The sequence below is a fragment of the Acinetobacter sp. P37 genome (assembly GCF_057480965.1).
This window is the reverse complement of sequence record NZ_JBLIYY010000018.1, coordinates 1-57,671: the sequence shown is the minus strand read 5'-3', so window position 1 is coordinate 57,671 and position 57,671 is coordinate 1. Positions and strand designations below refer to the sequence as shown.

Annotated in this window: 50 protein-coding genes and 15 pseudogenes (1 of these 65 running past the window's edge); 27 read left to right on the top strand and 38 right to left on the bottom strand. The window is 37.7% G+C overall.

Going from position 1 to position 57,671, the window contains the following annotated elements; genetic code table 11:
* Together AC25JC_RS14580 and AC25JC_RS14575 are read left to right on the top strand one after the other, a co-directional pair.
* Positions 1 to 670: the 3' portion of a tetratricopeptide repeat protein gene (locus AC25JC_RS14580; protein ID WP_486924311.1), read on the top strand. 125 nt of this gene lie to the left of the window's left edge; only the last 670 of its 795 coding nucleotides appear in the window; its start codon lies off the left edge, out of view; it ends in the stop codon at positions 668 to 670.
* A gap of 93 nt (positions 671 to 763) precedes the next feature.
* A pseudogene (locus AC25JC_RS14575) lies at positions 764 to 1,287 on the top strand (helix-turn-helix domain-containing protein); the annotation flags it as partial.
* 6 nt (positions 1,288 to 1,293) lie between these two features.
* Here the strand turns inward: AC25JC_RS14575 and AC25JC_RS14570 are convergent.
* The 4 genes and pseudogenes from AC25JC_RS14570 to AC25JC_RS14555 all read right to left on the bottom strand — a co-directional run bounded on the left by AC25JC_RS14570 (position 1,294) and on the right by AC25JC_RS14555 (position 3,300).
* Positions 1,294 to 2,263, bottom strand: a pseudogene (locus tag AC25JC_RS14570) (IS481 family transposase).
* A 46-nt stretch (positions 2,264 to 2,309) separates the two neighbouring features.
* Positions 2,310 to 2,627 carry a hypothetical protein gene (locus AC25JC_RS14565; protein ID WP_180036203.1) on the bottom strand — a complete coding sequence of 106 codons (318 nt, stop codon included), beginning with the start codon at positions 2,625 to 2,627 and terminating at the stop codon, positions 2,310 to 2,312.
* A 54-nt stretch (positions 2,628 to 2,681) separates the two neighbouring features.
* Positions 2,682 to 2,996, bottom strand: coding sequence for a helix-turn-helix domain-containing protein (locus AC25JC_RS14560; protein ID WP_152873599.1), 315 nt, complete (start codon positions 2,994 to 2,996; stop codon positions 2,682 to 2,684).
* Positions 2,977 to 3,300: a transcriptional regulator gene (locus tag AC25JC_RS14555; protein WP_306669820.1), complete on the bottom strand. Its 324-nt coding sequence runs from the start codon at positions 3,298 to 3,300 to the stop codon at positions 2,977 to 2,979. The genes AC25JC_RS14560 and AC25JC_RS14555 overlap by 20 nt, the downstream gene beginning before the upstream one ends.
* Positions 3,301 to 3,531: 231 nt before the next feature.
* Between AC25JC_RS14555 and AC25JC_RS14550 the strand changes: the two are divergent.
* The 3 genes and pseudogenes from AC25JC_RS14550 to AC25JC_RS14540 form a co-directional block, all read left to right on the top strand.
* Positions 3,532 to 3,908 (top strand): annotated as a pseudogene (locus tag AC25JC_RS14550) (transposase); the annotation flags it as partial.
* Entirely contained in the window at positions 3,844 to 4,440 is a 597-nt protein-coding gene (locus AC25JC_RS14545) for an acetamidase/formamidase family protein (protein ID WP_486924310.1), read from the top strand. The pseudogene AC25JC_RS14550 and the gene AC25JC_RS14545, both read left to right, overlap by 65 nt.
* A pseudogene (locus AC25JC_RS14540) lies at positions 4,436 to 4,528 on the top strand (IS3 family transposase); the annotation flags it as partial. The gene AC25JC_RS14545 and the pseudogene AC25JC_RS14540, both read left to right, overlap by 5 nt.
* 44 nt (positions 4,529 to 4,572) lie before the next feature.
* On the opposite strand, the gene AC25JC_RS14535 reads toward AC25JC_RS14540, so the two are convergent.
* Positions 4,573 to 5,835, bottom strand: a complete 1,263-nt coding sequence (locus AC25JC_RS14535; RefSeq protein WP_486924309.1) for a type II toxin-antitoxin system HipA family toxin — start codon at positions 5,833 to 5,835, stop codon at positions 4,573 to 4,575.
* On the bottom strand, positions 5,825 to 6,163 hold the full coding sequence (locus tag AC25JC_RS14530) for a helix-turn-helix domain-containing protein (protein WP_111886070.1): 339 nt from the start codon (positions 6,161 to 6,163) through the stop codon (positions 5,825 to 5,827). The genes AC25JC_RS14535 and AC25JC_RS14530 overlap by 11 nt, the downstream gene beginning before the upstream one ends.
* A 189-nt stretch (positions 6,164 to 6,352) precedes the next feature.
* Between AC25JC_RS14530 and AC25JC_RS14525 the strand changes: the two genes are divergently transcribed.
* Both AC25JC_RS14525 and AC25JC_RS14520 read left to right on the top strand, forming a co-directional pair.
* Entirely contained in the window at positions 6,353 to 6,553 is a 201-nt protein-coding gene (locus AC25JC_RS14525) for a hypothetical protein (protein ID WP_486924308.1), read from the top strand.
* A 69-nt stretch (positions 6,554 to 6,622) separates the two neighbouring features.
* A pseudogene (locus tag AC25JC_RS14520) lies at positions 6,623 to 7,796 on the top strand (IS3 family transposase).
* Here AC25JC_RS14520 and AC25JC_RS14515 read toward each other — a convergent pair.
* Together AC25JC_RS14515 and AC25JC_RS14510 are read right to left on the bottom strand one after the other, a co-directional pair.
* Positions 7,764 to 8,585 carry a hypothetical protein gene (locus tag AC25JC_RS14515; RefSeq protein WP_486924307.1) on the bottom strand — a complete coding sequence of 274 codons (822 nt, stop codon included), beginning with the start codon at positions 8,583 to 8,585 and terminating at the stop codon, positions 7,764 to 7,766. The pseudogene AC25JC_RS14520 and the gene AC25JC_RS14515 overlap by 33 nt on opposite strands.
* Positions 8,582 to 8,764, bottom strand: a complete 183-nt coding sequence (locus AC25JC_RS14510; RefSeq protein WP_486924306.1) for a hypothetical protein — start codon at positions 8,762 to 8,764, stop codon at positions 8,582 to 8,584. The genes AC25JC_RS14515 and AC25JC_RS14510 overlap by 4 nt, the downstream gene beginning before the upstream one ends.
* A gap of 329 nt (positions 8,765 to 9,093) precedes the next feature.
* On the opposite strand from AC25JC_RS14510, the gene AC25JC_RS14505 reads away from it, so the two are divergent.
* Together AC25JC_RS14505 and AC25JC_RS14500 are read left to right on the top strand one after the other, a co-directional pair.
* Positions 9,094 to 9,453 (top strand): hypothetical protein, encoded by a 360-nt coding sequence (locus AC25JC_RS14505; protein WP_486924305.1) that lies wholly within the window; start codon positions 9,094 to 9,096, stop codon positions 9,451 to 9,453.
* Positions 9,454 to 9,736: 283 nt separating this feature from the next.
* Positions 9,737 to 9,844: pseudogene (locus AC25JC_RS14500) on the top strand (IS5/IS1182 family transposase); the annotation flags it as partial.
* 615 nt (positions 9,845 to 10,459) lie between these two features.
* Here the strand turns inward: AC25JC_RS14500 and AC25JC_RS14495 are convergent.
* Together AC25JC_RS14495 and AC25JC_RS14490 are read right to left on the bottom strand one after the other, a co-directional pair.
* Positions 10,460 to 10,573, bottom strand: a pseudogene (locus AC25JC_RS14495) (IS6 family transposase); the annotation flags it as partial.
* Position 10,574: 1 nt separating this feature from the next.
* Positions 10,575 to 11,462, bottom strand: coding sequence for a LysR substrate-binding domain-containing protein (locus AC25JC_RS14490; RefSeq protein ID WP_486924317.1), 888 nt, complete (start codon positions 11,460 to 11,462; stop codon positions 10,575 to 10,577).
* 180 nt (positions 11,463 to 11,642) lie between these two features.
* Between AC25JC_RS14490 and AC25JC_RS14485 the strand changes: the two genes are divergently transcribed.
* The 6 genes from AC25JC_RS14485 to AC25JC_RS14460 all read left to right on the top strand — a co-directional run bounded on the left by AC25JC_RS14485 (position 11,643) and on the right by AC25JC_RS14460 (position 20,745).
* Complete coding sequence (locus tag AC25JC_RS14485) at positions 11,643 to 12,392, top strand: SDR family NAD(P)-dependent oxidoreductase (protein ID WP_104484449.1); 750 nt, start codon at positions 11,643 to 11,645, stop codon at positions 12,390 to 12,392.
* A gap of 83 nt (positions 12,393 to 12,475) precedes the next feature.
* Positions 12,476 to 13,774 (top strand): MFS transporter, encoded by a 1,299-nt coding sequence (locus tag AC25JC_RS14480; protein ID WP_486924316.1) that lies wholly within the window; start codon positions 12,476 to 12,478, stop codon positions 13,772 to 13,774.
* Positions 13,775 to 13,789: 15 nt separating this feature from the next.
* Complete coding sequence (locus AC25JC_RS14475; RefSeq protein ID WP_279044979.1) at positions 13,790 to 14,635, top strand: transketolase; 846 nt, start codon at positions 13,790 to 13,792, stop codon at positions 14,633 to 14,635.
* Positions 14,636 to 14,648: 13 nt separating this feature from the next.
* The gene (locus AC25JC_RS14470; RefSeq protein ID WP_472754061.1) at positions 14,649 to 15,656 is read left to right on the top strand and encodes a transketolase family protein; all 1,008 of its coding nucleotides are present in this window, start codon (positions 14,649 to 14,651) and stop codon (positions 15,654 to 15,656) included.
* Positions 15,657 to 15,805: 149 nt separating this feature from the next.
* Complete coding sequence (locus AC25JC_RS14465; RefSeq protein ID WP_486924304.1) at positions 15,806 to 17,068, top strand: carbohydrate porin; 1,263 nt, start codon at positions 15,806 to 15,808, stop codon at positions 17,066 to 17,068.
* A gap of 236 nt (positions 17,069 to 17,304) precedes the next feature.
* Positions 17,305 to 20,745 (top strand): pyruvate carboxylase, encoded by a 3,441-nt coding sequence (locus AC25JC_RS14460; protein WP_486924303.1) that lies wholly within the window; start codon positions 17,305 to 17,307, stop codon positions 20,743 to 20,745.
* A gap of 145 nt (positions 20,746 to 20,890) precedes the next feature.
* On the opposite strand, the pseudogene AC25JC_RS14455 reads toward AC25JC_RS14460, so the two are convergent.
* The 5 genes and pseudogenes from AC25JC_RS14455 to AC25JC_RS14435 all read right to left on the bottom strand — a co-directional run.
* Positions 20,891 to 21,088: pseudogene (locus AC25JC_RS14455) on the bottom strand (IS3 family transposase); the annotation flags it as partial.
* A gap of 52 nt (positions 21,089 to 21,140) precedes the next feature.
* Positions 21,141 to 22,095: pseudogene (locus AC25JC_RS14450) on the bottom strand (IS5 family transposase).
* 101 nt (positions 22,096 to 22,196) lie between these two features.
* Positions 22,197 to 25,154, bottom strand: a complete 2,958-nt coding sequence (locus AC25JC_RS14445; protein ID WP_486924302.1) for a tyrosine-type recombinase/integrase — start codon at positions 25,152 to 25,154, stop codon at positions 22,197 to 22,199.
* The gene (locus AC25JC_RS14440; RefSeq protein WP_486924301.1) at positions 25,151 to 27,331 is read right to left on the bottom strand and encodes a hypothetical protein; all 2,181 of its coding nucleotides are present in this window, start codon (positions 27,329 to 27,331) and stop codon (positions 25,151 to 25,153) included. The genes AC25JC_RS14445 and AC25JC_RS14440 overlap by 4 nt, the downstream gene beginning before the upstream one ends.
* A pseudogene (locus tag AC25JC_RS14435) lies at positions 27,328 to 27,826 on the bottom strand (hypothetical protein). The gene AC25JC_RS14440 and the pseudogene AC25JC_RS14435 overlap by 4 nt, the downstream one beginning before the upstream one ends.
* Positions 27,827 to 28,130: 304 nt before the next feature.
* On the opposite strand from AC25JC_RS14435, the gene AC25JC_RS14430 reads away from it, so the two are divergent.
* On the top strand, positions 28,131 to 28,394 hold the full coding sequence (locus tag AC25JC_RS14430) for a hypothetical protein (protein WP_078210212.1): 264 nt from the start codon (positions 28,131 to 28,133) through the stop codon (positions 28,392 to 28,394).
* 70 nt (positions 28,395 to 28,464) lie between these two features.
* Here the strand turns inward: AC25JC_RS14430 and AC25JC_RS14425 are convergent.
* Both AC25JC_RS14425 and AC25JC_RS14420 read right to left on the bottom strand, forming a co-directional pair.
* Positions 28,465 to 28,778 (bottom strand): annotated as a pseudogene (locus tag AC25JC_RS14425) (hypothetical protein).
* A 100-nt stretch (positions 28,779 to 28,878) separates the two neighbouring features.
* The gene (locus tag AC25JC_RS14420; RefSeq protein ID WP_486924300.1) at positions 28,879 to 29,208 is read right to left on the bottom strand and encodes a DUF4236 domain-containing protein; all 330 of its coding nucleotides are present in this window, start codon (positions 29,206 to 29,208) and stop codon (positions 28,879 to 28,881) included.
* A gap of 151 nt (positions 29,209 to 29,359) precedes the next feature.
* Here AC25JC_RS14420 and AC25JC_RS14415 point away from each other — a divergent pair.
* From AC25JC_RS14415 to AC25JC_RS14405, 3 genes and pseudogenes are all read left to right on the top strand, one after another.
* Positions 29,360 to 29,938, top strand: a pseudogene (locus tag AC25JC_RS14415) (class I SAM-dependent methyltransferase); the annotation flags it as partial.
* A 54-nt stretch (positions 29,939 to 29,992) separates the two neighbouring features.
* Positions 29,993 to 30,559 (top strand): GIY-YIG nuclease family protein, encoded by a 567-nt coding sequence (locus AC25JC_RS14410; RefSeq protein ID WP_486924315.1) that lies wholly within the window; start codon positions 29,993 to 29,995, stop codon positions 30,557 to 30,559.
* Positions 30,546 to 31,610 (top strand): annotated as a pseudogene (locus tag AC25JC_RS14405) (HNH endonuclease). Before AC25JC_RS14410 ends, AC25JC_RS14405 begins: the two are co-directional and overlap by 14 nt.
* 8 nt (positions 31,611 to 31,618) lie before the next feature.
* Here the strand turns inward: AC25JC_RS14405 and AC25JC_RS14400 are convergent.
* From AC25JC_RS14400 to AC25JC_RS14385, 4 genes are all read right to left on the bottom strand, one after another.
* Positions 31,619 to 33,091 (bottom strand): oxidoreductase, encoded by a 1,473-nt coding sequence (locus AC25JC_RS14400; protein ID WP_486924299.1) that lies wholly within the window; start codon positions 33,089 to 33,091, stop codon positions 31,619 to 31,621.
* A gap of 249 nt (positions 33,092 to 33,340) precedes the next feature.
* Complete coding sequence (locus tag AC25JC_RS14395) at positions 33,341 to 34,522, bottom strand: carbohydrate porin (protein WP_486924298.1); 1,182 nt, start codon at positions 34,520 to 34,522, stop codon at positions 33,341 to 33,343.
* A gap of 85 nt (positions 34,523 to 34,607) precedes the next feature.
* Complete coding sequence (locus AC25JC_RS14390) at positions 34,608 to 35,675, bottom strand: maleylacetate reductase (protein ID WP_486924297.1); 1,068 nt, start codon at positions 35,673 to 35,675, stop codon at positions 34,608 to 34,610.
* 12 nt (positions 35,676 to 35,687) lie between these two features.
* Positions 35,688 to 36,053 carry a nuclear transport factor 2 family protein gene (locus AC25JC_RS14385; RefSeq protein ID WP_416711932.1) on the bottom strand — a complete coding sequence of 122 codons (366 nt, stop codon included), beginning with the start codon at positions 36,051 to 36,053 and terminating at the stop codon, positions 35,688 to 35,690.
* A 244-nt stretch (positions 36,054 to 36,297) separates the two neighbouring features.
* On the opposite strand from AC25JC_RS14385, the gene AC25JC_RS14380 reads away from it, so the two are divergent.
* Positions 36,298 to 37,200 carry a sugar phosphate isomerase/epimerase family protein gene (locus AC25JC_RS14380; protein ID WP_486924296.1) on the top strand — a complete coding sequence of 301 codons (903 nt, stop codon included), beginning with the start codon at positions 36,298 to 36,300 and terminating at the stop codon, positions 37,198 to 37,200.
* Between the two features lie 44 nt (positions 37,201 to 37,244).
* Here the strand turns inward: AC25JC_RS14380 and pcaF are convergent, their stop codons facing one another.
* Genes pcaF through AC25JC_RS14360 form a run of 4 tightly spaced genes read right to left on the bottom strand, consistent with a single transcriptional unit; the run spans position 37,245 to position 40,680 of the window.
* A complete protein-coding gene (pcaF, locus tag AC25JC_RS14375) occupies positions 37,245 to 38,456 on the bottom strand; it encodes a 3-oxoadipyl-CoA thiolase (RefSeq protein WP_486924295.1) in 1,212 nt (403 codons plus the stop codon).
* Positions 38,457 to 38,465: 9 nt separating this feature from the next.
* Complete coding sequence (locus AC25JC_RS14370) at positions 38,466 to 39,119, bottom strand: 3-oxoacid CoA-transferase subunit B (protein ID WP_416711929.1); 654 nt, start codon at positions 39,117 to 39,119, stop codon at positions 38,466 to 38,468.
* 2 nt (positions 39,120 to 39,121) lie between these two features.
* A complete protein-coding gene (locus AC25JC_RS14365; protein ID WP_416711928.1) occupies positions 39,122 to 39,805 on the bottom strand; it encodes a 3-oxoacid CoA-transferase subunit A in 684 nt (227 codons plus the stop codon).
* Positions 39,802 to 40,680 carry a dioxygenase family protein gene (locus tag AC25JC_RS14360; RefSeq protein WP_416711927.1) on the bottom strand — a complete coding sequence of 293 codons (879 nt, stop codon included), beginning with the start codon at positions 40,678 to 40,680 and terminating at the stop codon, positions 39,802 to 39,804. The genes AC25JC_RS14365 and AC25JC_RS14360 overlap by 4 nt, the downstream gene beginning before the upstream one ends.
* 139 nt (positions 40,681 to 40,819) lie before the next feature.
* Here AC25JC_RS14360 and AC25JC_RS14355 point away from each other — a divergent pair, with 139 nt between their 5' ends.
* The 5 genes and pseudogenes from AC25JC_RS14355 (at position 40,820) to AC25JC_RS14335 (ending at position 44,808) form a co-directional block, all read left to right on the top strand.
* Positions 40,820 to 41,743 (top strand): LysR family transcriptional regulator, encoded by a 924-nt coding sequence (locus AC25JC_RS14355; protein WP_486924294.1) that lies wholly within the window; start codon positions 40,820 to 40,822, stop codon positions 41,741 to 41,743.
* 160 nt (positions 41,744 to 41,903) lie between these two features.
* Positions 41,904 to 42,459 (top strand): annotated as a pseudogene (locus AC25JC_RS14350) (cytochrome b).
* A 142-nt stretch (positions 42,460 to 42,601) separates the two neighbouring features.
* Entirely contained in the window at positions 42,602 to 43,675 is a 1,074-nt protein-coding gene (locus AC25JC_RS14345) for a Gfo/Idh/MocA family protein (protein WP_486924293.1), read from the top strand.
* Between the two features lie 353 nt (positions 43,676 to 44,028).
* A pseudogene (locus AC25JC_RS14340) lies at positions 44,029 to 44,164 on the top strand (transposase); the annotation flags it as partial.
* Between the two features lie 179 nt (positions 44,165 to 44,343).
* Positions 44,344 to 44,808 carry a DMT family transporter gene (locus AC25JC_RS14335; protein ID WP_486924292.1) on the top strand — a complete coding sequence of 155 codons (465 nt, stop codon included), beginning with the start codon at positions 44,344 to 44,346 and terminating at the stop codon, positions 44,806 to 44,808.
* Positions 44,809 to 44,856: 48 nt separating this feature from the next.
* On the opposite strand, the gene AC25JC_RS14330 is transcribed toward AC25JC_RS14335, so the two are convergent.
* From AC25JC_RS14330 to AC25JC_RS14285, 10 genes are all read right to left on the bottom strand, one after another.
* A complete protein-coding gene (locus AC25JC_RS14330) occupies positions 44,857 to 45,633 on the bottom strand; it encodes an SDR family NAD(P)-dependent oxidoreductase (RefSeq protein ID WP_273338513.1) in 777 nt (258 codons plus the stop codon).
* 212 nt (positions 45,634 to 45,845) lie between these two features.
* Positions 45,846 to 46,709 (bottom strand): sugar phosphate isomerase/epimerase family protein, encoded by an 864-nt coding sequence (locus AC25JC_RS14325; protein ID WP_416706403.1) that lies wholly within the window; start codon positions 46,707 to 46,709, stop codon positions 45,846 to 45,848.
* Between the two features lie 21 nt (positions 46,710 to 46,730).
* A complete protein-coding gene (locus AC25JC_RS14320) occupies positions 46,731 to 48,008 on the bottom strand; it encodes an MFS transporter (RefSeq protein WP_486924291.1) in 1,278 nt (425 codons plus the stop codon).
* A 91-nt stretch (positions 48,009 to 48,099) separates the two neighbouring features.
* Positions 48,100 to 49,146, bottom strand: coding sequence for an inositol 2-dehydrogenase (iolG, locus tag AC25JC_RS14315; RefSeq protein ID WP_416706405.1), 1,047 nt, complete (start codon positions 49,144 to 49,146; stop codon positions 48,100 to 48,102).
* A 240-nt stretch (positions 49,147 to 49,386) separates the two neighbouring features.
* Positions 49,387 to 50,346 carry an aldo/keto reductase gene (locus tag AC25JC_RS14310; protein WP_416712313.1) on the bottom strand — a complete coding sequence of 320 codons (960 nt, stop codon included), beginning with the start codon at positions 50,344 to 50,346 and terminating at the stop codon, positions 49,387 to 49,389.
* A 209-nt stretch (positions 50,347 to 50,555) separates the two neighbouring features.
* A complete protein-coding gene (locus AC25JC_RS14305; RefSeq protein ID WP_486924290.1) occupies positions 50,556 to 51,299 on the bottom strand; it encodes an ATP-binding protein in 744 nt (247 codons plus the stop codon).
* Between the two features lie 9 nt (positions 51,300 to 51,308).
* Positions 51,309 to 51,851, bottom strand: coding sequence for a DUF1376 domain-containing protein (locus tag AC25JC_RS14300; protein ID WP_486924289.1), 543 nt, complete (start codon positions 51,849 to 51,851; stop codon positions 51,309 to 51,311).
* 74 nt (positions 51,852 to 51,925) lie between these two features.
* Complete coding sequence (locus tag AC25JC_RS14295) at positions 51,926 to 52,174, bottom strand: hypothetical protein (protein ID WP_486924288.1); 249 nt, start codon at positions 52,172 to 52,174, stop codon at positions 51,926 to 51,928.
* Entirely contained in the window at positions 52,171 to 53,349 is a 1,179-nt protein-coding gene (locus AC25JC_RS14290; protein ID WP_486924287.1) for an Arm DNA-binding domain-containing protein, read from the bottom strand. The genes AC25JC_RS14295 and AC25JC_RS14290 overlap by 4 nt, the downstream gene beginning before the upstream one ends.
* 19 nt (positions 53,350 to 53,368) lie before the next feature.
* Positions 53,369 to 53,578, bottom strand: a complete 210-nt coding sequence (locus AC25JC_RS14285) for a hypothetical protein (protein WP_000122748.1) — start codon at positions 53,576 to 53,578, stop codon at positions 53,369 to 53,371.
* Between the two features lie 112 nt (positions 53,579 to 53,690).
* On the opposite strand from AC25JC_RS14285, the gene AC25JC_RS14280 reads away from it, so the two are divergent.
* Positions 53,691 to 53,918, top strand: coding sequence for a helix-turn-helix domain-containing protein (locus AC25JC_RS14280; RefSeq protein WP_486924286.1), 228 nt, complete (start codon positions 53,691 to 53,693; stop codon positions 53,916 to 53,918).
* A gap of 615 nt (positions 53,919 to 54,533) precedes the next feature.
* Here the strand turns inward: AC25JC_RS14280 and AC25JC_RS14275 are convergent.
* The 3 genes from AC25JC_RS14275 to AC25JC_RS14265 all read right to left on the bottom strand — a co-directional run bounded on the left by AC25JC_RS14275 (position 54,534) and on the right by AC25JC_RS14265 (position 56,679).
* On the bottom strand, positions 54,534 to 55,793 hold the full coding sequence (locus tag AC25JC_RS14275; protein WP_486924285.1) for a type II toxin-antitoxin system HipA family toxin: 1,260 nt from the start codon (positions 55,791 to 55,793) through the stop codon (positions 54,534 to 54,536).
* Positions 55,794 to 55,797: 4 nt separating this feature from the next.
* Positions 55,798 to 56,100 (bottom strand): helix-turn-helix transcriptional regulator, encoded by a 303-nt coding sequence (locus AC25JC_RS14270; protein ID WP_106986693.1) that lies wholly within the window; start codon positions 56,098 to 56,100, stop codon positions 55,798 to 55,800.
* Positions 56,101 to 56,418: 318 nt separating this feature from the next.
* Positions 56,419 to 56,679: a helix-turn-helix domain-containing protein gene (locus tag AC25JC_RS14265; protein WP_486924284.1), complete on the bottom strand. Its 261-nt coding sequence runs from the start codon at positions 56,677 to 56,679 to the stop codon at positions 56,419 to 56,421.
* A gap of 427 nt (positions 56,680 to 57,106) precedes the next feature.
* On the opposite strand from AC25JC_RS14265, the gene AC25JC_RS14260 reads away from it, so the two are divergent.
* A complete protein-coding gene (locus tag AC25JC_RS14260; RefSeq protein WP_179995828.1) occupies positions 57,107 to 57,532 on the top strand; it encodes a hypothetical protein in 426 nt (141 codons plus the stop codon).
* Positions 57,533 to 57,671 lie beyond the last annotated feature (139 nt).

Here is a 57,671-nt window from a genome sequence, read left to right as displayed (position 1 = left end):
TCAAAAATATTTTTTAGGTGATGGTGTAGAACAAAACTATCAAAAAGCTTTGGAATATTTTGAAAAAGCTGCAAATGAAGATTCTGTAGTTGCTCAAAATGATTTAGCAGGTATGTACTTCAAAGGAATAGGTACACAAAAAAATGAAGCTAAAGCTTATTATTGGTTTAATGAAGCATGTAAATTAAATTCTTCTGAAGCTCAGTATAATTTAGGTATAATGTATGACAATGGATATTATGTAGATAAAGATCGAACAAAAGCTTTAGATTATTATAACTTATCTGCAAAACAAGGATATGCTCGGGCTCAATTCAGCCTCGCTAATGCATATCTTGATGGAAATGGTATTGAAAAAGATATCAATAAGGCCATTAGCTTGTATACCGATGCGGCTAAACAAAATTTACCAGATGCTCAATACAATTTAGCCAACATATATGAAGAAGGAGCTATAGTTCCAAGAGATGAAAAAAAAGCGCTCGATCTTTATATACAAGCAGCAAACCAGAATTTTCCTATAGCTCAAAATAATTTGGGTTATATTTATGCGAATACCTATAATGATCTAGAAAAAGCAAAATATTGGTTTCAACGGGCATTTGAGAATGGTTATAAAGATGCTGGGGATGCACTAAAAAAAATAGAATCAATATCTAATTTGTATTAGTTCAGATTTGATCGTACATTCTTCTTGAAAAAGAGAAAGTTACCCGTTTTGATAAAGGTGTCGAAATCTTAATCAAACAAAGGTAACTTTCTTATGTTGCATACTAACAATCAAATCATTAAACACAAAGTAGAGGTCTGCTCAATTTAGCTGAAGAGCTTCAGAATGTATCCAGAGCATGCAAAGTGATGGGTGTTTCAAGAGATACATTTTATCGCTATCAAGAGTTAGTGAAGTCTGGTGATATTGACGCACTGATCAATAAATCCCGTCGAGTACCAAATTTAAAAAACCGTGTAGATGATGCTACTGAACAGGCTGTTATTGATTTCGCAATTCAATATCCCGCATATGGTCAGCACCATACTAGTAATGAATTACGCAAGAAGGGTGTATTCGTTACAGGGAGTGGGGTTCGCTCTATATGGCTTCGTCATGATTTAGAAAACTTTAAGAAGCGTTTAAAAGCACTTGAGGCTAAAGTGGCACAGGATGGTATTGAATTAAATGATTAGCAGATTGCGGCACTTGAACGTAAGCATGAGGATGACGTTGCTTGTGGTGAAATCGAAACAGCTCATCCAGGCTATTTAGGCACACAAGACACCTTTTATGTGTATGATTCATAGAGATCGTTTCAATTTAGCGATCTCTAAATCCATTTTGTAATTGGCATGTTTAATCCGTTCATTGGATGGGTTGTATTGCTTCAGAACCTCGTCTGAGAAAGGAGTTTCTTCACATAATTCAAAGTACCTTTCCATCGGTATTTTACCTTTCAAAGCTGAATGTAGTCTCATCCAGTTATAGTAATGCTGCCATTCGGCTAGCTTGTCTTGGATAGCTTCAGAATTAATATCTACAGTAGCGTAGAACTCAGATTTATCAGTCTTTTGTGAGCGCTCTACTTTGCGGTTCAGATGAGGTGAACCTGGTTTATTTGGCCTAAATTTGATCCCATGCTGCATCATTTTTTTCTGTACTTTTTCAGCAAAGAATTCCCGCCCTCGATCGGTCTGTATTCGCTGTATGGGAAAAGGCATTTCTTCAATTACGCAATCTAAAAAGTCGAGAGTATTCGCTGCTGTTCGGTGTTTATATATCCTTAAAACGCGATATCGTGTGTAGTCATCGATAGATGTGTACTGATATAGCCCAGGACCCAGTTTACAGGTATCCATTTGAATTCTATCGCCTGGTAATGGGCGTTCATAACGAATAAAATCTGCTCTACGACGAAATTTTTATTGGTTTGACTTGATGGGAGGATATTACTTTATGGATAGACGCTAAGGACAGCGAGACTCCGTGCAGCCTCATCAATTCTGTTTGCAAACGTCGGGCACCAAGATTTCTAGCTGAACGTATTTCTAATATTTAGACTTCTAGCTCAGCACTGATTTTAGTATTTGGCGATTTTAAGGGACGTCTACTCTGGCTACTTAACCCATATATACCTTGCTCACAATATCGTTTCCACCACTTGCGTAACGTTGGTCTGGAAATGCCACATCTCCGACAGACTAGGCCAGCATCATTGGTCTCTTCAAATAATTTAACCCATACGAGTCTTTGTTGAATTTCTCTGTTCATAGACACCCATTAGATTGAAATGATGTCTATGAATCACACCCCTAAACTAAGGCTGATCGGCAATCAATTCACATTGGTTAATGAGCTTAATCAAAGTGTTTTGCACATATTCTTCAAACTCAATACCTTGTTCTTCCGATATTTTTTCAATTTTTTTAAGAACATCACTATCTAATTCAAATTCTATTTTCTCTGATGTTTCCATTAGTAAATCATAGTTATTTTCGACCATTTTTTTGAACATTTCTTCTAAGTTGTTTCTCGATGATACCTTGAAAGATAGTCGTAAAGAGCTATTAATAATTTCAACATGAGTATATCCAATATATTCAGTCAATTTTCCTACAAATCCTAAATGCTTCATAATCATGCTCAAATATACTGAAAGGAAATAGCTCTCCACTAATAGCTATGTAAATTAAGCTAAACTTTCCTTTACAAACGTTGGATCAACAATAAATAACCTAATTAATGATGTTGCTGCACCAGAAGGTCTTCTCACACCTTGTTCCCAAGATTCTAATGTACGTTTGGAAACACCAAGGAGCTTAGCAAACTGTTCTTGTGTCAGCTGTGCCTTTCTACGTGCTAAAGCTACATCTGTTTCAGTAATTACTGTTCTTTTTGCAGCATTATTTGCCAACATATCATCGATGCCTTGTAAGATTTCAGCTTCAATATCTCTTGTTGCTTCAAAGGCTTCTAGTTCTTTTTCAGTCATTAAACGAGTCATTTAATTTCTCCACCAATACTTGAAGGGTTTTCTTACTAAGTTGTACCGTTTGCTTTTTACTGTACAAGGTTAATAACCAAATCTCTCCATTCGTTAAACGATTAAAGTAGATGACTCTGACACCACCACTTTTGCCTCGACCACCGCTAGTCCATCTGATCTTACGAATGCCACCCGAATTAGGTTCGACATCCCCGGCCTCAGGATTTAATGCCAAGAATGTTTTAAATTCCTCATATTCTTCCTGAGTCCAATAAACAAGACAGTATTTGGTAAATAAAGGGGTGTCACATATTGTATACATTGCTTGTGTTTATACCACCTTGTAGTAGTTTATTTTATACTACTTTGTGGTACTTTTAAATATTAATGTGTAATTCGTAGGATGAAAGATGATATATTATTTTGCAGAAGAGCCCTTCTAGGTAGTGTTACCTAGGAGGAAAAATGAAAAAGCTGAAACTGATCCTAGCCAAAATAATGGACAGTACTTCCCTCTAAAGATAACGTAACGTTAACTTTGGAGATACAAGAAATGGGCAAACGTTTTAGTCCTGAATTTAAACAGCAAGCAATTGATTATGCACTTTCAAACTCACACGAGTCAGTAGCTGCAATCTCCCAGAAATTAGGTGTGGGTTATTCAACATTAGATAAATGAATTCGTGAAACCAATCCGGCAGGTTCAAACAAACGTCAACTTTCACCAGAACAACAGCGGATCCTAGAATTAGAGAAAGAAGTCAAACAGCTCAGGGAAGCCAATGACATCTTAAAAAAAGCGCATGTGTACTTTCTGACAGATCATGCCAAGAAAAGTACACGGTAATTCAAGATCTAGCTGTGAATGGAGTCACTGTATCTTCTGTCTGTAAATGCCTGGGTGTCAGCACTTCAGGCTATTATGCCTGGGGTTGCTGCGCATATGCGTCCATTCCTCGGAAATATTGGTACGACACCTTCACGTGACTTACCAGACTCTCAAAACTGCCACGACTTTGGTCAGTATTTGATTGATGCACCGCATAAATTCGGAATGACTGATGAAGAACTTATCGCAGCCAAAACAGACGGTCACATGGATACCAATTCGATTCATCCAGGCTGTATTTTGATTTGTCCTGTGAAAGTACCAGGTGCAGGTGTCTACATGGGGGATATGCATGCGCAACAAGGCAATGGTGAAATTGCAGGACATGCCACGGACGTTTCAGGCGAAACAGAATTACAAGTGGAAGTGATTAAAGGCTTAACAATTGACGGCCCAATTTTACTTCAAGCACCAGATGACTTACCACCAATGGCACGTCCATTTACCAAGGAAGAGCATGAAAAAGTGAAAGCTTTAGGTGCGCGTTGGGGACAAACTGAGATTGAGGAAAGTGGTCCAATCACATTTATGGGAACAGGTAAGAACCTCAATGATGCAACGGACAATTCATGATTACATCCATTATTATAATCATGAAAGAATACAACTAAATTTAAAAGGATTGAGCCTTGTTCAATTCAGAACTCAATCCTGTTGTTAACTAAACTGTCCAAGATTTGGGGTTCAGTTCAAATGGGCGGTTTTTTAGTTGCCTAGATTGTAGTAATGGTCCAGTTGTCTCATTTGGTAGTCGCTCATTTCAGCATCCTTAAAGAATTCATCTCTTGACTCAAGTACATCTCGAACATTCTTTATGATCTCTTTTGCCTGAAACTCGGTTAACCCAAAGGCATTGCAGCGACTCAATAGATTTTGCGCCGTTCCGATTCGGCCTTCTTCTCCCACGGCGATCGCATGTTCTTTTGGGTAAGATGCGCGAGATCCGTGCGGTAGAACATCAAATAGAGGGCTGAGTGAATAATGATGATTTTTCATGTCATGCATTAAGAAGCCATGGTTTTTTAAATGATCATCTGTATTACTGATCATCACATTCAAGACCATGCGCTTATATAGCTCTAATTGATTGCTGATTGCGTCATGGCAAATTTGACTGCAGATCTTAGACAAATGCATATAAGACATCTTTAAGTCGTCTACGCGCACTTTACGGATGTTCATAAGGCTGTGTGCGCTGATGTAGTGTTTCTTTCGCTCAGGGCAGTTACGATCAAAGCGCTCAACAAGCAAAATAGGGCTGCCTTCAACTTCTTCAAGCTCGACATTGCTGACATTCAAACCTAAAGCTTGCGCCATCTTCATTGATGCATATTCAACTTTTGCATTATCAAAGAGGTCATCGGATTTATTGAATTTCGCAATCCACTCAATGCCTTTGTGCTGTACGACCACTTTAGGTCGCGCACCCCCCATTGATGACCCATGGTGAATGAGTTTTGATAAATAATTATCGGTCATCATGCTGATCATGTTCGGGTCTTGGTGCTGATCAACTGCTTTAGATAATTTTAAGTAAGCCTGTAAGTCAGAGAATTTAACAAAGGATTCTTTGCCAACGGTTTTGACCGCTTTAGAAGACAAACTCGCCACTAAGCACCCAACTGCATTACCACGTGCCGCAATAAGCCATTCAATTTGATTGAGTGGTACGCGAGTGTGCTGGGTTAACGTAAGCTTACGACCCCAATTGTCGGGCGTAGCATCTGCAAGTACGCCAAAGCCATCTTTAGCTGCAGTGGTGTACGCCGTGTTGGGTGTAATAAATGGTAGGTTAATTGGATCAAGCTCAAATGAGTTATTGAGATCCAAATAGCTCTTACCATAAATAAAATTATAGATTGAATCTTTGAGCGCATATTGAGCAACAACTTGCGGCGTATCGCCTGTATCCAAAAAAATGTAGCAGCTCTTAATTTCTTCTTGCATGGATAGGTTTTTAGAAGTCATCACTCATATCCTCTGATTTATTATTAGCGCGGACTCGAACTTTTTTGGTAGCGAGTGCTTTTCCAACTTCGTCATTTTGTGGGTTCGCAATACTAAGCAAACTGTCTTCCAAGCCAAATACAACGAGAATGGAAATAAGATTTTTTAGGTTAGAGCTGGGTTTGCCGCTTTCAAGTCGTGAGATTGTCTTTTCATCCACATGCACACGGTTAGCCAATTCGCTAATCGTCATATTCCGGTTCATGCGTGCTGTTTTAATGTTACTCCCGATCTGAACTAACAGATCTTCAACACCCTCAAGCATAAAATCACTTGCTGCTCTTTTCATGAAAAATCTCCTCAATACGGTCATTATATACCGATTAACCAACTTAAGCAGTATTTTATGGGTGTTTTTAAATTATATTTGTAAGAGATTTTAAGCTCTTGAGCCTATTTGCAGGGTTGGTGCATAATTTAAATTGACTTGAGAGGAAGTGCGCTGTGTAAGTGCGAGAAATAAAAGAAAGGTAAAGTAATGGATCAACCGAAAATTCTTTTGGAAATGGAGCAATTTTGTGAAACTAATAGCAATGTAAGGTTAATGCTCAGGGAAGTAAGTCGTTATCCTTTAGGTGAATGCGTCATGGAACGTATGTCATTAAAAACGCAGGCCATGCAGCGCATAGATGACATGGTAATGTTTCATACGTTTGCAATGTCTGTACATAAACAGTGATCTTAGCCAAAATAATGGACACATAGTCCCTCTAAAGATAACGTAACGTTAACTTTGGAGATACAAGAAATGGCCAAACGTTTTAGTCCTGAATTTAAACAGCAAGCAATTGATTATGCACTTTCAAACTCACACGAGTCAGTAGCTGCAATCTCCCAGAAATTAGGTGTGGGTTATTCAACATTAGATAAACGGATTCGTGAAACCAATCCGGCAGGTTCAAGCAAACGTCAGCTTTCACCAGAACAACAGCGGATCCTAGAATTAGAGAAAGAAGTCAAACAGCTCAGGGAAGCCAATGACATCTTAAAAAAAGCGCATGTGTACTTTCTGACAGATCATGCCAAGAAAAGTACACGGTAATTCAAGATCTGGATGTGAATAAAGTCACTGTATCTTCTGCCTGTAAATGCCTGGGTGTCAGCACTTCAGGCTATTACGCCTGGCGAAAACGCCAGGCCAATCCAGCGCAGAAATATAATGATTTAAAAGCCGTATATTGGCAGCATCATGCACGATTGGGTGCACCTTCATTGGTACATGACATGCATGATTTAGGTTACAGCATGAGCGTACGAACCGTTGGAAGAATGCTTAAAAAGCTTGGTTTACGTAGCAGGATTGCACGTAAATACAAGCATACGACAGATTCAAAACATCGTTTGCCTACAGCATCAAATCTGTTGGAGCGTCAATTTACAGTCATTCAGCCTAACAAGGTTTGGACAACGGATATCACCTATATCCGTACCAAGCAAGGTTGGCTGTATTTATGTGTGATGCTGGATCTATTTAGCCGTCGTATTGTGGGTTGGCAAACCAGCCATCGAATAGACCGTCAATTGGTGTGTGATGCATTTAATTATGCAATGGCTCTTCAGGGGTATCCAATGGATGTTATGGTCCATTCTGACCAAGGCTCACAATACTGTAGTCGAGATTTTAGAGCGCTATTGTTGACGAATAACTGCATTCAAAGCATGTCTAGAGGAGGCCTTGCGCAGTATACTGCTCATGGGATAATGCGGTGACGGAAAGCTTCTTTCATACATTGAAAGGTCATGTGGTACACGGGAGTGTGTTTACTACCCGAAAAGAAGCCAATGCTGTCTTGTTTGAATATATTGAGATTTACTACAATCGAATTAGACGGCATTCTGCAAATGGCTGGTTAAGCCCAGAAGCTTTTGAACAGAATTATTTCAAGAATTTAGAGGGACCGATTGTCCACGATACTGTCTAGAATCATCTCTGCATTAGTCACAATAATGTCCCAAATTTCACGCATTTTATTGGCTTTACTAGTTTTTTTCCCTTGTATGGTACTGCTTGGCTTTTGCGTATTTTGTGGTACAGCCCTTGCTTTACAACCACAATCACTTGTTTTGGGATCCGCAGATACTCGAATCATCGCAAGTTTTGTGCTACTACCTAAAAATCTTGTGTAGTTAGTCATTTGTTTTTGATCAGGAGGGTCTTTGCTGTCCAAAAACTTAATTTCGACCCAATGTAAAGTATTATCAATCGTTGGCACTTTCATAATATCTTTCACCACAATGACATCAGCCCCTATTCGATGATCTCCTCCTGGGGTTTCCATAAATTTATGTCGCGGAGGATTAGCCCCTGAAACCATCAATGGTTGTTTGCTTTTTATGTCATAAATCACTTCTGCTTTAATTGGACATTTATGTTCCATCACAATATCTACCAAGGCAAAAATCACTTGTACCGCTTTTTGTCTAAGATGGCGTACCCCCCATAAACTAATCACCTTATCAGCCATGGTTTCTTTTCTTGGGACTTTTCCTGTTACACCACCAATCTGATTGCTAAAACAGCAAACTTTACAAATCACTGATTTAAATAAAATTGGTTTCTTGGTGTAAACCTCATACCACGCCCCGACCCTTGAAGCTTGTGAAGGTGCTGTAGGTTTAGTTGAACCACTCGGTTGTGGTGTTGTTGAACCTCTTTGCTCTTTTTTAATATCCGTTGCAACTTCTGTTGCAAAAGAAAAAAATAAACTCAATCAACTCTTGGGCTATATCTGCGCCAATATCTTTCAAAAAGGGAATTAGATGTTTTTTTTACCAGTTCGGTGGTAACTTTAGCTGCCTGATTTAATAACTTTTTTAGGACATAGAGTAAAGCTGTTAATAAAAATGCAAGTACAACATAAACAGCAGCAGCAATAACTGGAGCAACCATAATTTTCTCTTATTCTTCTATTTCTAAATCAATATCATCAAATTCATCTTTTGATCCAGTCAGTGAAAAGCAAATGACTTTATCTGGATGGTCAACAATAAATGCTCAATGCGCACCAACTGCTCGTTTTGTGATGTTTGGTTGTAATACAGCATCTGATGACAAAGTTGTTAGAGTGTTTGGGCTTTGTTGCACAAAGATTTCATAACTATATGATTTTAAAGTTTTTGATTATTTTTTGATCCAAAATTAAATTTATTTAAATCAGATGCTTACATATTTATGCAACAAAGCCATGTGGATGTGGGATATACGGAGATGATTTCAAAATGAAAAAAAAATTGATTATAATTTTCTGTAATTTGTTTTGTTTAATATTAGTTGGTTGTCAGAAAAAAGAACCAACGAATTTGATTTTGAGTAATGAACCTGAAAACTTGAGATTAATGGCTGAGGGGAGAATCATTTTTGGTGGCAACTTAGAAAATGCGAGAAGTTTTTCTTCATATGCGTCTTATAAAGTTCTATATGAAATTAAAGGTCAAAACTTAACGTTAGATGAATGGTTATCGAAAGACATATTATTAAAACAAAGAGGTTGGAAGTATTTAGGAAAAAAAGATAATGGCTATATTTACTGTCAGAATATGACACAGTTTGAAGTTGTCCCCTCCACAATCGATCATTAAAAATGCAGTGTTACAAGGAGGAGATATGTATAAACAGGCTAAAGACTATTGGGTAATTGGTTTCAGTACTGCAAAAACAAGTTCGTATAATATGTGTGAAAAAGAAAGAAAACATAAAGTTAGTTAATCAACCTTGATATTAGATCTCTTTCATAAATCAAAAAACGAGCACCTTTTTTGATTGATATTTGTACTCTAACTTTCTTAGCATTCATGCATAATCTGCGGAGGCTTTGTTGCACAAACCTATCTGTAAAGGCTTTTTCAGCGATATAATTTTCAAATGATGAAGCCTACACACAAAATCTATCGCACAACTAATTGGCCCGCATATAACCGAGCACTCATGAGTCGCGGAAATATTGCCATTTGGTTTGATCCTGCTACGCAATGATATGCTCCATCAAAAGGGCTTTGTTGCACAAAGATTTCATAACTATATGATTTTAAAGGTTTTGATTATTTTTTGATCCAAAATTAAATTTATTTAAATCAGATGCTTACATATTTATGCAACAAAGCCCTTTGTATACAATAGAACCAGCTTGCATGAAAATGACCCCAACCTTGGCAAGGTCACCGAGATTTATATCATTAAATAATGTTAACTATAAGTGTATGATTTAATTGATTGTGTGTAGTTTTTAGTGGGGTGAAATTTTTAGCAATTTAGATCATTTAAGGGTATTTTGGTCACTTCATATTGGAAATTTTAATCAATAAAAGTCACCTATATTTTGGTGCTAATTTTCATGAGAAATAACAACATTATATAATTTAATATAAAGACTGGGTTTAAGATTCAATTTAATTGCTGGAATATACAATATGGAACTGAGTAAAAAATGAATTATGAAAGAGGTCTAATAAATATTATGCTCAATCCTATTTTGGATCATCTGGAGAGTCTCTGTTTGAATTTGTCCAGGTGAACCGTACCGGGTTTGTCGGAGAGACACTGTTGCAAATAGAGATTTGAGTCGATGATGTTCCCTTTAAAAAGTGCTTAGAGACCGGAAACCCTTTTGATTAGACACACTTCACCCTGAGGCTGACCATAGTAGAATGACGATGGTTATCCTTTACGTAGTGCACGCATGACTTCAATACCTTTAAAAGTTTTACCATTCACTACTTTTGTTAATTTCTTCATTAATCCAGTTTAAAAAATGGTTCACTTTCATAATGTTTTCATGCGTGCGAGGATAAACTAAGTGATGAGCAGATATAGCTATAGAGAAATCATCAGAAAATACTTTAACCAACTTTCCTGATTCCAAATAATTCTGGGTAAGTATGTTGCTTTCTAAAACAAATCCTAGGCCATGTGTGGCTGCTTCAAGTGACATGTAAGAGCGATCAAAACTAAAAGTATAAGGAAATTCAGGAATACTTAGGCCTTGGTGTGCAAACCATTGAGGCCATGTCACCAGAGTGGATTTTGATAAAATTAGCTCTTTTTTTAATAAATCTTTGGGCCTAAATACTGGACTACGTTCAAGTAATTTTGGCGATGCAAGAACTTCTAATTTTTCACTCCGAACCGTTCTAATTTCGACACCTGTCCAATTCGAAATGCCATGACGAATATCAATATCAATTTTATCACGCGTAAAATGAAGATTTTCATAAGAACAGGACAAGTTCACCTGAATGAGAGGGTATTTTTCTTTAAATGATTCAAGGCGTGGCATTAGCCACAATAGGCCAAAACTTGGAGAAGAATGGATATATAAGCTATCTTTTGGACTGTTATTTGATGCTTGTTCAGTAGCTAATACAAGGCTATGCAGGATATTAGTAACTTCTTGATAATAACGCTCCCCAGAAGGAGTTAATGTAACACCTCTTGCACCACGTATAAATAGACTTTGACCAATCATTTCTTCTAGTTTTGCTATTTGATGACTGACAGCAGATGGTGTAAGGCTCAAAACCTCTGCTGCTTTTGCCACATTTCCTAATCGAGCAGTTTGTTCAAACGCTTGTAAGGTTTTTATTGCAGGCACTTGGTTGTAATTTTTTTCACTATTATTCATTTAAAATTCCATTTTTCTTTCGAATATTAACTAAAAATATCATAGGCATGAATATTATTCATGCCTAGTTGAGTTTAACCTTATTGCTGCTCACTGTGAAAAAAGAGAATCTAGCGATGAATAAATATGTTGAAGAAAAGAGGAATAGACATGTTACTACAAGGAAAAGTAGCGTTAATCACAGGTGCAGCATCTGAACGTGGTATTGGTCGTGCAACAGCAGAAGTCTTTGCACAGCAAGGCGCCAAAGTCATTATTGTTGATCTAGATCTTGCGCAAAGCCAGCATGCGGCTAAAGCATTGGGCGAAGGTCATTTAGGTCTAGCAGCAAATGTTGCTAATGAAGAACAAGCACACGCTGCTGTGGAACAAGCCCTTCAACACTACGGTAAAATTGATATTTTGGTCAATAACGCAGGCATTACCCAACCTGTAAAAACATTAGATATCAAGCGTAATGATTATGATCGTATTTTGGATGTCAGTCTGCGTGGAACGCTCATTATGTCTCAGGCTGTAATTCCCTCAATGAAAGAAAACGGTGGAGGAAGTATTGTGTGTTTATCATCCGTTTCGGCACAACGAGGTGGTGGTATTTTTGGAGGTCCACATTACAGTGCTGCCAAAGCTGGGGTTTTAGGATTAGGTAAAGCGATGGCTCGCGAGTTTGGTGCAGATAATATTCGTGTCAACTCACTTACACCAGGTCTGATTCAAACAGACATTACGGGTGGTTTAATGAATGATGATCGTCGTCATGACATTCTTGCAGGAATTCCACTTGGTCGCTTAGGTAAAGCACAAGATGTTGCCAATGCAGCGTTATTTTTAGCCAGTGATCTATCAGCCTATTTAACAGGTGTAACTTTAGACGTAAATGGCGGAATGCTGATTCACTAAAACTCAGTATTAGTATTAAAAAATTCAAAATAGAGACATGGCCACGAGAGGATATTGTGGCCAAATGTAAAGGGACTCGCATGATGGATACTGTATTTTCATCTGATACAGATGCTATTCGTAAATCTGCATATCGAAAAATTGCATTTCGGTTGATGCCATTTTTAATGCTTTGTTATTTTTGTGCTTACCTAGACCGTGTAAATGTTGGTTTTGCCAAACTTCAAATGATGAGTGATTTACAGTTTAGTGAAGCTGTTTATGGACTCGGTGCAGGTATTTTCTTTATAGGATATTTCTTATGTGAAGTGCCGAGCAATATTGTGCTTCATAAAGTCGGTGCTCGACGTTGGATTGCTCGGATCATGATCACATGGGGTATTTTGTCAGGCTGTTTTGCATTTGTTGAAACAGAGTGGCAATTCTATACCTTACGCTTCTTACTCGGTGTTGCTGAAGCTGGATTAGCGCCAGGTTTATTACTTTATCTTACATATTGGTTCCCCTCTTATCGTCGGGCCCGTATGACTGTGCTTTGGTTTATTGCGATTCCAATTTCAGGAATGATCGGTGGTCCTCTATCTGGCTTAATCATGGATCAAATGAACAATGTGCAAGGATGGCATGGTTGGCAATGGATGTTTGTACTTGAAGCTATACCTACAGTGGTTGTTGGTTTGCTAGTCCTCGCAGTTCTAAAAGATTCTGTTCAAGATGCACATTGGTTAACAAGTGCTGAAAAGAATTTAGTTCAGCAAGAAATCGCTCAAGATAATCAACAGAAAGAAGGGCATAGCAGTATTAAAGACTTCATTAGTGATAAACGCTTGTGGTTACTAGCTGGAATCTATTTTTGTGTCGTAATGGGACAATATGCAATTACTTTCTGGTTGCCGACATTAATTCGTAACTCGGGTATTAGTGATAACTGGCATATTGGCTTGTTGACCAGTCTACCTTATATGTGTGCCATAGTTGTAATGCTGTTAGCAGGCCGTAGCGGAGATCACTTTAGAGAGCGTCGCTGGCATTTAATTATTCCTATGTGTGCTGGTGCAATTGCACTGACCTTCGCAACATTGTTTGCGTCAAATCTAACCCTATCACTGATTTGTTTATGTATTGCGGCATCAGGTGTACTCACCGCATCTTCTTTGTTTTGGATGTTGCCAACTAACTTTTTAGGTGGTGTTTCAGCTGCCGCAGGTATTGCTGGAATCAATAGTTTTGCCAATCTCGCTGGATTTTGTTCTCCGTTTCTCATCGGCTGGATTACCACTAATACAGGTTCGAATGCCATAGGTATGTTCTTAATCACAGCAGTCTTAGTTGTTGGCGCAAGCCTAGTACTACGCATTCCAGCAAAACTGGTTAATCGTTAATAAGAGAAGCTAATCATGTCAAATATTAATAAAGAAGCTCGTATTGCTGAACTCCAGCAACGTGCATATAACATTCGTCAACATGCGTTACGTATGGGACAAGTACAGGGCCAAGGTTATGTTGGACAGGCCTTAGGTGCAGCTGATCTACTTGCAGTTTCTTATTTTCATGCAATGAAATATCAGCCTGACAATCCTGAGTGGGAAGGAAGAGATCGCTTTTATCTTTCAATAGGTCATTATGCAATTGCTTTATATGCTGCTTTGATCGAAGCAAAAGTTATTCCAATTGAAGAACTAGAAACGTATGGTTCTGATGACAGTCGTTTACCTATGTCAGGCATGGCAACTTATACCCCTGGTATGGAAATCACAGGTGGTTCATTGGGTCACGGTTTAGGCATTGCGGTAGGTGCTTGCCTCGGATTAAAGCAAAAGAAATCAGAGTCTTTTGTTTATAACTTCCTATCAGATGGTGAGCTCAATGAGGGCTCGACATGGGAAGCCGTCATGTCGGCTTCACATTGGAAGTTAGATAATCTCATTGCAATTATTGATGTGAATAATCAGCAAGCCGATGGGCATTCAAGTGAAATTCTAGCTTTTGAACCAATTGTAGATCGTTGGCAGTCTTTTGGTTGGTATACCCAACGCGTAGATGGCAACAATATGGAAGCTTTACTTGACGCTTTCGATCAAGCGAAATGCCACGAAGGAACATGCCCAAGAGTCATTATTTGCGATACCAAAATGGGTAAAGGTGTTTCATTTTTAGAAAGCCGTGAAAAAACACATTTTATTCGCGTGGATGAACGTGAATGGGATGAAGCTTTAAATATATTAACCCATTACGGCAAATAAGGAGTCTAGATCCATGAGCCAATTAGCGAACTCTCCTAAGAAAAAATTAAAAACGTCTGCCATGATTGCTTCTATTGCTGCAGAAGGGCAACCAACCAAGTCTGCACCATTTGGACATGCTTTAAATGCACTAGCGAAAGAGCGTGATGATATTGTTGGATTATCAGCAGATCTATCCAAATATACAGATTTACATATTTTCGCGAATCAAAATCCAGACAAGTTCTTTCAAATGGGAATGGCCGAACAACTCTTGATGAGCGCTGCTGCTGGATTAGCTCGAGAAGGCTTCGTTCCTTTTGCCACGACTTATGCTGTCTTTGCTTCACGCCGAGCTTACGATTTTATCTGTATGGCGATTGCCGAAGATAATCTAAATGTGAAAATTGTAGCAGCCCTTCCTGGTTTAACTACAGGATATGGACCAAGTCACCAAGCAACAGAAGATATTGCCATTTTCCGTGGAATGCCAAATCTAATGATCATTGATCCATGTGATGCCTTGGAAATTGAACAGGCTATTCCACAGATTGCTGCTCACCAAGGTCCTGTTTATATGCGCTTGTTGCGTGGTCAAGTTCCATTGGTACTGGATAAATATAACTACCAATTTAAATTAGGTAAGGCCCAAGTCATTAAGCCAGGTAAAGATCTCTTGATTATCTCTACTGGGTTACTGACTATGCGTGCGCTTGAGGCTGCTGAAGAACTTGAAAAAGAGGGAATTGAGGTTTCAGTTTTACATGTCCCAACGATCAAGCCTCTTGATGAAGAAACGATTTTAGCTGAAGTTGCAAAAGGAGGAAGACCTGTTCTTACTGCTGAAAATCACTCTGTGGTTGGCGGCTTAGGTGAAGCAGTTGGGACCTTACTATTAAGAAATGGGCAACATCCTCGTTTCGATATGATTGGTTTACCTGATGCATTTTTAGATGCAGGTGCATTACCAACACTACATGATCGTTATGGTATTTCTACAGAAGCAGTTAAAGCAAAAATCAAAAATCATATAGCTGAATAATATTAGATATTTTATTCAGTTGAACATGGTGAGATCGGATTCTCATCATGTTCAAATCTAGTGTATCTCTTCCATTTATATATTCAAAAATAGCTTATTCATGAAGCTATTAGGGAAAACTATATTCAAAAATTTGCAGGGATTGTGCAATGAACAAAAGTAATTTCTTATGCATGTTAGGCATACTTATTGGAACAAATACAACTTGTTTTGCTGAGAACTTATTTGATGTAAATCGGACAAATTTAACAGGGGATTGGGATGGCAAACGAACAGCTTTAGCAGATAAAGGAATCAAATTTGATGCTAGTTCTAATCTCGATATTGCTTATTTAGCAGATGGTGGATATGCCCCACGACAAGACCCAACATATGTTAGCCAGTTTTCACTCGGTTCAACTTTAGATTTAGAGAGGTTGATAAATGTAGACGGGGTGAGTGTTCGAGCATTAGTTATGGCAAGACAAGGGCAGAGCCTATCGGTTGAACAAATTTCAGATCCCCAAGCGCCACAATTGGCTAATGTACAGGCTAACTATGGTCGAGGAAATTCAGGTACCCGACTGGCTGAGCTATCAGTCGAAAAGAATTTTTCTGATTTAGGTACAAGTGTCCGAATAGGACGTTTCGCTATGGGAACTTACTTCAATGTAATGTCTTGTGATTTTCAGAATAACTCATTTTGTGGTGCACAAATGGGTAAATGGCAAGGTAGCAAATGGATTAATGCGCCAGTTAGTCAATGGGCCGTGATGTCTAGGTATAAATTTAGTCCTGAGACCTATATTCAACTTGGCGTGTTTGAGTTTAACCCAAAGAATTTAAAAGAGGATGAAGGTTGGAATTTTAGTACGAATGATGCAGATGGTGTCAATATTCCGGTTGAATTTGTATGGCAGCCTAAAAACGCAGTTAATGACTTGCCTGGAATATATCGTATAGGAGCATTTTATAATACTTCTGATGAGGCCGATAATCAAAAGGACATCGTAACAGGAGAGTCTGAAGATAATACATATGGAATATGGGGAGGAGTAGAACAGCAGTTATCGTCTAGGAATTTACCAAATCAAGGATTATATGGATTCATAAACTTCAGTTTCCATAATAAAACTACGAATAAAATTGGAAATATGCAACAAGTTGGTTTGAAATATATTGGTCTTTTAGATACCCATGCAAATGATATTTTTGGATTAGCAATAAACAGAATAAGTGTTAGCGACCGATTCCGTGCAAACTATTCAAATATTAATGAAGATGCTGAATATAATTTCGAAATTAATTACTCCTACTTCCCTGTTAAATGGTTAATGCTACGACCAAATATGCAGTACATCATCCATCCAGGTGCAACCAATTATATAAATAACGCTTTAGTACTAGGGTTCAGTTCGAAAATTATTTTTTAAAAATTAATGGACCTCTTGCGAAAGTATCGTTTTACCTAATTTTTGAATTGGCTAAAACCTTATTAAATGTAGCTTTATGCTGTTTAAATTTTGACTAATGCAAGAAGTCTAATGAATTGTTATTTCAGCTTTTGAAATACGAACTTTTCCTTTACTAGCTAAAAAAATATTTAGCGCCAAACTACGAATATCTTTAATAAGATTATGAATGTATTACGAAATAAATGGGTATATAAATGATTAAGCCTATCCACAAAATACTTATTGCTAATCGTGGCGAGATCGCGATTCGAGTCATGCGTGCTGCCTCAGAAATGGGCATTCGTACAGTTGCAATTTATGCAGAAGAAGATAAATTTGCCCTGCATCGCTTTAAGTCGGATGAAGCTTATCAGGTAGGGGCAGGGAAAAAACCAATCGCTGCCTATCTGGATATTGAAGATATTATCCGTATTGCAGTTGAGGCAGGGGTAGATGCTATCCACCCAGGTTATGGCTTCCTGTCTGAAAACCCTGAGTTTGCAGAGGCTTGTAGCCAAGCTGGCATCCGCTTTATCGGTCCAAAACCGGAAGTAATGCGTCAGTTAGGCAATAAAGTGATGGCCCGTAAGGTTGCAATGGTTGCATGTGTGCCAGTTATTCCTGCTACAGCAGCACTACCTGAATGCATTGAAGACTGTCAGTTACTGGCAGCTGAGGTAGGCTATCCACTCATGCTCAAAGCGAGCTGGGGCGGTGGAGGTCGTGGCATGCGCTTGGTTGAACATGAGAAGGAACTCGAAGATGCAATTACTGTTGCACGTCGTGAAGCCAAATCTGCGTTTGGCAATGACGAAGTTTATCTAGAGAAACTGATTCGCCATGCCCGTCATGTAGAAGTGCAGATATTAGGTGATACCTATAGCAATATTGTGCATCTATTTGAACGAGATTGCACTGTCCAACGACGTAATCAGAAGGTAGTTGAGCGTGCGCCTGCACCTTATTTGTCCGAAGCCCAACGTAATAAAATATGTGAAGCTGCTTTAAGACTGGCTCGTGCGGTAAATTATACTCATGCCGGTACGGTTGAGTTCTTAATGGATGCCGAAACAGATGAATTCTATTTTATTGAAGTCAACCCACGCATTCAGGTTGAACATACGGTTACTGAAGAAATCACAGGCATTGATATTGTTAAAGCACAAATTCGGGTGACCGAAGGTGCCGCAGTTGGAGATGGTAGCAGTTTTATTCCATCTCAGGAGCAAATCAAACTGTTAGGCCATGCATTACAATGCCGTCTCACCACCGAAGACCCTAAAAATAGCTTTATGCCGGACTATGGACGTTTGACTGCATTTCGTAGCGCAACCGGTTTTGGAGTGCGGGTAGACAGTGGTACGGCTTATACCGGTGCAGTCATTACACCTTATTATGATTCATTACTAGCTAAAGTAACGGTTCGTGGTGCAAGTGGGGATGAAGCTAACGCCCGTATGCTACGAGCATTACAAGAGTTTCGTATTCGTGGTGTTTCAAATAATCTGGCATTTCTAGAAAATGTGGTGACACATCCTCTATTTACGCAAGGCACCTGTACTACTCGATTTATTGATACCACTCCTGAATTATTTAACCTTAAACCTAAGCAGGACCGTGCGACAAAGTTACTAGAGTTTTTAGGTAACATTACCGTCAATGGGCAACCTGAACTTAAAGGACGGTCGCTTCCCGAGACAGTTCCAGCTCCAGCTCAGTTACCAATATTTAACTTGAATCAGAGCATTCCAAGCGGAACCCGAGACCAGTTTAAATTACTGGGTGCAGAAGGTTTCTCAAATTGGATGCTAGATCAAAAGCGTGTATTGGTCACTGATACCACTATGCGTGATGCCCACCAGTCCTTATTTGCAACACGAATGCGGACTGCAGATATGCAGGCTATTGCACCTTATTACTCCCAGATGGCCAGTGAGCTATTTTCACTAGAGTGCTGGGGGGGCGCAACCTTTGATGTGTCGATGCGTTTCTTAAAAGAAGATCCATGGGAACGTCTAGCTAGACTTCGTGAAGCAGTACCGAATATTTTATTTCAAATGCTACTTCGCTCATCTAATGCCGTGGGTTATACCAACTATCCAGATAATGTGGTTCGCCACTTTATTGCACAGGCAGCACAAGGTGGAATCGATTTATTTCGTGTATTTGATTCGCTAAATGCAGTTGATAACATGCGGGTTGCTATTGATGCGGTTCGAGAATCGGGCATGTTGTGTGAAACAGCAATCTGTTATACCAGCGATATCTTTGACAATAACCGCAGATATAACCTCAACTACTATGTTGATATGGCAAAGCAGCTGCAAAAGGCGGGAGCCAATATCCTAGCTATTAAAGATATGGCGGGGATATGCAAACCAGCCGCAGCACGTGAATTGGTCAAAGCATTGAGAGAAGAAACCGGACTGCCAATTCATTTTCATACCCATGACACCAGTGGTATTGCGGCAGCCAGTATTTTGTCAGCAATCGAGGCAGGCGTAGATGCTGTTGATACTGCCATGGATGCCATGAGCGGTCTCACCTCACAACCAAGCATGGGCTCTGTGGTTGCAGCCTTACAAAATACAGATCGGGACACAGGACTTAACCCTAACAACCTGCAACAGCTTTCTACATACTGGGAAGGGGTACGCCATATCTATGCACCTTTTGAGGCTGATATGCGTGCTGGTACAGCTGATGTCTATCATCATGAAATGCCGGGTGGACAATATACTAACTTGCGTGAACAAGCTCGTTCAATGGGTATTGAAGAGCGCTGGACGGAAGTATCCGATGCCTATGCACAAGTCAACTTATTGTTTGGTGACATTGTTAAAGTCACTCCAACCTCTAAAGTGGTGGGTGATATGGCCTTATATATGGTATCGAACAATCTTAATCCACAAGATATTGAAGATTCTGAACTTGAAATTGATTTCCCTGAGTCGGTGGTTTCCCTGTTTAAGGGGGAGCTAGGCATACCAGTACATGGTTTTCCAAAAGAGTTACAGAACAAGGTATTAAAAGGTGCAGCCCCGCTAAATGACCGTCCTGGTGCAGTTATGCCACCAGCCGATCTGGCGGGTAAAAAAGCAATGCTTGAGAATATGTTTGGGAAACTAGTTACTGAACAAGAATTGGCGTCATACCTGATGTATCCAAAAGTCTTTACCGACTTTATGCAGCACGAAATGAAATATGGCACGGTCTCAAGTATTCCATCTTCAGCGTTCTTTTATGGTTTAAAAGAGCAAAGTCCAGTCGAAATCGAACTTGAACGCGGCAAAGTACTCGAAATAAAACTGTTGGGTCGCTCAGAAGCCAAGGATGGAGTGATTGATCTGTTTGTAGAGCTGAACGGCCAGTTACGTCTGGTTCAGATTAAACAGGCAAGCCCAAAAGGATCAACGGCTCATTCAAAGGCAGACCCGAAGAATCCAAAACATATCGGTGCTTCGATGCCGGGCATGATTAGTACAGTACCTGTAAAACTTGGTCAGTCTGTCAGGAAAGGTGAAACCTTATTTACCATTGAAGCAATGAAAATGGAGATTGCGATTAAAGCTGATCAGGACTGTGTGGTTCAGGAAGTTTTAATGGGTGTGGGTAATCAGGTTAAAAATATGGATTTAGTTTTAATATTAAATTAAAAGATTTAGTTATAATTTTGGCGCTGTTGCAAATAGAGATTTGAGTCGATGATGTTCCCTTAAAAAGTTCTTAGAGATCGAAAAATCTGTTGATTAGATGTATTAATTCAGACTTGATCGGACATAGCTCTTGAAAAATAGAAAGTTACCCATTTTGATGTGTGCTGAAAAAACAGGACACTTCGACTTGGGAGATTCTATGCAGCCAATTTAAAAAGTCCTCTGCTGTTTGATTTGGTGTTTTAAAATCCAGTCCTTTCTGAACTCTCTGCTGATTATAAAATAGCTCTATGTATTTTGTAATATCTGCTTTAGCTTCCTCTCTTGTTTGATAGTTGCGATGGGCTTTGTTGCATAAAGATTTTAAAGATAGAGCTTTCCTAAGTTTTTCAAATTTAAGTGACAACTTCGGTATGAGGTCGGCCGAGCTCCGTAAATCTGTTGAGGACTGCTACACGTGCATGAATCTCATTCACTTGGCTATCAAAACTCCTTGCACTAAGCCTATCACCCAATAATTTGATGCAGTGCATCTTGGTTTCTACCAAACTTCGGCGATGATAGCCTGACCATTTTTTCCATAGTGTCCTGCCTAAACGTGTAACTGTTCGAAGTAATTCATTTCGCTCTAGCGAGCTACTCTTTGTATCTTTCCATGGTTTCGCATTTTTTCTAGGTGGAATCACCGCATGTGCTTGCCGATCTGCAATGACCTGACAGCATTGCTTGGTGTCATAAGCTCCATCGGTATAAACAGAGTCAATCTGCTCATCTTGTGGAGTTTGATTAAGTAAATCACCAAGCACCTGTGAATCACTGACATTATTGGTTGTGAGCTGAACTGCTCGTATTTGCAGGGTTTTGGCATCTATACCAATATGTAGTTTACGCCATTGGCGACGATATTCAGGTCCATGTTTCTTGCGTTTCCATTTGCCCTCACCTAGAAACTTCATGCCTGTGGAGTCCATGAGTAGATGCAGCCCATCGCTACTTTTTTGGTAGCTGATTGCAATATCAATATGCTTTTGTCTTCTACAAAGCGTGGTGTACGAATATCACTGATATTCGGGGCTGCTCAGCCGCAAAGTTTAATCAGACTTTGCACAAAGCCAGTGACCATATGTAAAGATAGACGGAATAAGGATTTAATCATTAAGCAGCATTGGATCGCTGCATCGGGGTAGGTTTGATTTCGCCCTTGTTTGCCTTTTGATGGAGCATACCATTGCGTAGCAGGATCAAACCAGATTGAAATATTTCCCCGCTTGATTAAAGCTTCGCAGTATTACTGCTCATATACGAGGACCAATTGGTTGTGCGGTAGATTTTGTGTGTAGGCTTCTTCATTTGAAAATTATATCGCTGAAAAAGCCTTTACAGATAGGTTTGTGCAACAAAGCCCTATTTGATTATCGTTTCTCAGAATTCAAATTTTTCTTACAACCAGCTTAAAGATGAGAGACGATCATTAGATGCATCAGTAGTTTGAATACCCCAAGTGCTTTTGCATCTTTATACTTGAAAGAGAACTTGATTCGCTCTTCATCCTCATTCAGGCTGAAATTTTCTGTCCGTAATGCTAAATCCTGTAATGTGTTTTTGAGCTGTTCCTTACTCCGTTGGGAAAGCTCAAGATGAAGATATTTTTTAGGAAATAAACTGCTGATAAAAGACAGAAACTTTTTCAGTTGACGTTTTTCATTTAGTTCAAAAATGAACTGAGCAGAATTGGGCTGAACTTTTTCAAGATAAATTGAATAGATAGTACTGAGCTGTTTTTTATATTGATGATGTACTGTCGTGAAGCGTTCCTGAACTTTATGAATGATCTGTTTTTCTTCCTGATTGGTTGGCAACATGGTAACCAATGCATTCGGAGTTTTCCTTAAAAAATCTGTGGTAAATAACCTCGATGATTTTTTTTGGTTTACACAGGAGGTTTTCAAATGTTGGGCTCTAGCACGTAATTTTTGCGCGATTTGTAAAGGAATGGCTTCAGGTAACATAAGGTCTTGTTCTTTTTCTACTGCAAGAATGTGATGCAATAATTCAAAAGTCATCTCTGAGTCATGAGCTCCTAGCATCAGTGAATCAGGCGATTTCTGTTGACCTAGTTGAAATTGATGATCATGTTGCCTGTAACGGTCTTTAGTGAGTTGATCAAATAAAAACTGTTTGATCGCCCGCTGCTGAACAGGATATTTAACAGCAGCATCATGTTTCAGAATATTAAAATAGGCTTCTTTAGGAAGCGGGCTGTGCATTTGATTCAGCTGGTAGCTAATTGCCAGATGCATTAAATGCAGATAGCTTGAACAAGTGGTTTCAGGCGTTAGGTGCCCGACAAAATGAGAGAGTGCATACCAGGTTTGCTGACTATTTCTGTTTCGCAGCAATGCATAACGGATACGTAATTGCTCATGTGGGCTATAGTCAGTAAATGCATCTGCAAGTGTTGAGTTTTTTAAAATCAGGTAAAGATGATTAAATGCAGAATGGCGCAGACTATGGTAAGTAAAATTGTGTTCTCCAAAAACTGGCTGGATCAATTGTTTCAATAGGGAATTCACTTCATTTTCATGAGTTTCTTCTAAGGACTGTTTTAAAAATAGCGGTTGTACAACTGATTTTCCTTGTTCTTTTAGCAGACGTTTTCTATTCTGACTATATGTTTTAAATGCATGTAATTCGTCGGCTTTAAGTAGATGATGCAGGGGAATCTTGCGGTAAGCTGAGTAGCTTTTTTGATTTTTATTGCGATTGTTGCGAATGGTGAGTATCACAGCATCTTCACTAATAAATAGATCACGTACGAAGATATTCAATGTTTCATTGATCCGTAGTCCGACTCTGAACCCCAGAATAAAAATCAGTTTAAATATATTTTTATCCTGAATTGAAATATCTTGAGTATTTTCGAGCTGCTCTAGCATGCGGTAAAAAATATGGGGCGAGATCAATGCGGTTCTACAGATTTTTACTTGGATTAAACTATCCAGATCCACAGTGGGCGCGTTAAAAAATAAGGTCTGTTTGTGATGAAACTCCTGTAGACGTTTTTGTAAAGTCTCTCTAGTTGTTTCTTTCTTTAATAAAAGCATTTCTCCATACATATCTTCAAAATCGGCATTTGAAAATGATGAAATGTCTTTGTCTTGCGTTGCCTGCAGCCAATGGACTGCAAACTGTGAAAACATGGTCTTCAGAGAACTTTGCTTGACCGGCTGAAAATCTGCACGTATAAGCTTGCGCTTAAATCGTTGCTGCTGCTGAATAATATGATTGAGAAGGTCCAGTTGAGGTTCCGTTAATTTTGAGCGCAGAATAGTCCATAGCAGCAAACGTTCCAAGGCTGGAGATTGTTTTTTAGCATATAATTCTATGAGTTGATCTCTATAGTTTTTTGCACGAATAGCTTGACGTATTTCTACTAAAATATCGACTTCATCTAACGTAATAGTGACCGTAGGCTTTTTCTGAGGTTTTTCACAAATATTCTGAACTGTATGGGTACGCGTGGGTTCAGACTGAATAAAATAGGCTGCTAATTGTTTTTCGAGAGGGCTGGAGCTGTAAATTTCATTTTTTAGGATACAAATGGAGATTTGATCCAGTCCGCTGTTTTTCAGGAACTGTGTATAGTAAAAACCGTATTTTAACAGGTCTTTACAACGTACCTTTTCCTCAGGGAAGCATTCAATAATACAAGCGTTAATCAGATGTTCTGCATCTTCAATATCCGAAAATAAATCAAACTTTTGATGTTTAAGTCTGTAGATCCAGCATTTCACAATGTCGTGTAGCACAAACGTTTTTGTATAGCTGACTGAAAAATCAGGGTCATTTATACGCTGATTACCGAAATTCCGGTTCGGGATTTCGAGTGTTACCATATGATTTAGGTTTAAAAAACTTTGAAATTTCTTTGTTTTTAAAATGATTTTTAAAAAAAATTGCAATTCGGCATGGTTATAAATGCCATTAAATAATATTGAACTGATCAAACAAAAGCCAAGAGATTGGGTGGGACTGAAGTCATTTCGTTTTGTCCAGTAAGCAATCATATTTTGGGCAAATTGAGTAACTTTTTTACCATGTTTTAAGGTTTCAATATTTTGTAGTGGCAGAGACCTTTCGTATCTTACGGGAGCGGCAGGCACTGGATAGTACTGATTTGATGAAAGATTAAAGCGCTTGATATATTTAGCAAACTCTATACGTGCCATCTGATAGCTACGGATATTTGACTTACAGTGTTCTAAAAGTTGATTATCAATTTGGCGACAAATTTCCGAATAGTTTTCAGGCGTCAGCTCTGTACATATCTTACTAAACAAGGTCAGAAGAAATGTTTTGTTTTTTCTATGCTTTTCTATTCTTTTGAGGGAGTGTGGATGTTTACTCATTCAATCAAGAACCCGTTAAATGTAGACATACTTTTAAGCTTTAAGAGTCCGACCAGCTTGTCTTGCGCTGCTCGAATATGATCGTAATCGGTAGCCTGAAAACCTGAATAGCGATCAAAAAGTTCCTGCATGGGTCCATCGTGACCAAATATGCCATTCAGCATGTCTTCATCGCAGTGCTGTGCAAAAAAATAGCGAGCGAAATGGCGAGTCCAATTGCGCTGCAAAAGTATATCTGGACTGTTATTTTCAATATCAGCAAGCTCTAAATTTCGGATATATCCTTCAGTCTTGGGATATACAAGAAAGGGGCATTGACCATCAAAGACTTCTTGAATTAACGCTGTTTTTACTTGGTTAGCACAAGCCTTCATAAGGTGCTGAAATTGTTTTAAGTAATTCAGATAAGACTGTATTTCATCTCTAAGAAAATTATTAAATGGCAGGTAGCGCCCAATGGTACCCGAATAACGTTGCTCTTTATCTGCAACAGCCACCAAACGGTTGTCGAGATCAAGATAATCGAGATTCGGGGGAAAGGCTTCATTTGGTCGAGCAGATGTCATAATCATGCAAACGTACCATAGCCAAATTGAATAATATTTCAGTGTTTTAAAAGGGTTAGGGTTGCCCCGAACTTGCTGGTCAAGCTGTTTAAAAAAGGATTTAACCAGAGGCAGGTCTGGCGTTTGCTGACTACCGAAAGTAACAGGGGATTTAAATTCTTCGATATAACTAGTGTCGAGCTGCGGGCAAACCAGATAAAGTGTTTGGCTATAAATATCGAGGATATCAACAATTTTCATTGAATAGTAATGGCCTGGGGTGTAGCTATTAACGTTTTCTCCACTAAGTAATTTACTTTCCAATTCATATCCGAGTTCATTCAACGTGATATCGCTGATTAAACGAGGAAGGTTTCGAGCTGTTAAATGAAAAGTAAGGCCGTCACTGATTCTACGTAAATATTCTTGTACATCGGAAGCAATATCAGCTTTATCCCACTTTTTTAGTTGAAAAATCTGATCAAAATAAACTTTAGGTAAGGGAATGGTAAAAGAATTTCCTATATTCAGCATATATTCTTTTAATAAAGCATCTTTAAATTTAGAGTTATCAAAACTTTGCCGAAAATAGAAGTTTTCAGAGCTAAAAGTAATTTCTTTTCTTTTTGAACTCAGACGGAAATTTTTCCGAAATACTAATAGCTCTTCATAATACGTCAAACTGAGTACTGAAAATAAAAGCAAGGCATGAATTGGAGAGATTTCTGCCTGTTCAAACAAAATTCGCATAATATGCTGTGCGGTAGGCAAATCAAAGACACGAGGATTTGACTTGCTCATTAACTGATTCTTGTTTTGATGCAGAACTTTATTCTTGAGATTATTGACCTGAGCTGTAATAGAGTATTGCTCAAGTGGATTAAATTCAAAATTATGATCTTCAACTTTTTCTATAGTTTTATCTTCGCGTGGTTGTTTGGCCGTACCTTGTTCAAAATGAGTCTGATGCGTTTGTTCATCATCGAGAGATATTCTTGATATCTTTTGAACATCAGTTTGAGGAGCTTCTTTGGCACCTGAACTGCTTTGGCGATTTCGTTTTAAACGTTCAGACTGAGTAAAGACATATTGATAGATGACACGTAGATTTGCCAGCTGGCCAATTCGTTTTTCATCTAATTCTGGTGTGGAGCGGTTAAGTAACTCTCTATTCTTAGTTTCTTCTTTGTTTAGAAATTCAAGCAGATCTTCCAACTCAATAGGGAGAGTTGGTAATGAGTTATAAAGCCAATGGTACTCCTGTTTTTTGCTGGCTAAACGAAAACGCATACAAAGATTTGCTACGGTGGCTGCATGTTCTTTGCTATCAAGCAATTCAATACATCTAGTATTGAAAATGGCCCATTTCAGGGCATTAGCTTGATATGCTGAAGGCGTATTAATGACTGCAATAAGATAATGAACCAGAGGATATTCACTGATTGATTTGTCTGCAAGTTTTTGAGTTATAATATTGTTAAGTTCAATAATTTCAGTAGGTTTAATGAAGTCATTGAGTTTGATTAAATTTTGAAAACTTTCTAGCTTTGCTTCTGCTAGTGTTTGATAGAATTCTCGAAACGGCTCAAGCTTTAATTCTTGAGTATCTTCTAAGTAACTATATCCGTTCATGATGATATTCCAGCCAGAATTTTTTCTAATGAAAGTGGACCAGCATAATTTGAAATAGAACTTACTGGACTTTTGGATTTAGATAGCCCTGATAATTCTCGTAGATGATTGATAGTTAAAACTTCCTGACCGAAAACTTCCTGAAGATGTGCGGCTAAGTATTGTTCATTTAGCCAATATGCGATGATATCTAAGCCATGAATTGAGTGATGTAATCCGGAACACAGTAAGGCCCTAACTTCGCTTAAAGCCTGGATGGTGAATTGGTAGGAATTATTTTTCTCATAAGCTCTGAACTTAAATTCATTTTTATTCTTATTGTAAAAATAAGCATAGATCCAGCTGAAATGACTACTAAAAAAATAGTGATCAGGTGTTTTAGTGGTAAGGAGCGGGATTTCGATATTCTGTTTAAAAGTTAAATTCAAGTGATAGTTTTGCTGTTTATCACTCAGTTGGAAAAAATAAAGCTATCCAGATTTGGTACGCATGCATACATTTTGGATAACACATTAATTTTAAGTTTTTTGAAGATACACGATGACTTTCAATAGCTTTTTTTTTATAGACATATGCTGATGTATCCCCATATTTATGCCAAGTGGCTGAAAAATAAAATATAATATTCACGTACTTTTTATAGGGGAGTCAAGGGTTACGCACCCTATATTGTGTTATTACATTGTAAATTTCACTATATATAGTGTTTTTAATCTTTTTAGCGGTAATTAAAACCCTATTGAATTATGTTTTTAGTAAATATTTAGAATGTTTAAGTTGGATTTACAAGGAATTGCATATGGAGATCAAAGAACTGAAACAGGTAGAAGTCATTACTGATGTTTTATGTGATGTATGCAACCAATCAACGAAACTAGAGTTTGGAACTTTATCGGCGCATTGGGGCTATGGTTCCAAGCATGACGGGGAAAGATATGAATTGCAGTTATGTGAGAAATGTTTCTTTTATGCCTTGGCGACATTAAGAAAAGAGCGAGCAGATGAGTTTATGTTTGATGAAAATTTTGACCCTTCAACCCTAGATGGGTTTGGGTTGAAGTGAACCTATCAACGCGATAGGTTCTAAGAATCCAAAAATATACTGATCCAAATTCAAGCCGGTAGTTTCATTTTTAATGGCGAATAAGGGATTCAGGAAAAATATTGTTCTTTGCTTCGAGGTCACTGAGTTCGGAAAAGGCTTGAATACCGCCTGCTACTTTAATTCCATTTAAAGCGACAGATAGAGCTTCCTGATCTGACGGGAATGTTTCATCCCATACCGTAGAAGTACCACTTTGACTCACTACTTCCAGTGTCCAATCACTGTCAGGCAGTCGATAAATGAGAATTTCGACCTGCTGATTATGTTCCTGAAAACTTGAGATAAGGGAGAGTCGATTAAATCATTTTCATCATAATCGTGAGTATGGTGATTGTCTGACATCAGAGGCAACCTTTATTGTACTTAACATCCGTCCATAGTAATGAATGAATCAGATTTTGCCTAGCAGGAGGAATATTATCGGTAAAAAGAGCGGTGAATTCTAAAAAAGAATTGCCCCGACAATAAAACAAAATAATCCAAAAATCACCCAAATCCAGACATTCGATTTGGGTTGCTCAGTATGTGATGTATAGAACGGTTGTTGTTCCTGAACAGGATTCTCTTGGTTGCCAGCTCTGTTCTTATAGGGCTGGTGTTTTGAATAGGATAGGCCTGTGCCAGGAATACCAACGCTGGTTCGGGTGCCTTTTTTGCCAATATTTAAAGAAGCACCAGGTTTGCCAATGCTCGCGCTACTAATGCCTTTATGCGTCAGATTGATTTTTAATCCAGGTAATATTTTAATACTCTTGCGAAATTTGAAGCCCATATTTTTTCCATTTACAAGAACCAGTTTGGTTTCTATCTCAGTTGTCCGGATACAGTGAAATAAGAGTTTGATTCATTCATGGGACTGATCATTTGACTTATCTAGTGAAATATCAGTATGTTCTTTAACATAAGATATTGGCTTTTAGACAATGAATCAAACATCAAATTATTACAATCAACATGCTCAAGCATTTTTTGAAAATACCTATCAGGTTGAGATGGAAAGTCTTTACGCACCATTTCTAAGATATTTGCCCGAACAGGCATTGATCTTGGATTTGGGCTGTGGCTCGGGGCGGGACACTTTGGCATTTAAGAAAAAAGGCTATCAAGTTGAGGCAATTGATTATTCTGCCGAGCTGGTTGAAAAGGCGAGAGAGCTGACAGGCATCGAGGTACGTCAGCAAAGTTTTTATGAGCTGAATGAACTAGCTAAGTATGATGGGATTTGAGCTTGTGCTTCTCTTTTGCACTGTGAAAGAGATCGCCTGACTGAAGTCCTGGCGCGCATATTTAAAGCATTAAAGCCAAATGGTGTGTGTTATATGTCTTTTAAATATGGCGATACAGACCGTGAGAAAGAAGGGCGCAGCTTTACTGACTTGAATGAGCAACAAGCTTACGACTTACTCAAACAAATAGATCAGGCTTTACTGTTACAGCAATGGATTACTGTAGATAAACGTCCAGACCGTACAGAAGAGTGGATCAACGTAATATGGAAAAAGCAATCACATGCTTTTGATTATTACCCACAGCGTTTATACAGTCGTGCCGAGTTAATGAAAGAGCCCTCTTTGATTCCTGCAGAACACGGGATTTATTTTTGGTGGTTCAAAACAAATCCACCGGGAATCCCAACAAAAAACTGTATAAGGTATCAAGAATACACTTTGTTGTATGTTGGCATATCGCCTGACAAAAAGACTAAACCAAATAGTAAATCAAACTTGAGAATACGGCTTAAAACACACTTTACAGGTAACGCAGAAGGTTCAACACTAAGACGAACATTGGGCATACTTCTGGCTGAGATGAGTGGGTATCCGCTTAGAAGAGTAGGGTCAGGTAATCGTATGACTTTCACGCATTCAGGTGAGCAATGGCTGGATGCATGGCTTGAAGATAATGCATATGTGTCCTGGATAATTTGTGAAGAACCTTGGAATGTTGAGGAAAAGGTTTTTGAACAAACGATACTGCCACTCAATTTGAAAGGTAATCAGCACGAGTTTAAAGAAACCCTTTCAGCTATGCGTAAAAAAGCCATTCAAAATGCGAAAATGATGGAAATCGCTACGGAAGCAGGATTACAAAGACAGGTGAAGCTTCAACATGTGGCAGGATGATCACTTTATAGAAAATAATAAACCTACACCCAACGAGCAGCTGAAATTCTTGAAGCATATTCAGCAGATATTGCAGTCAGGGACTTTTACTTCGACATATAAGTTTGCTTTGCTGATAAGTATCACGCGTCTGGCGATTGAACAGGGTCAAGATACTGGTGCTGCCTTGCATTTGGAATATCAGGATATTGCTGAAAAGTTTATTGACCTGTACTGGAAACAGTCACTGCCGTTTCAGTTTAACCAATACAAGCCTTTTACTATTCATCAAAGCACTGGTAAGCAGGCAAAGATCATCGGTGAAATTCAGAATGCACAGCAACAATTCAAGACCTTGGCCGCGTTGAGAAAGGATGTACTTTAATGGAACAGGCTGAAGCGAACAGTTGCGACAACGGTAAAGCAAATGCCGGTAGTATATTTGCAGAATCTGAATGGTCAAACGGTAGAATTTCTCTATTGCCTTGAAGACTCAATACAGTCCCTCAAGCTTTTACCCAAAGTGATGTATTGTTTGAGACAGTTTAGTGAAATTATTGAAGAGCTTTGCCAGAAGCGCTGGATTGATTTTGTCCGGCTGAATAAGCAGAACTTGGCTGTATTAGATGGGTTACCTGACCTAGATGAATTCATGTTTGCTCCAAGTCGTAACCAATTGGGGCAGGTCGCGGACTTCTTAATTGACTTACAGCAATGCCAGTGTTTTTACTGTGGAAAAAGTCTCAAAAATTCAAAATATGCAGTGGATCATTTTATTCCATGGTCTTTATATCCTGCTGATACCGGACATAATTTTGTTCTGGCAGATGAAAAATGCAACTCGCAAAAAAGTAATTATTTAGCATCACAGCAATTCTTACATCAGTGGCAGGAGCGTAATCATCTGCATGATCAATCGATTATTCGAGAAATTTCTCAATTAGGTTTTCTAACCGATCTGCAACGTTCGCATCGGGTTGCCGACTGGGCGTATAAGCAGGCAATAGAGAATGAGTATTTAGTTTGGTTGGGCGGAAAAGATAAGCAAATTTTTCGATCTATTGGTTTATAAGAAAGACCTTAGATCCCTTGTTTATATAGTTTATTGTAGTTGATGATATCTTGGGTCAATGGAAATTGATCAGGATATAATTTGTACCTTTCAATATATATTTTACGTTTCTGGTCATAAATTTTTTTAATTTGCACCAAATCTATATGAAGGAAATCACGTAAATAAATGCTATTTAATACTAAGATTGCCAATGCTTTTGAGTTTTTCTCATTTTCTATAGCCATAAGTGTATTTTCGATATTTTGAAATTTGGTAGAAGACTTATCTAAGTTGTTCTTAGCTATTTTTTTTAGCTCATCATAAAAAATAAAATTTAAATCGGGGAAAAAATAATGTTTCCATTTTTGTGATGTTAGATATTGACTGTATCTCTGTTCGATTAGTTGAAATGCTTGCTTTTGCTTTTGCTTTTGCTTTTGCTTTTGTAAGGGTATACTAGCTTGGTGTTTTAATTTTTTAATATACGGTAAGTATTGAAGACCAAATTTATCCAGCATTTGTTCCAAACGAAGCTTTTCTTTTTGTAATTCTAACTCTTTGATCTTTTTACCAAAGCCACCTCCCACTTTTGAACCGATTAATGCGCCAACTCCTGCTCCTATAACACCTCCAATAACTGGCATAAACACAAGACTCCCTAAACCAAGCCCGATGGATGCACCAACTTTTGCCATGGTCAGACTCCCTACAGTTTTGGAAGAAAAGTCGATAAGAACGTTCTTATTTATCGAGTTTTCATCTCCACCGGCTTTTAATAAACGTTGTCTTTCATTGAATGCAGCTATTCCGCTTGCAATAGGCAAATGTAGATCGAATGAATCTAAGGCAGCATTACCATTTGCCTGTTCGATGGTAGAGTCAAATTGTTGCGATATATCGGCATGACTCAAACCTTCTAATGGCTGTATATTATCTATTCCAATATTTTGATAGGTATCTTCAGGCACTAAATAAGTCACATCTGGATGTGCCAAAGCTGTCATTTTAATGCTGTCTATATCTAGAATGGTTTTGACATTTACGAGATCACCGTCAATTTTTAAGTCCCAGACTTCTTGATTGGATGTGCTAGCCCAGACAATTTCATGGGTTTGTCTATCTAACAGATCACTTACTTTTTGTTCGCCAATATAACCGATTAGACGATTTCTAAAGCCTGATAAAGAAGTTTCATCTTTCTCTAACATATTCAACATTAAATAATTTGAGACATCTAATGCTGAATTTAACTCTTCCTGGCTACTAAAATCGACGGCTTTAATTACACTTGGATCAATACTGTAAACTTGCCATAAATACTCACCGATAGCTAAGCCTGCTGGAAAAAAAACTGAATAATCATTTTTCTGATTTTCTGTAGGTAAATGTAAACTTGCACGGATATGCTCACAGCGACTACGATGCAGTTTTATCTTTCTAATAAAAATAAAACTGCTATAGCCTAAAATTGTCACCACGAAAAAAATTAACCAAATCATATAAATTTATTCTTAAGACATATACGACGGTACTTGAGTCGAAAGCTGGCTTTTCAGTTTCTCTACCAACATTGGTATCTCTTCATCATGGTGTATCATGGTGTATCATGGTGTGGTTCATATGGCGTATCAATTAAGCCCTCAGCTCCTAATAGCTCCATTTTTCGTGCTTCAATTTTGGAACGAAAGGTAGAAATAATTTCTAAAGGTTCCTTGAGCTCTAATGTAGAATTTCGAAAAATAAGTGTTTTACCACCCATATTCGAGCTGAATACCAAAATTAGAACCATGCGAAACTTGAGCAAAATCATTTTCTGGCGCAATTTGGTCTCTTAATTTTTGTTCTCTGTCATTCCAGAAAGCATGAGTGTAGTAAAAGCGAAGTTCTGGTCGGTCATAAAATCTAGTGCCTTTCGGTGACCATGTTGGAGCAAAAGTTAATTTGGTTAGATTTCTTTTTTCTTGATCTGTTTTAATTTGGTCAAAACCAACTTCAGCGGAAATTTTAAAATGATCACTCAACACGTAGGCAGTTCTTGAACCCATGGATAGCCATTCATTATTTGGAGACGCTTGAGCAATATTTTTTTGATAAATGATTTGAGCCTGACCGTTGAAGTTCTTATTTTCTGTTTCCCAATCCAGTACATCCACAAATCGGAAAGATGTATTATGACGATTAAGATGGACATCACCTGTATAACCCAAACCTGTACCAGGTCCTTCGCCATATTGGAGTGCAATCGTATTTTTACCATTCAATACATCTGAGGTGATAGTCTGTAGAGTCAATGCCCATCCATCATTCTTATCGTCAATATAAGATAATCCTATATTTAGTTTATTCTGATCATTTATGACTAAATCACTGACTGTGATGTCATGTCGATTAATATAATCCTCTTGAAAGAGGTTATCCTTTCTTGAGAAAACATAGCTTAATGCGAAATTCTTTAATTGATAATGATCTATACCAAATCCTGTACCACTTTGATTCCAATAGAAAAAGTCTGACATATGGCTATCATTTCGGTTGTAATATCTTCTTCCTGCCCAGAAGTTTCCTCCATTTAAGAATGAAACATTGGTCCAGTCCAAATAGATTTGGCTCATACGTGTATAGCCATTATCACCATTAAAGCTCAATGTTTGTCCATATTGGTTATAAAACTGAGCCATTCCGTTAATATTGATTTTAGAATTATCCGATAGCGTTATTAAATTTTGTGAGGCAAAAAGTTCTCCATATTGCTCACATTCATTTCCTAGACGATATTTAGAGGGAGATCCAGTTAATTGAAAACATTCTTGTGTATGACCATTATTGGTTGTTCCCATGCCTGTACGGAAATAACCATGTATTTCAGCTCCCATTGAAAATTGAGGTACAGTTATGATTGTTATTGCTAAAAATAATGATGTTATTTTCATCTTCAAAAGTTCCTTTTTTTGAAAAAAAATGGACCTATCTATCCCTAAAATTCAGGTATAGATAGGTACTAATGGGGGGATTTAATTAATTCGGTTGATTGCCTTCAAAAGCATTTTGTAATAAATGGCGAATTGCATTTTTTTCAATAGGTTCTGGATTCCAATATGGGTTTGATAAAGCAATGTCTGTGGCTTTATCTAAATCTGCTTGGGTTAAACCTAATGATGATAGTGCTGTTGGGACATCTAGCTCTGAAATGAGTTGGAAAAGAGCTTGGGCAGCGGTGCCTTCAGTTACACCTAATGCACGTTTAATTCTTAACATTGCTTCAGGAACTGCTTTTTCATTGTAAGCAATGGCATGAGGCAACACGACAGTATGGGTTGGTGCATGAGGAAGATTGAAACTACCTCCCAAGGTATGACAAAGTTTATGGTGGATTGCCATACCAACATTACCAAGTACATATCCACATAGCCATGCACCATATAAGCAGAGACTTCTTGCTTCAATATTTTGTGAATCTGTTTTTAATTTCTTTAGGCCTTCAGCGAGCGCTCGGATACCTTCTTCAGCAAGAAGTGACATAATTGGATTGCCATTTTGAGCATATAAACCTTCTGCTGCATGTGCAATGGCATTGATACCACTCGTAATCGACATTTCTAATGGTAGGGTAAGGGTTAATTCAGGATCATAAATTACGGTCTTTGGTAGAACACGAGGATCTTTTCCTGTTTTTTTAATACCGTTTTCAGTAATGCCATAAACAGGCGTCATTTCAGAGCCTGCATAGGTTGTGGGAATAGCTAAAATTGGAAGATCATATTCTAAAGCAATTGCTTTACCTAAACCTGTTGTAGAGCCACCACCAACAGCAACGGCACAATCAGCTCCAAGTTTTCTCGCCACTTCTCGTGCTTCTTGTGCAGATTCAAGTGGTACATGCATTACTGCTTTTGGAAAGACACCAACAGAAGCACTACCAAGTAAATTTGAAATCTTTTCAGCTAATTCAACTTGTTCTGGTGTACAGAGGATGAGTGCTTTTTTTGCGCCTAAGCGTTCAATTTCTTCCTGAAGTTTATTAAGTGAACCTGCACCAAAGATGACCCGACTCTGTGGAATATCATAGATAAATTCATTGTTCATGATGAAGCTCCCTTAAGGTAATGGGGTTGGTTGATAAGCATAAAATAGCCAATCGTTATTTTCTTTTTTCCAAACAGCCAGAGACTTGTTTTTCAAACTTTTTTCTACATTTCCTGCGATTAAATTAGAATGCATTTCTCCAAAGACGAGTGCGATATCACCCACAATTTGGATTTTCGAAATAGGATGTTTAATCCATTTGTAATCGTAATGACCTGCAAACAGTTTGTTTAGATACGATTCTTTGCTATCTGTGATACCTGTTGTATGGGTATAAGTCATTTCTGGATGAGCAAGCTTTGCAAAATCTTCATATCGCTTTTCAACAATGGATCTAAAACGCTCTTCTTCCAGCTTCTCTATTAATGCATCATCCATAGTGTAAGAATTTCATCAAAAAATTAGATATTTAATCCTAGCTTTTGTAGAAAATTAAAAAATATCAATTAGGAAAAATATATTTTCATAAATGAAAGAATCTTTTTTATTTGGTTTTACAGTGGGGTAATTGTTTGTAATTTATATATTTTTTATTAATGAAATTCTTAATTTAAAAATTGAGGTTTATCTATTTTTTAGGGGGTATTTAAATTGAGGTGAACCTAATCTATATGGAATTTTTATGAATATTATAACTTCACAAATAATAATGCCTTTTTCTAATGTTTTGCATCTAGATATCAAAGATAAGTTACGTGCTACAAAGAAGGCAGGTCTCTCAGCTCTTTCCATTCAACCCCAAGAGGTTAAGAGGATTATTCAAGCAAATAGAATAAGTTTACAAGACTTAAAGTCTATGGCAGATGATATGGGGGTTGTTTTCTCAAGAATAGATCCGTTGTGTACTTGGGTTCCCCAATGGCAGGCAATAAACTTTGATCAAAAATTTAATGAGGAACACTCAACATCACCTCGTGAGTTTTTTGAAATTGCAACAAATCTAGGAGCGTCTACTTTAAGTTTAAATGCAATCTTTCCATCAAACCTTTACTCAATTGATGAATTGGCACATTATTTTTATCTTATTGATCAGATGGCAAATGGGCACGGTCTTATTTGTGATTTAGAACCAATTCCAATGTGGGGGATTAAAACAATAGAAGAAGCATGGAAGATTATTCAAATGTCAGGTTCTAAATATGGCGGTTTGGTGTTCGATTCTGTCCATTTTATTAGAAGCCACTCTTCATTGAATATGCTTGATGTTGTGCCTGCTGAACGTATCCATAGTGTGCAAATTAGCGATGGTTTATTACAACTAGGAGACAATGTATCATTGGAGGAGGATTGTTTCTTTCGGAAATGGCCTGGTGATGGCGAATTTCCACTGATTGAGATGCTTCAATATCTGCAAAATAAAGGAGCATTAACTGAACTTTGTGCAGAAGTATTTTCTTTTGAGAATAAGGGAAAAAGTTTAGAGCAGATAGCTTATCTTTCATACTATTCAATTGAAAAGCTCTTAAGAAAAGCAAAAATTGACAAAAACGAGTTGAATAATAGTATAACGTTAAAGAAATTCTAGATTTAAATATAAGGTGGATGGAGCATCCACCAGTGCAAATATAACTAGGAATTTAAGTTTTCAATAATCAGTGCAATACCTTGCCCCACACCGATACACATTGAACATAAAGCAAATTTTCCGCCTGTTTGTTCCAGTTGATTGAGTGCAGTCGTTACTAATCTTGCCCCTGATGCACCCAATGGATGACCTAAGGCAATCGCACCGCCATTTGGATTGACACGAGCATCATCATCAGCTAAACCAAGCTCACGAGTACATGCTAAGGCTTGTGCCGCAAAAGCTTCATTTAACTCAATCACATCCATTTGATCCAAAGTCATATTGGCGTGTTTAAGTAATTTTTGAATCGCTGGCGCAGGCGCAAAACCCATAATGCGTGGTTCAACCCCCACCGTTGTTGACGCAATAATTTTGGCACGAGCTTTTAAATTGTATTGCGTTACTGCTTCATCTGACGCAATCAACACGGCGGCGGCACCATCATTAATACCTGAGGCATTGCCTGCGGTGACTGTACCCTCTGCTTTCACCACACCTTTGAGTTTAGTCAATGCTTCCAATGTGGTTGATGCTCGTGGATGCTCATCGCTATCTACCACAACCGCATCACCTTTACGCTGTGGAATCGTCACAGGAATAATTTCTTTGGCAAAATAACCTTTGGCTTGTGCTGCTACGGTACGTTGTTGACTGTTTAAAGCAAATTGATCTTGATCAGCACGGTTAATATTGAACTGTTCCGCAACATTTTCCGCCGTTTGTGGCATGGTTTCGACACCATACATGTCTTTAAGTTTTGGATTGATAAAACGCCAACCCATCGTGGTATCTTCAATCTTTTGACTGCGACCAAATGTACTCTCAGATTTACCCATCACATACGGCGCACGGCTCATACTTTCTACACCGCCTGCAATCACTAAATGGGCTTCACCTGATTTAATCGCACGAGCTGCCATTGCAATGGCATCCAGTGATGAACCACATAAACGATTGACTGTGGTTGCAGGCACTTGATAAGGCAAACCAGCCAATAATGCCGACATACGCCCGACATTACGGTTGTCCTCACCTGCCTGATTGGCACAGCCATAAATCACATCATCAACCTGTTGCCAATCTACTGTTGGATTACGTTGCATCAAGGCTTGTAATGGAATTGCACCCAAATCATCAGCTCGAATAGGTGCTAAACCGCCTGCATAGCGACCAAAAGGCGTACGAATGGCATCAATAATGTAAGCATTTTTCATGATCTGTTCCTATCCCTGTGTCGCATCAATCAGTTTTGCACCAGTCAAAGACTGCAACTCGTCAAAGCTCAAACCCTCTACTTTTTCAAGGACTTTTAAACCGTCTTTGGTGACATCAATCACGCACAAATCGGTATAAATCCGATCGACACAATGCTTGCCTGTCACTGGATAAGTCAGTTCCTCAACAATTTTGGGTTCACCTTTTTTGGTCACATGATCCGTAGTGATAAAGACTTTTTTAGCCCCCACCGCCAAATCCATCGCACCACCTACGGCTGGAATGGCATCTTGAGCCCCTGTATGCCAGTTGGCTAAATCGCCATTGGCTGCAACCTGAAAAGCACCCAAAACCGCAATATCCAAATGTCCACCACGCATCATGGCAAAGGAATCTCCATGATGAAAAAAGCTCCCGCCTGTCAGCATGGTGACGTATTCCTTACCTGCATTAATCAGTTCAGGATCTTCTTGACCTTTTACTGGCGGCGGACCAAAAGCTAGCAAACCATTTTCAGAATGTAAAAATACATCTTTATCGGCAGGTAAATAATTTGAAATTTTGGTCGGTAAACCAATGCCCAGATTCACATACGCACCATCGGGAATATCCTGCGCCACACGTTCAGCAATTTGATCACGGCTTAATTTTTGGTAGCTCATTGTTATTCTCCTTGCTCGTTTTCAGGTGTACCGACTGCCACCACATGCTGTACAAAAATGCCTGCGGTAATAATATGTTCAGGATCTAACTCGCCCAGCTCAACCACTTCAGCCACTTGCGCAATGGTGACATCGGCTGCCATTGCCATGATTGGACCAAAGTTACGAGCAGATTTACGATAAATTAGATTGCCCCAACGATCGCCCTTATAAGCTTTGATCAAGGCAAAATCAGCTTTGATCGGTGACTCCAACACATAATCTTTGCCTTCATAACTGAGTGTTGGTTTGCCTTCTGCCAATAATGTACCAAAACCAGTTGGCGTATAAATTGGACCTAAGCCCATACCCGCGGCTTGGATACGGCAAGCAAGATTACCTTGTGGTACAAGTTCCAGTTCGATCTTGCCTGCCTGGTAAAGCTCATCAAATACCCATGAATCGGACTGACGAGGAAAGGAGCAAATAATTTTACGTACTGCGCCTGTTTTTAATAATTTGGCAAGACCATAGTCGCCATTACCAGCATTATTATTGACAATCACCAAGTCTTTGACACCGAGTTCAATCAATCCATCAATCAATTCGGCTGGTTGGCCTGCTGTACCAAAACCACCGATCATGATGGTTGAACTATCCTTGATTTGGGATAATGCTTCTTTGAGTGTGGTGCTTTTATCAATCATGATGCTTCGCCTACCTTTTTATTATTCAGAATAAAATCAAAATTTAAAGTGTAAAAAGGAGTATTGTGGAATTGCCCATTTGGATCTGTGCCATTCTCATGACGAACCCATTCTGCAATGAGAGAGGAACGAACACCAAACACTGCATCGGAGTCTAAATATTCTCCAGATTCTTTAAATACATGAGTAACTAAACGTTCATAGCCTGGTGCGCTAATCATAAAATGTAAATGAGCAGGCCTCCATGGATGGCGATTTAAGGCCTCAAGCATTTTTCCGACTGGACCGTCATGCGGAATAGGATAGGCTTCGGGCACAATCGTCTCAAAATAATACTTGCCTTCCTGATTAGCTGTAAAAACAGCTCGACCTTGATATTCTGTCAGACCCTCTTTTTGGACATCATAATATCCATCATCATCAGCTTGCCAAGCTTCAATTTCAGCGTAAGGAATGATTTTGCCATCAACTCCTTTCACTTGTCCTTTGACAAACCAAGGTGTGCCTTTCACTCCAATACTCATATTACTGCCAAGTGGAAGCTTTGGGGCGTTTTGGACATGGAATGGACCAAATACAGTTGCTTCAGTACAACCGACAGGTTTTTTATGGTTTTGTGCAATGACTAAGGTGGATAAACCTAACGTATCGGAAAGTAAAATAAATTCCTGACGAGTTGGGCTACAAATTTGGCCTACGTCAGTTAAGAATTTGATGCCAATTTCCCATTCTTCTTCAGTTAACTCAATTTCTCTTGCGAATGAATGCAGATGCTTTACAAGAGAATGCATGATATCTTTTAATCTTTCATTACTGGATGATGAGTTACGCTCAATGACTGCTTGGGTAATCGTTCTTTCGTCTAAATTTTTCATATTTTTTCCGTAAAAATTGAAATATTCCTATTTTGCTCATGCTAAGCTGATGTAATTTGAAATAAAATGGCTGTAAGGAAAATCTTTATTTCATTTTAGGAATAATCAGGAAGATATGACAATGGACCGACTCACTAGCATGGAACTGTTTGTTGCAGTTGCAGAACTTGGAACCTTGAATAAAGCTGCTGAATCATTGGATATTTCAAATGCGGCTGCTACACGTCATATTGTTTCTCTAGAAAGCCGTTTGAATGTTCGACTGATTGAACGGAGTACTCGGCGTTTAGCTTTAACAAACATTGGATTAGAATATTATAAAAAATGTAAGGATTTACTGGCGGAGATTGATCAAGCAGAATCATCCATTAGCTCATCAGCGGTTGAACCAGAAGGGACAGTGACGATCACATCCTCAGTTTCTTTTGCGATTATGCATCTTGCACCTTTGATTCCACATTTTAATAAGCTTTATCCTAAGATTAAAATTAATCTTGTTGGTGCAAATCGTTACTACGATATTATTGACAGTAATATTGATCTTGCGATTCGTACACGAGAGTTTGAACCCGATTCAAATCTAACAATTAAAAAATTGGCAAGTACTCGTAGAATCTTGGCGGCATCTTATGACTATATTAAAAAAAGAGGAAAACCTAAGACAATTGAAGAGCTAAAAGATCACGACATTTTACTTTATAGTCATGCAAATAATCCTAGAGTTCTAAGTTTTTCAAAAGAAGGCGAAGTTTGTAATTTCACAATTGATCCTGTGTTAGAAACAAATGATGGTCAAATTGTTAAAGCAGCCGCCTTAAGTGGTGCAGGAATATTAATTCAACCTTTATATATTATTTATCAAGATATTGTAGAGGGAAGACTGATCCCAATTCTTACAAATTGGCATTTGCCAGAATTAACGATCAATATTGCTTTTCAAAGTCGGCAATTTATGCCTATAAAGAACCGTTTGTTTATAGACTTTCTAATCGATGACTTTACTAAAAAGGAATATGAACGTTATTGGAATAGTATCCAGTCCATTGGTTTCTCTCATTATTAAGGGTTTTCATAAAAAAAATTTCTTATATGAAATACTGTTTTTCTATGGTGAACTTCATATCTCCTAGTGAACAAGATAGTTTCCCTCATGATAGTTTAAGCCCATTATTTATTTAAGATCAAAATTTTAAATGAGTAATACAACTGAAATGAGAGAAGATATGACTACTATGAAGCCCAAATATTATACACGTACAGCCCAATGTCTACATTGGATTATGGCAGTAAATTTTTATTATTGCTTGGCTGATTGGGTTCTATAGTGGAAATTTTTTAAGTTATGAGGTTAATGGCTCTTTTAAAGGTAGTGTCATTACCTTACATAAAAATATTGCTACAGTCCTCATTTTTTTGTTGGTTGTTCGCATCTTTTGGCGATACACGCATCCTGTACCAGAGTTGCCAAGTACCATGTCACCGATCATGAAAAAGTTTGCACATTTTGGACACTTTATGCTGTATCTCATGTTGATTGCTTTGCCTATTACAGGTTGTTTATTTAGCTGGAGTGCAGGACATCCAGCTCCAGTATTGTATCTATTTGAAATTCCAAGATTAGTACAGACTAATCCTGAGCTTCTAGCAATAGTTAAACCACTGCATATTTATCTTTCATGGTTTCCCGGGTTTCTAATAGTTGGGCACATAGTCGCTGCTTTAAAGCACCACTTTATTGATAAGGATAATGTGCTGCTAAGCATGATGAAATCTAAATGAGAAAAATGGTTGATTTCATATAAAAATAAAGATTATTTCTAATATGAAATAATCTTTTCCTAAAAAGCACTTTAACGTCATAAAATAAAAAGTTAATTTTGGGCGAAATAGAAAATTGGAAAATATTTACAGGAGTTTTGCAATGCAAAAAGATAAACTAAAAGTGGCTTTATTGGGTATTACCCATCCACATACCTCTGGACGAGTTAAAGCTTTGCAGAGACGTGATGATGTTGAAATATACGGTGCGGCAGATCACAGTGAACTTCTAAAACCTTTTTGTGATGCTTTAAACTTAACGATTTGTACTAAAGATGAGATCCTGAATAATCCAGAGATTGATATGATTTTAGTACATTCTAAAAGTTATGAAATGGCTGATCTAACTATTGCCGCCTTAGAAAAAGGTAAAGCAGTTCTGGTTGAAAAGCCAGCAGGTCGTGGTGAGCAAGATACACAACGTATTGTAGATGCTGTAGAAAAATATAATGGTTTCGTTCAAGTGGGTTATTGCTGGCGTTTTGCTCCTTCAATTAATGTCATGCAAGATTGTTTGAAACAAGGAAAGATTGGTAAAGTTCTACAAGTTCGTGCTCATGCAGGATGTTCTCATAACGAAGCTGAAACAGCACATATGCGACAGCCAGGAGATTTAGGCGGTGCCTTTTTTGTGATTGGTTGTCACTTATTTGATCGTATTCTTCATCATTTTGGTATGCCTAAATCTGTGAATGCTCGGATTACAAAGTTTAATGGCTTTAAAGGTGAAGAATCGAGAGAAGATGCTGCTGGGGCAATTTTAAATTACGATGATAAAATTGTTGTAGTTGACTTTATGTCTTGGGATGTATTGCCGTGGACTGAAAGTTGGGATATGACTGCCTATGGAACAGAAGGTATTATGTCATCTCGTTCGTTACCTTCCTCTTATAAGCTTTATCAAACAGGTAGAGTGGAAGGAACAACAGAAGGTTGGACAGAATGGCATGAAACAAGTTTTCCTGAAATTTGGGCAACTAAAAAGACAGAATATTCACCAGAAATTGCAGAAATTGGTAACCCCATTTATTTCGATCGTGAGCTAAATGCATTTCTTGATTCTTATTTGAATAAAAAACCGTCACAAGTTCCAGCAACTCAAGCACATAATATTTCAATATTATTGGCAAAATTATTTGAATCAGCAGCAAATAATGGAACAGAAGTAGCTCTTTAAATTTTGTATAAAATATAAGCCTCTATGTATTTACTATATGGAGGCTTTTTATTTTTTGAATGTTGTTGAAAAAGAGTTTTTCGTAATTTAGGTTGTTGGCTTAATTTTAAATTATTAATAATAAACAAATACAGGTAAGGTATTTAAAAAAGGTATTAAATGGATAAGTCTGAAAGTAGTATTTCTACAGAAAATTATATTAAGGAACCTCAAAGTATACGTATCGCAATGATATATGCTTTATTAATGTCTGAATAGCCACCGATTTTGTAGACACCTTTTAGTTAGATAATGGACTGCCACCACTCTCCTAGACAAATTTCGTCTATTCTTTTTGCATAGGAGAGAACATTATGAGTGGACAACGATACACCCCAGAATTTAAAGAAGAAGCTGTTAAATTGATTACTGAACGTGGATATTCTGTCACTGATGTGGCAGAACGTTTAGGTGTATCACAGCACAGCATTTATAAATGGCTAAAGGCCGTACAGCCTTTACGCAACAACCCTGATGAACATGAACTACTCTATAATGAAACTCGTATTTTAAAACGAATTTTATAAATATTTAAAAAACTTCTAGTAGAGGTTTTTTGTTTAGAGGATTAAAAAGGAAATCAATATTTCCTTTTTTTATATTATTTAGAGAGTTCTTAGGGCGATGTGATGAAGTTGATTTATATTTTTATGGCATTACTTGGTGGTGCAGGGCTTTCGATACAAGCTGCAATTAATAGTAGATTAAGTGCTGGTATGGGAAACCAACCAATTGTCGCTACCTTAATCTCTTTTACGATTGGTGGGCTATGTTTGCTTATTTTCGCATTGTCACAGGCCGATTGGCATAGTGTACACAATAATATAGCTTTACAACCTTGGTGGCGTTGGATAGGAGGAATGCTAGGAGCTGGTATTGTGTTTACCTCAATTTTCCTTGCCCCTCAATTGGGTGTAGCAAATACAATGTTTCTTTTTATCATTGGACAATTAGTAGCAGGTATGGTGATTGATGGTTTAGGCTTGATCCAAATGCCAGTCCGTCCTATTTATTGGTGGAAATTTGTTGGTATGACAATTATGTGTGTAGGCTTGATTTTATTTATGTTTGGTGGGCGATGGTTTAAACAATAAAAAAGACCTAGGAAAAACCTCCTAGATCTTTTTTATTTAAGGTAATGATTAGCTGTAGAAATCAAAACCAGTAGTTAAACCTGCATCTGCCATAAGGTCAGCACCTAATAATGCACTAGAACCTGAAGATAATAAGAATAGAATTGTTTTAGCCACATCATCTACTTCTAGAATTTGACCGTATGGTTGGCGGTTGGCACGTTTAGGATGGAAGCTTGGGTCATTTACAGATTCAACATGACGCTTGAACAAGCCTGCCATCATTGGACCTGGGCTAACAATATTCACTTTAATGCCATCACGAGCATAATCAAGAGAAGTAGTACGAGCCAATTCCCGAACAGCCGCTTTTGATGCTGAATAAATTGGCAAACCTTGCTCACCAAATGTCGCACAGATACTGCCAATTAAAACGATACTACCTTGTTTATTTGGTAGCATTAATGGTAATGCTGCTTGAAGTGCCTGAATTGTTCCTAAAATATTCACATCAAATACTTTTTTGATACGATCAGGAGTAACATCAAGAATACGGTCAATATCTGTAATTGCAGCACACGGTACTAGACCAACATGCTTAAAATTGCCCGCTTTAACTGCTTCAGTCAGTGCAGTCCAAGATTCTGGGTTGGTAATATCACCTTGGAAATGTTCATAATGATCTAATGCGTCTAAAGCCGCTGTTTTTCCAGCAATATCAAGACCAAAGACTTTTACATTGGATTGAGTTAATGCAATTGCCATTGCCTCACCAAGACCTGACGATGTTCCTGTAAGAATGACTGCTTCAGGTAGATCAAATGTAATTTGTTGAGATGCACTCATTTATAAAACTCCATTTTAGATTAATTTTAGATCAGAAAGGTTTTCTCTCATTTCCTGTTTTTTATTTTAAAGCAGAATATTTATTTTAAAAGAGCAATAATTAAAAACAGTTTTTCTGAAAATGAAATAATAAAGATAAGCATATTTTATATGTTATTAAAATAAAAAAACCAATAGATAAAACTATCTATTGGGTAGTGGTAGAAATATAATTATGCTTTTACAGTGTTAAAGGCATTAATAGTCGTTTCATAGGCATTTTTTGCCATTTGATCCAGTGTAAGAATGCGATGGTCTTGCGAAATAAGTTCAACACCATAATAAGGTTGATTAAAACCAGCTTTCTTGATTTCATTTAAGAAAACTGGAATATCAAACGATCCTTGTCCACATAATTTACGATGGTGTGTGGAGTCATTAAATAGATCACCTTGAACCTTCTCGGCTGCATCATTTAACTCAACAGATTTAATAAGATGAGCTGGGATCATGCTAATTTTATGGAAATCAATATTTCCACGGGCAAGGTGCCAAATATCTAAACATAAGCCTCCATTTGCATCACCTGTATCTACAACTTTTAAGCCATCTTCTAAAGTTGCTAATCGTGAGAAAGGCATGATTTCTAATGCTACATTGGCATTGACTTGAGCAACTTCTTTACATAGCTTAGAAAATTCTGCTGACATATTTTCTAAAGTATTTGGTGAATTTTCAAATGGTTTTGCACCTACTTTAAGATTACACATTCCTAGTTCAGCACCCAACTCAATCATTTTTGAGCGCTCATAATCAGATACCTTGCGCTCTTCACCGCTCAGATACCAATCTAACAAAATTTCAAGTTCAAAATATTTAATATCATTGTCTTTAAAAAGTTGGCGAATATCTGCAAGACTACTTTTTTCAAGTGTTGCTTGGAGATCTTTAAGAACTAGGCCGATTCCTTTCCAGCCTGCTTTTGAGGCAGCTTCTACACGTTCTTGTAGCGTGTATGGGCTAATTTCTGTTGGTGCGCCTGGATAAACATTACCTGCCAAAGTCCAGTATGCTGCCAATAAGTCGGGTTTATTCATAGTATTTTCCTTAATAAAAACTTAGTGAGAAATTGTTTGTTTAGGGTCATAACCCATTAAATCTTGAGTGATTGCGCAATAACAGATGAGGAGGTAGCAGATCATAGGAACTATAAAGGCAGTTGCCATGTTGGACATATCTGAAATATAGCCCATGACTAAAGGTAAGATGGCGCCACCTACAAACATGGTAATCAACAAGGATGCCGCCATTTGTGATTTTTGCCCCATTCCACGAACACCCATTGCAAAGATTGTTGGGTAAAGGGTTGATTTAAAGAAGAATAATCCAATGAGTACAACGACAGATGAATAATCATAACCAAGTGCAACGTATGCACATCCAGCGGCACAAACAAGACTATTAAAAATTTGTAATTTACGTGGATCAACATACTTCATTACTACGATGCCAGCAAAGCGACCCATCATGTAGCAGAACATAGCAATAGATAAGAAATAAGCTGCTTTGGTAGGAGTGATCCCATGCCAATGTTCAAGAGTAAAATTGATGAAGAATGCTCCAATTCCAAAATGTGCACCTGTATAACAGAATTTCCCAATCATGCCTTTATGCAAGTTTTTGTTTTTTGAAAATGGTAAATGTTCAAAAACATTGTCACTCTTGGCTGTAGTTGATGACTCATTGCTAAACTGTTCCGGGAATTTTAAGGTAAGAATATAACTAACCAGTGCGAAAATTAGCAGGGAAATGACAGCATAGGTCATGGTTGCAGGTTCGACTGTGAAACCTGAAATACTCACAACTGGAATAAAAAATACCGCACCACCAACGATTGGACCACACATGCCACCTAGACCACCAAATGCTTGAGTGAGGGTTAAGCGTCGAGCTGCTCCTGATGGATCACCTAACTTAGATGCGTATAAAAGGCATACAATTTCTAAACAAGCTAAACCTGTGGCTAATATAAATATCGCAGTTAAAAATGCAGAAAAAGTTCCTATTTGAGTAGCGGGAACAAAGCCCATGCAGCCAACTGCGAATAATGTTAAACCAACAATAATAGAGTTTCTATAACCACATTTTTTCATCAAGTAGCCTACAGGAATGGCTGAGAGAAAATAGGCACTCAAGTAAGCAGTTTGGATGAAAGCGGATTCACCATGAGAAATACTAAACTTATCCTGAAAGTGTTTATTCAGGACATCTAACAAGGTATGAGAAAAAGCCCAAATAAAGTTACAAGCAATGATAAAAATCATAGCTGTTTTAAATGAAACCATTCTCTTTTTAGCGGATATATTATCCACACTATTATTTAAACTCGCATCCATTGCGGTTTCCTTTTAAATAGTTATAGTCATTCATGAAGCATGTTTAAACATGCTTCATAGCTTATTTACAGGAATGAGGGGGATTAGATATTTAAAGTAAAAATAATCCGATATTATCTGTAGTAGATAATTGAGGGCCTTCAGGGTTAACTGAAATTGCTTTATTGCCTTCTACAGATGCCATTGCACATACTGCTAAGTAGAGGGCTTGTAAACCATCAAATAAGTTGGTTGGGAAATCTTGGTTATTGACTAAACAAGAGACAAAGACATCAAACTCTTTACGATATGAGCTTGTATAGCGTTCCAAAAAGAAATTTAATAATGGCTTTTGTGCACTTGTGAAATCTTGAGTATATTTTTTTAGAGTAGATGGGCGATGGTTTTGGGTTTTTAATAAACCTTTAGAGCCAAGTACCTCAATACGTTGATCATATCCATAAACAGCTTCACGGCAATTATTAATGATACATTGTTTACCAGATTTAGTTTTTAAGGTAATACTACAAGTATCATAATCATTGATTGTAGCAAGTTCCTCATCGACTAAACGGCTTGCAGTAGCAAAAATCTCTACAGGTTCTTCACCAAGAATATGACGTGCTGTATCAAAATCATGGATGGTCATATCTTTAAAGATACCGCCAGAAGTCTTCATATATTCAACAGGCTGCATGCCAGGATCACGGCTGGTGATAATAACTTGGCGAATATCTCCAATATCGTTATTGAGAATTGCCTCTTTTATGGCAATAGTATCTTCATCAAAACGACGATTGAATGCTAACATAACCTGGCCATTCAGACTCTGGATTTCTTGTACTGCATCAATTGAGCGTTGAAAATCCAAATCTATTGGTTTTTCACATAAAACTGGCTTCTTACATTTTACTGCATGTAACATTAAATCAATGTGCAGATCAGTGGCTGTGGCAATTACAATGGCATCAACATCATTGCGATCAATAGCTTCATAATAGTCATAACAAGCTTCGCATTGAAGTTCATTGGCAAGTTTGTCTACGCCTTCTTTCCAAGGATCAGCAATCAGCTTGAGTTCACATTGTGAATTAAGAAAAGCACTTTTAGAATGTATTTGTGCGATACGTCCTGCACCTAGAATTGCAACTCTTAACATTTCTGACTTCCTGTTAGAAAATAGTGACAGCTTAGGAAAGTTGTCTTATTTGATAGTTATTAGGGTATATAAGCTATTTTTGAAAAAAAATAGCTTATTTCTAAAAACACTTTTTCATTTTTGAAATATTGGGTTTTAAAAGTTCTTTAAAAAAGGAAAAAGGTCATCAATTTTTCAAAAAAATTGATGACCTAGTAAGATCTTAAATCGAAATATTAATTTAAAGCACAGTCTATACAATCATACCTCTGTGGCAGACAGGAATGATATGTCTTCTCGATTTAATTTGATTTGTGTTGCATTGATAACTTCTTGTAATTGCTCTAGATTAGTAGCACTTACAACTGGAGCACTAATACCGTCCTGAGCAAGTAACCAAGCAATTGCAACTTGTGAGGGCTTCATTTTATATTGTTGAGCGACTTGTTCTAATCTATCTAGTAGAGCTAGGCCATGTGGATTTAGATAATTAACCACACTAGAACCTCTTGATGAACTCTTGTTGAGATCATCCATAGAACGGTATTTACCACTGAGAAAACCATGAGCAAGAGAAAAATAACTGAGAACTCCAATTCCATGATCTATACAAAGTCTCTGATAATTTGCTTCATATTCTTGACGATCATATAAATTATAAAGTGTTTGTAAACAAGCATATGAGGGTAAATTATTTTCTCTCGAGCATTCTAAAAATAGTTCCAAACGCCTAGGGGAAATATTAGATGCACCAATTGCTCTGATTTTTCCCTGTTCAATTAAGGTTTTAAGTGTTCCCAGCGTTTCCTCTGGTGGAGTCTGATTATCATCATAGTGGGTATAGTAAAGATCAATATAATCTGTACCTAAACGTTTTAGAGATGCTTCTACTGCTTTAATGAGATATTTTCCACTAAGATTGGCATCTGAAAATTCTCCTGGTGCATCTGGCGCACCACCTTTGGTATGAATAACAATATTTTCCCGAGATTTTTGTTTACGTAACCAATTGCCAATAATGGTTTCAGACTCACCCCCTTTGTTTCCAGATCCCCAGTAGGAGTAAATATCTGCTGTATCAATTGCATTGAACCCTTGATCAACTAAGGCATCTAACAGGTAGAAAGAATCTTTTTCACTTACACTCCAGCCAAATACATTGCCACCAAAAACTATAGGTGGTAGTTGAATACCTGTATGACCTAATTCACGTTTTTCCATGAGACCTCCTAGAGTTTAGTTTTGTTAGATTAAATCTAGGTATTCAGTTGGGCTTGAACAAGTCGTTAAATGAAATACTCTTTTTATCAATTGCAATAAAAAACTTGGGATGGCGAACACCTAGCGAAGTAATGGCTGGTTTTTATTCCGTTGCACTTGCTGCTTGGATCCGCCAATATTAAAAGCCCCAGACTAACTGAGGCATACTATCAAGCTAAACGCTGATCATTCCAATAACATGGAACTAGAAATAATTCATTTTCATGCAATCTCGACCAAAGGCGTACTCCTAAATCCTTTTGCAAAGTTTTTAGATCAAAATTTGAAATAATTAGACTGGACTTTAATCGATCATAACGACTATATAAGACTTTATGAATCATTTCCTGACGCTTTTCATGACGGTCATGCAGACCATACTCATCAATTACTAATAATTCAAAAGATGTTAATTGCTGAATTACTTCATCTTCAGATTTTGTAGTATCTGACCAGGTGTCCATTAATTTTTGAGCAATTTGTGCGCTAGTATAATAGCGGGCAGATAAAACGCTCTTATGTAAAATATTACGAAGAATGGAGGCACTTAGATGTGTTTTACCTGTTCCACAATAACCATACATGATCAGATTTGGTGTTTTGCCATTCATTATTTGATGAGCAAAATTTTGACACTTTTCAAGTGCTTCTACTTGAGCTAAGTGATCACAAACATAATTCTTAAAACCACATTGTAAATGTCGTTCTGGCAAACCTGAATTTTTTATACGTTTTTGCATTAAGTTTTGTTGAACTTCGGCATGATGCGCTTTTTGAGATTTTTCAAAATGTTCTTTGGCACATGTATTACACACAAGATGGTTTGCCAATGACAACATGGGTTCTAAGTGAATGGGACAGAGGTTCTGTGTCTGTGTGGAATCACTTTTTAATAATGATACTAATGAATTCATAGTTTTCACCTAAATCCAGCTAGGGTTTTGTTTATCAAGATCAGCTTCAATTGAAGATGAAGATGAAGATGAAGATGAAGATGAAGATGAAGATGAAGATGAAGGGCATAACTCAACCAATTCTTGAGCTATGCTCACGTTTTTTTGATTTGATGCCCAAGCATCTAAATCATTTTTTTGGGGTAATGCCTGAGCATTACCAGATGATTTTTTCCACCGTGCTTGAGCTGCATTTTTAGCTTTCTCTGTTTTCATCTTTTGATTGAGCATAGCCTGCTCTTTTAGGGCGGTAATATAAAGTGAGGTTAACTGTTCACCTGAGCATTCAAATAAATTGAGCGATATGAGTGTTTGAATTAACTTTTGTGTTTTTGTAGCCGATAGCTTTGTAATACTTGTGATGATCTCTGGATGATTAGGAATAGTTCCATTCTTCCAATAGTCCATCATTAATAATAATGTAGCTCCTACTTGTTCGGTGTTCATACGTGCGAACTTGGCTTGTAGATCACCAATATAGATCGGCATCCAGATTGAAGTATCTTTATTCATATTCTTTACCTTTTAATAGGCACAATGAGACTAAGGTCATCCTGGGTGAGATGACCTATAGTTTAGGTTGTTGATTATGTTAATAAATTAATAAGCTTTAGACGGGCTTGGGTTAATAGTTCATCAAAATCAATTTGCTCGTTATCGATTAGATTTTGAGTCCATAGCCTTATAGCCTGATGATCATCGAAGCATTGATTGGTCTGAAGCAAAAAAGCTAAGTTATACAGTTTTGGAATGTGAAGCTCCTGAATCAATTCACGGGCTACGCTGTCGGCCTCTTGACTGATAATGACTCCACCAAAGAAAGATTTGTTATTCATACCTTTTCTCCTTGGAGAGAATGCTTTGTCAGCATGGCTTCAAATGCACTACCATCGCGGCGCGTAACATTGGGGATGTAACGGCTATAGACCCGGAATAGCATTTCAGTCGTTGAATGTCCCAATTGACGTGCGATCCATTCCGGATTTTCTCCTGCTGACAGCCAAAGAGTTGCTGCTGTATGGCGTGTTTGATAGGCTCTTCTAGACTTCAATCCTAGAAAGCGCAAGATCGGATGCCAGACACGTTTATTCACCAGACGATAATCGAGAGGTCCACCATCACGATTGCAGAAAACAAACTCTGATTTACCATTATTTAAGCTTTTCTGTTGCAGAAAGGCTTGGTAAACGCGGTCATTCATCTGGATCGTGCGGTCAGAACCATAAGTTTTGGTTCCACCAAGCACACCATTCACTAACGCCTCTCTGATATGGATTTCACGACGCTGTAAGTCGATATTTTTCCATTGCAGACCATCGATTTCACTGGTGCGCATACCTGTAAAAAAGCGAACAGTGTAATAAGGCTTAAAATCATCACGAACAGTGGTAAGAATTTTATGTACCTCTTCCAGAGAAAAGGGAGTGACTTCAATCTTACTTTCTTTCAGATTGTTAATATTTTTATAAGGCGACTCAAACTCGTATCGTTCAGCCGCATCATTGAGTATCATACGTAAAGGCGTCATGATTTGATTGATTCTCGATGCTTTCAGACTTGTCTGATCTTTTCCGTGTGTCACTTTGGCGAGAGAGGCACGGAAGTTCAGCAAGTCTGACTTCTTGATTTTCGAGAGAACCTGATTACCAAAAGCAGGAATCAAGTAATTTTTGATAATAATTGAAACCTTGTGTTGATAGGATGTTCTCCACTCAATCTGTTTCTGTTTAAACCACAGTGCAGTAAACTCTTTAAAAAGAGGTACTTTGGTTTGTACAGCAATTTGCTGACTTCTTTTTTCCTTAAACTCCTCAATACGGTTACTTTTTGGAAAGTACTTTTCGTATTCAAAAGTTCCCAAAGTAATTTCAGCTTCAAGCTGCTCGAGACGTTTTTTCAAAATGCGTCGGTTATAAGCATTGTCTTCAAGATTGGTTATTTCTCTGCAACGGATGCCCATGTAGCGAAAGTCTGCAATCAGTTTTCCACTTCGTTCACGGATGGTAGCCATCAGTTAAACCTCCTAAGCCTTATTGCAAGGCATCCATGCTTAAACCAGTGAATTTAAGCATTTCAGTTTCAATGCGTTCCCAAACAAAAAGAATTTTGCGACCACCGAAAGGACGGATGTAGTGCACACCTTCAATAAAGACACTGTCCTTTAGCTGGTTGCGAATAGTACGAGCGTCGTACTGGATTTTTTCAGCCAGTTGCTGGGCTGTGAGATAGGTATATGACATAATAGAGCCTCATATTTTTTACTAGGTAACTAGGAAAAATTATTCCTAAGACATGAATTATCATATTTTTATGTTGTTGTAAGTACTTTTTATGATTTAAGTGGGAAATTTTATGATTATTTCAAACTTGGCAGTTTTATTAGCAGAAAGGAAACTTAAGGTTGCTGATTTGGTAAGAAGTACTGGAATTAATAAATCTACTTTGCACAAACTTTATAATGATGAATCTGTACGGATTGATTTTGAAACCATTGATAAAATTTGTATTGCATTAGATGTGGGAGTGGGTGATTTATTGATTTTTAAGAAAATTGATAATAATCAAAATGATAATGCCTAGTTTGGTCACAAATGGTCACATCAAAAAGTGAAATGGTCACAAATTATTGATCATTTGGTAAAAAACACCTTGTTTGGAAGAGAACAGGGTGATTTTTTGCCTTCAAAAAAGCTCTGAAAGTGGTGATCGATTGAGGACATTTAAGGTCAATTGAGACCATTTTTATTGTCCTGGGCACGCCATGGTCACATCTTGGTCACAAAATACAAATTACATTAAGAATATTTTTTATTGAATCGAATAACAAAGGAAGAAGAGTTTTTAAAAACTATAATAAAATCAATAATAAAAAAGCCCCAATCTTTCGATTAGGGCTTTTTTGAATCTGGAGCGGGAAAGGGGACTCGAACTCCCGACCCCAACCTTGGCAAGGTTACCGAGATTTATTTCATTAAATGACTCCAATTATAAGTATATGATTTAATTATTAGTATATGATTTTTTGTGGGGTAAAATTTTGATCAATTTAGATCATTTAATGTGGTTTTGGTCACTTTATTTTAGACGTTTTAGTTTATAAAAGTCACCTATGTTTTGATGCTGATTTTCATGAGAAATAATGATAATATATAATTTAATATAATGATTCTTAATCCTCATGAAAATGTTTTATATTCATTTCAATAAATGAATATTATGCTCAATCCTATTTTGGATCATTTGGAGAGTCTCTGCTTGAATTTGTCGAGGCAATAGATCATGAGCGATATCGCTGAATCGGATTGCAACCTTACAAATCGAGCCAATAATTTCATCGACTTTTTGGGCAGAAAGTTCTGCTTCCTGGGTACCAAGTTTTACAAGAGCTTGTCGAGGAATATCCAGTGCCTCACCCATGATATCCATTTGATGATATCCCCCTGGTCCTTCACAGAAAGTAACATCATAGGCAGGGGCGAGTTTCCATTGCCCATTTTGGGACATCAGAAATGAAAAGTTTTTGCAATGATCATCTCGATTATTGAAGACTACATTGAAAACAGCTCGCTTGAATGCAATTGCTTTTTCGCGAACATCATTGGTGCAAAAGTGTGCAGCGCGAAGAAAGTTACTGTAGTCTAAACTCCCTGGTGATTTAAAATCAGCTCCGGTGAAGGCAGCTAAACTTTGCATAGGGATACGCATACCATCATGGCGGTCAAATCTTTTTGATGCAAATGCGGTTAATCCATTCGGAAGAGTAAAATATTGAGTATCAGGGGTGTCAATATCACAATGACGTAAACATTCTGCATAAACAGCTTCAATTGCACAAACTTCAGGATGCTCTTGCTGAGCGGGAAATTTGATCAGCCAGGCTTCATGTTGATGTGAGCTAACTGTTGAGAATTCGTTGGTGACAGGATCACGATAGACGAGTGCTTTTGGCCTTGCACCTTGTGGTGATCCACCCATAACTAATAAATGCTGTAAAAATTCAGCACCTTCTCCTTTGAGAACTTCCTGGACTTCTTGGGCGAGTTTAAGCAGTGGAATATTTTCAGTTAATGCTAACTCAGGTGCTGAAGGTTCAAATGATAATGCCCCCATCGCATGTGTATTAATATACGTGAGTCTTTCTAATGGCCCAATCCGTGCTGGATTGAGTCCATTTTTTTTAAATAAGCGATCCATAAGGAGCATGCCCCAACCATCGGGTAGGGCATCATATATAGGACCTGGCAATCCCATTTGATGTGTAGGAAAGTTCGTTCTTAATGGGTCACCTTTTAACGGAAGTAGGTAAGAGGAAAGTTCTAAACCTTTACTGATCGCTTCTGCACTGTATTCAAAGGCGATTAATGGTCGACCTGTGATTGCGGTTGAGGAGACCAGTGTACCCCAAAGCCAATATTCACCCCATCCATTGTAGTAAATATTAAGTTTTTTGAGCATGGATTTATTTCCTTTTGATACGTTGGCGAGCCGTATTGCTCTCATAGCGGAGAATGTCATCTACACTGTTTAAATGAGGTTTAAAGAGTTCCTCTAATTCTTTTAATCGACCCAGTACCATGGCAACGCGTACTAAATTTTCAAATGAAACATTTCGACCAGCTTCCAAATTAGATACTGTATTTACACCAATACCAGCACGTGTAGCGACGTCTGCCTGAGTCATTTCCAGATAAAGTCGTTCCTTACGAAGCCTTTCACATAATAAAGTAACAACTTCTTCAGGTTTTTTGAATTTTAAATCCATAATATTGGGTCTTATGTCTATATACGCCTATTAAACCACAAAATAATGGAGTTATAAAATAAACCGACTTAGTCGGTAAGGAGGGTACTTTATTGGCCTGATTAGATCCTATTAGATTAAAGAAGTCTAATTAGACATTTACAATCTAATAGAGTCTAACAACTTGCTTTAAGCTCAATCAGTTTCGCGTGGTGTCGCGAGGAACCGTGATTTGCTATCAGTTCAATCTGGAATATCTGACACAAGTGGTCTGGAGTAATGAGGTCGATGGGCAGCGCTTTGCCTTTCTTGATACCTTATTCAGTACCGATTTACAATTTATTCATCATCTTCCGCAAACATTGCTTCAATTTCATCCCAGTGCGGAAATTTATACTTGTTTTTATTCACTTCAAATTGCAGGCCTACTGCATTAAGTATAGATTCAAATATGCTAAATGAGCCTGTAAAGTGGCCATTTTCTATCTCTGAAATTGTTGTTTTATTAACGTTCGTTTTTTCTGAAAGAATTTTCTGTGTATAGCCCAGAGCTTTTCTTGCCAAACGTATTTCTTTACCTATTTCTTCTCTTGAAGCCATATCAATTCTAACCCTAGAAATTTGTTCGCTATATAGCAAACTTTTATAGTGATTTTTGAATACCTTTGAATTTATAGGGTTCGATTTTGCCTTAAATTATTTGAATAGAGCTCATATGTGTATAGGATTTTTAATCCTTTAGAATTAGGCTAGCCTGTCTCTTGATGTAAAATCAATAATACTTGGACATCTATTCTTGTTTTATCTGGACATTTTTTTCTGCTTTAGGGTTAAATGAAACTACACAAAGATGTGGAACTTTGATTAAAGAACAGGCGTGGAACAGTAAAATTCAACAAAAAAGCCGTTCCAGTGCGCTGTTTACTGTAACGGCTTTAGTTAAGATGTTGATACTTATAGGAAAATTAAAGCATTTCGTATAAGGTGTATTATGTTAATTTTAGCTAAACTTTAAAGAACAAAAAATATGTGTGAATGCCAATCTGTAGATAATTTTTTTATATGTCCTACTAGTTTTTCAGATGTTTTCAGTCATAACTACAATATGAAGTATAAGTTTCCTCACTACTTCATTGAAGATCCTCCATGTGAGGAAGCTAAACCAGAATTTGATTATGGTGAGTTTTATTATGTTTGTAGCGAGTGTCAGCAAGCTTGGTATTTTGAATGTTATCCAGAAACACCAACAGGCCCAATTTTTGGAATTAAAATTCCAGATATGAGCCAAGTATTAAGCCAAAACCGAATAAACAGTATTAAACAATTCTTAGTTATTTTAGCTCATGAAGGCTTTTCAGAAAATAAGTGTATTCATAACGGATGTATGGACTATTCACTTAATGGAATTAAGGTATGTCTAAATCATTTTGGCTATAAATTTAGTCCTTATTAAAAGATTCATTTAACATAATGGCTGTTATACGAAACTAAAATGTTAGAACCCATTTAAAGTGTCTATATTCTCACCAATAAAAATGTCTAGTTTATGATGGTTTTTATCACCATGGACTGGATATAAATATAGATGCTTA

Bases quoted from the DNA above. Each gene is read 5' to 3' on its own strand.
- AC25JC_RS14355 (WP_486924294.1), top strand. From the start codon at position 40,820: ATGGAACTGTTTGTTGCAGTTGCAGAACTTGGAACCTTGAATAAAGCT.
- AC25JC_RS14265 (WP_486924284.1), bottom strand. From the start codon at position 56,679: ATGGCTTCAAGAGAAGAAATAGGTAAAGAAATACGTTTGGCAAGAAAA.
- AC25JC_RS14410 (WP_486924315.1), top strand. From the start codon at position 29,993: ATGAAAGAGCCCTCTTTGATTCCTGCAGAACACGGGATTTATTTTTGG.
- AC25JC_RS14275 (WP_486924285.1), bottom strand. From the start codon at position 55,793: ATGCTCAAAAAACTTAATATTTACTACAATGGATGGGGTGAATATTGG.
- AC25JC_RS14330 (WP_273338513.1), bottom strand. From the start codon at position 45,633: ATGAGTGCATCTCAACAAATTACATTTGATCTACCTGAAGCAGTCATT.
- AC25JC_RS14280 (WP_486924286.1), top strand. From the start codon at position 53,691: ATGATTATTTCAAACTTGGCAGTTTTATTAGCAGAAAGGAAACTTAAG.
- AC25JC_RS14260 (WP_179995828.1), top strand. From the start codon at position 57,107: ATGTGTGAATGCCAATCTGTAGATAATTTTTTTATATGTCCTACTAGT.
- AC25JC_RS14395 (WP_486924298.1), bottom strand. From the start codon at position 34,522: ATGAAAATAACATCATTATTTTTAGCAATAACAATCATAACTGTACCT.
- AC25JC_RS14320 (WP_486924291.1), bottom strand. From the start codon at position 48,008: ATGGATGCGAGTTTAAATAATAGTGTGGATAATATATCCGCTAAAAAG.
- AC25JC_RS14430 (WP_078210212.1), top strand. From the start codon at position 28,131: ATGGAGATCAAAGAACTGAAACAGGTAGAAGTCATTACTGATGTTTTA.
- AC25JC_RS14385 (WP_416711932.1), bottom strand. From the start codon at position 36,053: ATGGATGATGCATTAATAGAGAAGCTGGAAGAAGAGCGTTTTAGATCC.
- AC25JC_RS14325 (WP_416706403.1), bottom strand. From the start codon at position 46,709: ATGAATAAACCCGACTTATTGGCAGCATACTGGACTTTGGCAGGTAAT.
- AC25JC_RS14305 (WP_486924290.1), bottom strand. From the start codon at position 51,299: ATGAATTCATTAGTATCATTATTAAAAAGTGATTCCACACAGACACAG.
- AC25JC_RS14480 (WP_486924316.1), top strand. From the start codon at position 12,476: ATGGATACTGTATTTTCATCTGATACAGATGCTATTCGTAAATCTGCA.
- AC25JC_RS14505 (WP_486924305.1), top strand. From the start codon at position 9,094: ATGAAAAAAAAATTGATTATAATTTTCTGTAATTTGTTTTGTTTAATA.
- iolG (WP_416706405.1), bottom strand. From the start codon at position 49,146: ATGTTAAGAGTTGCAATTCTAGGTGCAGGACGTATCGCACAAATACAT.
- AC25JC_RS14475 (WP_279044979.1), top strand. From the start codon at position 13,790: ATGTCAAATATTAATAAAGAAGCTCGTATTGCTGAACTCCAGCAACGT.
- AC25JC_RS14555 (WP_306669820.1), bottom strand. From the start codon at position 3,300: ATGTATACAATATGTGACACCCCTTTATTTACCAAATACTGTCTTGTT.
- AC25JC_RS14270 (WP_106986693.1), bottom strand. From the start codon at position 56,100: ATGGATTTAAAATTCAAAAAACCTGAAGAAGTTGTTACTTTATTATGT.
- AC25JC_RS14360 (WP_416711927.1), bottom strand. From the start codon at position 40,680: ATGAAAAATTTAGACGAAAGAACGATTACCCAAGCAGTCATTGAGCGT.
- AC25JC_RS14285 (WP_000122748.1), bottom strand. From the start codon at position 53,578: ATGTCATATACCTATCTCACAGCCCAGCAACTGGCTGAAAAAATCCAG.
- AC25JC_RS14390 (WP_486924297.1), bottom strand. From the start codon at position 35,675: ATGAACAATGAATTTATCTATGATATTCCACAGAGTCGGGTCATCTTT.
- AC25JC_RS14295 (WP_486924288.1), bottom strand. From the start codon at position 52,174: ATGAATAACAAATCTTTCTTTGGTGGAGTCATTATCAGTCAAGAGGCC.
- AC25JC_RS14380 (WP_486924296.1), top strand. From the start codon at position 36,298: ATGAATATTATAACTTCACAAATAATAATGCCTTTTTCTAATGTTTTG.
- AC25JC_RS14530 (WP_111886070.1), bottom strand. From the start codon at position 6,163: ATGAAAAGAGCAGCAAGTGATTTTATGCTTGAGGGTGTTGAAGATCTG.
- AC25JC_RS14345 (WP_486924293.1), top strand. From the start codon at position 42,602: ATGCAAAAAGATAAACTAAAAGTGGCTTTATTGGGTATTACCCATCCA.
- AC25JC_RS14335 (WP_486924292.1), top strand. From the start codon at position 44,344: ATGAAGTTGATTTATATTTTTATGGCATTACTTGGTGGTGCAGGGCTT.
- AC25JC_RS14445 (WP_486924302.1), bottom strand. From the start codon at position 25,154: ATGAGTAAACATCCACACTCCCTCAAAAGAATAGAAAAGCATAGAAAA.
- AC25JC_RS14525 (WP_486924308.1), top strand. From the start codon at position 6,353: ATGGATCAACCGAAAATTCTTTTGGAAATGGAGCAATTTTGTGAAACT.
- AC25JC_RS14470 (WP_472754061.1), top strand. From the start codon at position 14,649: ATGAGCCAATTAGCGAACTCTCCTAAGAAAAAATTAAAAACGTCTGCC.
- AC25JC_RS14485 (WP_104484449.1), top strand. From the start codon at position 11,643: ATGTTACTACAAGGAAAAGTAGCGTTAATCACAGGTGCAGCATCTGAA.
- AC25JC_RS14370 (WP_416711929.1), bottom strand. From the start codon at position 39,119: ATGAGCTACCAAAAATTAAGCCGTGATCAAATTGCTGAACGTGTGGCG.
- AC25JC_RS14300 (WP_486924289.1), bottom strand. From the start codon at position 51,851: ATGAATAAAGATACTTCAATCTGGATGCCGATCTATATTGGTGATCTA.
- AC25JC_RS14400 (WP_486924299.1), bottom strand. From the start codon at position 33,091: ATGATTTGGTTAATTTTTTTCGTGGTGACAATTTTAGGCTATAGCAGT.
- AC25JC_RS14560 (WP_152873599.1), bottom strand. From the start codon at position 2,996: ATGACTCGTTTAATGACTGAAAAAGAACTAGAAGCCTTTGAAGCAACA.
- pcaF (WP_486924295.1), bottom strand. From the start codon at position 38,456: ATGAAAAATGCTTACATTATTGATGCCATTCGTACGCCTTTTGGTCGC.
- AC25JC_RS14510 (WP_486924306.1), bottom strand. From the start codon at position 8,764: ATGGTTGCTCCAGTTATTGCTGCTGCTGTTTATGTTGTACTTGCATTT.
- AC25JC_RS14565 (WP_180036203.1), bottom strand. From the start codon at position 2,627: ATGAAGCATTTAGGATTTGTAGGAAAATTGACTGAATATATTGGATAT.
- AC25JC_RS14460 (WP_486924303.1), top strand. From the start codon at position 17,305: ATGATTAAGCCTATCCACAAAATACTTATTGCTAATCGTGGCGAGATC.
- AC25JC_RS14290 (WP_486924287.1), bottom strand. From the start codon at position 53,349: ATGGCTACCATCCGTGAACGAAGTGGAAAACTGATTGCAGACTTTCGC.
- AC25JC_RS14420 (WP_486924300.1), bottom strand. From the start codon at position 29,208: ATGGGCTTCAAATTTCGCAAGAGTATTAAAATATTACCTGGATTAAAA.
- AC25JC_RS14535 (WP_486924309.1), bottom strand. From the start codon at position 5,835: ATGACTTCTAAAAACCTATCCATGCAAGAAGAAATTAAGAGCTGCTAC.
- AC25JC_RS14365 (WP_416711928.1), bottom strand. From the start codon at position 39,805: ATGATTGATAAAAGCACCACACTCAAAGAAGCATTATCCCAAATCAAG.
- AC25JC_RS14310 (WP_416712313.1), bottom strand. From the start codon at position 50,346: ATGGAAAAACGTGAATTAGGTCATACAGGTATTCAACTACCACCTATA.
- AC25JC_RS14440 (WP_486924301.1), bottom strand. From the start codon at position 27,331: ATGAACGGATATAGTTACTTAGAAGATACTCAAGAATTAAAGCTTGAG.
- AC25JC_RS14545 (WP_486924310.1), top strand. From the start codon at position 3,844: ATGGAGTCACTGTATCTTCTGTCTGTAAATGCCTGGGTGTCAGCACTT.
- AC25JC_RS14465 (WP_486924304.1), top strand. From the start codon at position 15,806: ATGAACAAAAGTAATTTCTTATGCATGTTAGGCATACTTATTGGAACA.